This is a genomic window from Bradyrhizobium sp. UFLA06-06, assembly GCF_054820065.1.
In genome coordinates this window covers 226571-267363 of the sequence record NZ_JADFUD010000002.1, presented here as the reverse complement: position 1 = coordinate 267363, position 40793 = coordinate 226571, and the positions used below count along the sequence as shown (strand labels likewise).

39 protein-coding genes and 2 pseudogenes are annotated in these 40793 nt (G+C 65.1%); 26 read left to right on the top strand and 15 right to left on the bottom strand.

The genetic code is table 11. The features are described 5' to 3' along the window. Nucleotides 1-74: 74 nt before the first annotated feature. Nucleotides 75-221: pseudogene (locus IF803_RS03080) on the top strand (cupin domain-containing protein); the annotation flags it as partial. Nucleotides 222-808: 587 nt separating this feature from the next. On the opposite strand, the gene IF803_RS03075 reads toward IF803_RS03080, so the two are convergent. Further along, nucleotides 809-1735 carry an alpha/beta hydrolase family protein gene (locus IF803_RS03075; protein WP_461191223.1) on the bottom strand — a complete coding sequence of 309 codons (927 nt, stop codon included), beginning with the start codon at nt 1733-1735 and terminating at the stop codon, nt 809-811. A gap of 151 nt (nt 1736-1886) precedes the next feature. On the opposite strand from IF803_RS03075, the gene IF803_RS03070 reads away from it, so the two are divergent. The 3 genes from IF803_RS03070 (at nt 1887) to IF803_RS03060 (ending at nt 5559) form a co-directional block, all read left to right on the top strand. Then, nucleotides 1887-3275: a class II 3-deoxy-7-phosphoheptulonate synthase gene (locus IF803_RS03070; protein WP_028334252.1), complete on the top strand. Its 1389-nt coding sequence runs from the start codon at nt 1887-1889 to the stop codon at nt 3273-3275. A 30-nt stretch (nt 3276-3305) separates the two neighbouring features. Further along, the gene (locus IF803_RS03065) at nt 3306-3659 is read left to right on the top strand and encodes a diacylglycerol kinase (RefSeq protein ID WP_028334253.1); all 354 of its coding nucleotides are present in this window, start codon (nt 3306-3308) and stop codon (nt 3657-3659) included. Between the two features lie 148 nt (nt 3660-3807). Then, on the top strand, nt 3808-5559 hold the full coding sequence (locus tag IF803_RS03060) for an NAD+ synthase (protein ID WP_461191222.1): 1752 nt from the start codon (nt 3808-3810) through the stop codon (nt 5557-5559). Between the two features lie 7 nt (nt 5560-5566). On the opposite strand, the gene IF803_RS03055 is transcribed toward IF803_RS03060, so the two are convergent. Together IF803_RS03055 and IF803_RS03050 are read right to left on the bottom strand one after the other, a co-directional pair. Beyond that, entirely contained in the window at nt 5567-6712 is a 1146-nt protein-coding gene (locus tag IF803_RS03055; RefSeq protein WP_461191221.1) for a DUF2865 domain-containing protein, read from the bottom strand. A gap of 143 nt (nt 6713-6855) precedes the next feature. Then, entirely contained in the window at nt 6856-7179 is a 324-nt protein-coding gene (locus IF803_RS03050) for a hypothetical protein (protein ID WP_304500268.1), read from the bottom strand. A 295-nt stretch (nt 7180-7474) separates the two neighbouring features. Here IF803_RS03050 and cysS point away from each other — a divergent pair, with 295 nt between their 5' ends. The 4 genes from cysS (at nt 7475) to IF803_RS03030 (ending at nt 11475) form a co-directional block, all read left to right on the top strand. Next, entirely contained in the window at nt 7475-8890 is a 1416-nt protein-coding gene (gene cysS / locus IF803_RS03045; RefSeq protein WP_028344561.1) for a cysteine--tRNA ligase, read from the top strand. Continuing rightward, nucleotides 8887-9393, top strand: a complete 507-nt coding sequence (locus IF803_RS03040; RefSeq protein ID WP_028344562.1) for a GNAT family N-acetyltransferase — start codon at nt 8887-8889, stop codon at nt 9391-9393. Before cysS ends, IF803_RS03040 begins: the two co-directional genes overlap by 4 nt. Next, a complete protein-coding gene (gene cimA / locus IF803_RS03035) occupies nt 9390-10988 on the top strand; it encodes a citramalate synthase (RefSeq protein ID WP_461191220.1) in 1599 nt (532 codons plus the stop codon). Before IF803_RS03040 ends, cimA begins: the two co-directional genes overlap by 4 nt. A gap of 109 nt (nt 10989-11097) precedes the next feature. Continuing rightward, nucleotides 11098-11475 (top strand): VOC family protein, encoded by a 378-nt coding sequence (locus IF803_RS03030; protein ID WP_461191219.1) that lies wholly within the window; start codon nt 11098-11100, stop codon nt 11473-11475. 160 nt (nt 11476-11635) lie between these two features. Here IF803_RS03030 and IF803_RS03025 read toward each other — a convergent pair whose 3' ends face one another. Next, on the bottom strand, nt 11636-12241 hold the full coding sequence (locus IF803_RS03025; protein ID WP_028344565.1) for an LOG family protein: 606 nt from the start codon (nt 12239-12241) through the stop codon (nt 11636-11638). A 212-nt stretch (nt 12242-12453) separates the two neighbouring features. On the opposite strand from IF803_RS03025, the gene IF803_RS03020 reads away from it, so the two are divergent. The 4 genes from IF803_RS03020 (at nt 12454) to IF803_RS03005 (ending at nt 17282) form a co-directional block, all read left to right on the top strand. Next, entirely contained in the window at nt 12454-14442 is a 1989-nt protein-coding gene (locus IF803_RS03020; RefSeq protein ID WP_461191218.1) for an ABCB family ABC transporter ATP-binding protein/permease, read from the top strand. A gap of 53 nt (nt 14443-14495) precedes the next feature. Continuing rightward, nucleotides 14496-15194, top strand: a complete 699-nt coding sequence (locus IF803_RS03015) for a phosphatidylserine decarboxylase (RefSeq protein ID WP_028344567.1) — start codon at nt 14496-14498, stop codon at nt 15192-15194. A gap of 221 nt (nt 15195-15415) precedes the next feature. After that, nucleotides 15416-16294: a CDP-diacylglycerol--serine O-phosphatidyltransferase gene (gene pssA / locus IF803_RS03010; RefSeq protein WP_461191217.1), complete on the top strand. Its 879-nt coding sequence runs from the start codon at nt 15416-15418 to the stop codon at nt 16292-16294. A gap of 268 nt (nt 16295-16562) precedes the next feature. Then, nucleotides 16563-17282 (top strand): RraA family protein, encoded by a 720-nt coding sequence (locus IF803_RS03005; protein WP_461191216.1) that lies wholly within the window; start codon nt 16563-16565, stop codon nt 17280-17282. Between the two features lie 56 nt (nt 17283-17338). On the opposite strand, the gene IF803_RS03000 is transcribed toward IF803_RS03005, so the two are convergent. Together IF803_RS03000 and IF803_RS02995 are read right to left on the bottom strand one after the other, a co-directional pair. Further along, a complete protein-coding gene (locus IF803_RS03000) occupies nt 17339-17971 on the bottom strand; it encodes a TerC family protein (protein WP_028344570.1) in 633 nt (210 codons plus the stop codon). A 178-nt stretch (nt 17972-18149) separates the two neighbouring features. After that, nucleotides 18150-18443, bottom strand: coding sequence for a hypothetical protein (locus tag IF803_RS02995; RefSeq protein WP_028344571.1), 294 nt, complete (start codon nt 18441-18443; stop codon nt 18150-18152). Between the two features lie 329 nt (nt 18444-18772). Between IF803_RS02995 and IF803_RS02990 the strand changes: the two genes are divergently transcribed. Next, nucleotides 18773-19600, top strand: coding sequence for an SDR family NAD(P)-dependent oxidoreductase (locus IF803_RS02990; RefSeq protein WP_461191215.1), 828 nt, complete (start codon nt 18773-18775; stop codon nt 19598-19600). Here the strand turns inward: IF803_RS02990 and pdxR are convergent. Then, on the bottom strand, nt 19578-21032 hold the full coding sequence (gene pdxR, locus IF803_RS02985) for a MocR-like pyridoxine biosynthesis transcription factor PdxR (RefSeq protein WP_461191214.1): 1455 nt from the start codon (nt 21030-21032) through the stop codon (nt 19578-19580). The genes IF803_RS02990 and pdxR overlap by 23 nt on opposite strands. An 88-nt stretch (nt 21033-21120) precedes the next feature. On the opposite strand from pdxR, the gene IF803_RS02980 reads away from it, so the two are divergent. Continuing rightward, complete coding sequence (locus IF803_RS02980) at nt 21121-21528, top strand: cupin domain-containing protein (protein ID WP_057017276.1); 408 nt, start codon at nt 21121-21123, stop codon at nt 21526-21528. Continuing rightward, entirely contained in the window at nt 21525-21995 is a 471-nt protein-coding gene (locus tag IF803_RS02975) for a carboxymuconolactone decarboxylase family protein (protein ID WP_461191213.1), read from the top strand. Before IF803_RS02980 ends, IF803_RS02975 begins: the two co-directional genes overlap by 4 nt. Nucleotides 21996-22009: 14 nt before the next feature. Here the strand turns inward: IF803_RS02975 and IF803_RS02970 are convergent, their stop codons facing one another. Together IF803_RS02970 and IF803_RS02965 are read right to left on the bottom strand one after the other, a co-directional pair. Next, nucleotides 22010-23350: an MFS transporter gene (locus IF803_RS02970; protein WP_461191212.1), complete on the bottom strand. Its 1341-nt coding sequence runs from the start codon at nt 23348-23350 to the stop codon at nt 22010-22012. A 92-nt stretch (nt 23351-23442) separates the two neighbouring features. Further along, complete coding sequence (locus IF803_RS02965) at nt 23443-24456, bottom strand: methyltransferase (RefSeq protein ID WP_461191211.1); 1014 nt, start codon at nt 24454-24456, stop codon at nt 23443-23445. Between the two features lie 237 nt (nt 24457-24693). Here IF803_RS02965 and IF803_RS02960 point away from each other — a divergent pair. Beyond that, nucleotides 24694-25020 (top strand): annotated as a pseudogene (locus IF803_RS02960) (winged helix-turn-helix domain-containing protein); the annotation flags it as partial. Nucleotides 25021-25115: 95 nt separating this feature from the next. Next, nucleotides 25116-26432: a tetratricopeptide repeat protein gene (locus IF803_RS02955; protein WP_461191210.1), complete on the top strand. Its 1317-nt coding sequence runs from the start codon at nt 25116-25118 to the stop codon at nt 26430-26432. A 110-nt stretch (nt 26433-26542) separates the two neighbouring features. Here IF803_RS02955 and IF803_RS02950 read toward each other — a convergent pair whose 3' ends face one another. The 3 genes from IF803_RS02950 to IF803_RS02940 form a co-directional block, all read right to left on the bottom strand. Further along, on the bottom strand, nt 26543-27139 hold the full coding sequence (locus tag IF803_RS02950; RefSeq protein ID WP_051002921.1) for a DUF2889 domain-containing protein: 597 nt from the start codon (nt 27137-27139) through the stop codon (nt 26543-26545). A gap of 193 nt (nt 27140-27332) precedes the next feature. Continuing rightward, complete coding sequence (locus tag IF803_RS02945) at nt 27333-28889, bottom strand: acyl-CoA synthetase (protein ID WP_461191209.1); 1557 nt, start codon at nt 28887-28889, stop codon at nt 27333-27335. Then, nucleotides 28819-29742, bottom strand: coding sequence for a TetR/AcrR family transcriptional regulator (locus IF803_RS02940; protein ID WP_461191208.1), 924 nt, complete (start codon nt 29740-29742; stop codon nt 28819-28821). The genes IF803_RS02945 and IF803_RS02940 overlap by 71 nt, the downstream gene beginning before the upstream one ends. Between IF803_RS02940 and IF803_RS02935 the strand changes: the two genes are divergently transcribed. The 5 genes from IF803_RS02935 to IF803_RS02915 all read left to right on the top strand — a co-directional run bounded on the left by IF803_RS02935 (nt 29729) and on the right by IF803_RS02915 (nt 33839). Beyond that, nucleotides 29729-30913 (top strand): lipid-transfer protein, encoded by a 1185-nt coding sequence (locus IF803_RS02935; RefSeq protein ID WP_461191207.1) that lies wholly within the window; start codon nt 29729-29731, stop codon nt 30911-30913. The two genes, IF803_RS02940 and IF803_RS02935, sit on opposite strands and share 14 nt — an antisense overlap. Nucleotides 30914-30921: 8 nt before the next feature. Beyond that, on the top strand, nt 30922-31377 hold the full coding sequence (locus IF803_RS02930; protein ID WP_461191206.1) for a MaoC family dehydratase N-terminal domain-containing protein: 456 nt from the start codon (nt 30922-30924) through the stop codon (nt 31375-31377). Continuing rightward, nucleotides 31374-31778, top strand: coding sequence for a MaoC family dehydratase (locus IF803_RS02925; protein ID WP_461191205.1), 405 nt, complete (start codon nt 31374-31376; stop codon nt 31776-31778). The genes IF803_RS02930 and IF803_RS02925 overlap by 4 nt, the downstream gene beginning before the upstream one ends. Nucleotides 31779-31786: 8 nt before the next feature. Beyond that, nucleotides 31787-32614 carry an SDR family NAD(P)-dependent oxidoreductase gene (locus tag IF803_RS02920; protein WP_461191204.1) on the top strand — a complete coding sequence of 276 codons (828 nt, stop codon included), beginning with the start codon at nt 31787-31789 and terminating at the stop codon, nt 32612-32614. Between the two features lie 79 nt (nt 32615-32693). Further along, a complete protein-coding gene (locus IF803_RS02915; protein WP_057019698.1) occupies nt 32694-33839 on the top strand; it encodes an acyl-CoA dehydrogenase family protein in 1146 nt (381 codons plus the stop codon). A gap of 143 nt (nt 33840-33982) precedes the next feature. On the opposite strand, the gene IF803_RS02910 is transcribed toward IF803_RS02915, so the two are convergent. Next, nucleotides 33983-35473 (bottom strand): methyl-accepting chemotaxis protein, encoded by a 1491-nt coding sequence (locus tag IF803_RS02910; protein WP_461191203.1) that lies wholly within the window; start codon nt 35471-35473, stop codon nt 33983-33985. Between the two features lie 566 nt (nt 35474-36039). On the opposite strand from IF803_RS02910, the gene IF803_RS02905 reads away from it, so the two are divergent. The 3 genes from IF803_RS02905 to IF803_RS02895 all read left to right on the top strand — a co-directional run bounded on the left by IF803_RS02905 (nt 36040) and on the right by IF803_RS02895 (nt 39292). Then, nucleotides 36040-36207 carry a hypothetical protein gene (locus IF803_RS02905; RefSeq protein WP_461191202.1) on the top strand — a complete coding sequence of 56 codons (168 nt, stop codon included), beginning with the start codon at nt 36040-36042 and terminating at the stop codon, nt 36205-36207. A 155-nt stretch (nt 36208-36362) separates the two neighbouring features. After that, on the top strand, nt 36363-38021 hold the full coding sequence (locus IF803_RS02900) for a thiamine pyrophosphate-binding protein (protein ID WP_461191201.1): 1659 nt from the start codon (nt 36363-36365) through the stop codon (nt 38019-38021). Next, a complete protein-coding gene (locus IF803_RS02895; protein ID WP_461191200.1) occupies nt 38021-39292 on the top strand; it encodes an NAD(P)/FAD-dependent oxidoreductase in 1272 nt (423 codons plus the stop codon). The genes IF803_RS02900 and IF803_RS02895 overlap by 1 nt, the downstream gene beginning before the upstream one ends. 20 nt (nt 39293-39312) lie before the next feature. Here IF803_RS02895 and IF803_RS02890 read toward each other — a convergent pair whose 3' ends face one another. After that, nucleotides 39313-39546, bottom strand: coding sequence for a hypothetical protein (locus IF803_RS02890; protein ID WP_028334283.1), 234 nt, complete (start codon nt 39544-39546; stop codon nt 39313-39315). Nucleotides 39547-39883: 337 nt separating this feature from the next. Here IF803_RS02890 and IF803_RS02885 point away from each other — a divergent pair, with 337 nt between their 5' ends. Then, nucleotides 39884-40255, top strand: coding sequence for an avidin/streptavidin family protein (locus IF803_RS02885; RefSeq protein WP_461191199.1), 372 nt, complete (start codon nt 39884-39886; stop codon nt 40253-40255). A gap of 6 nt (nt 40256-40261) precedes the next feature. Here IF803_RS02885 and IF803_RS02880 read toward each other — a convergent pair whose 3' ends face one another. Then, a complete protein-coding gene (locus IF803_RS02880) occupies nt 40262-40450 on the bottom strand; it encodes a hypothetical protein (RefSeq protein WP_304500269.1) in 189 nt (62 codons plus the stop codon). Nucleotides 40451-40793 lie beyond the last annotated feature (343 nt).

The following is a 40793-nucleotide window of genomic DNA, read 5'->3' as shown; positions in this document are numbered from 1 at the left end:
TCCAGCCAGCATGGTGAATCAGAAACACACTGATTTGGGAATCCCAAATCGATTCAACCTAAACCCATCCCGCTTTAACTCCCGGCCAGATCTACATCGTGCCGAAAGGTGTCGAGCATCGTCCGGTCGCACGGGAGGAGGTCCATCTGCTGCTGATCGAGCCGACCGGGACGCCGAACACAGGTGATGCGGCGACGGCGGCGGCAAGGAAAGTGGTGTGAAACTGGCAGGATGGGTGGAGCGAAGCGATGCCCATCATTTTGACCGCGGCCCCGAGTTGAAGAGCAAGGCTCGGGCGATCCATGTCGCGCGAATGCGAAAGTATGACTCACCGGCAGCGCAATACATGCGGTGTCGTCCCTGCGAGAGCAGGGACCCATAGCCGCCGACGTCAGCTGGCTTGCTGCGCTGGAGCCACAGCCTGTTTCAACAACGCAGCCCTGTGGTTATGGGTCCCTGCTTTCGCAGGGACGACGTGTGGAATGAGCAGCGAGCTCTCATTCTCTTTGGTGTCATCGCCCGCGCATGCGGATGATCCAGTACGCCGCGGCTTCTCGGTTCAAGCACCAGCGTCTCTGGAATACTGGATCGCCCGGTCGAGCCGGGCGATGACAGCGAGATGAGCTGCGCATCAGCGGTGCATCGCATCGCGCGAGAACCATCCTCATCGTCGTCCTGGCGAAGGCCAGGAGCCATTACCCCAAATCTCAATTGTTGCGCGGCGCTGGAACGACGAGTCCCGACGACAACAAAGGCCGCGGCGTATGGGTCCCTGCTTTCGCAGGGACGACGCCGGAGAGTGTTGCGTCTACCCCTCCGCCTCAATCCACTCCGCAGCGCAGCGCCACAGCGCATCGCGGTGTTCGCTGCGGAAGAAGCCGAGATGGCCGATCGCTTTTGCGCCGGCGTCGGCGGGACGGATCGAGATGATCTCGGGCGTGATCGACGTGAAGGCGGAACACAGCAATTCGACCGCTGGCCGCGTTGCCCAGGTGTCGTCGGTCATGACAAGCGCGCGGAGCTTGCCCTTGAACTTCGGAAAATTTTCGCGCGCCGTCAGCGTGGCATCATCGAGCAGATAGCGCTCCCGCATCACCCAGCTCCGCCATTGCTCGAACGCCCCCCTCGGCAGGTCCATGCCGAGGCCGGCCCAGGCGGGGAGGTAGCCGAGCGTGCGCGCCAGCGGCAGGCCGACGCCGTTCAGGAAGGCGACGACGCGGTAGCGCTCGGGCGAGGCCATCAGCTTCCAATAGGCAGCCTGCGAGGCGATCAGGAGCGCGCGCGGGATCTCGGCATTGTTGGCGAGGAGCCCGAGCGCTTGGCCGCCGAAGGAGTGCCCGACATAGGCGAAGGGGAGGTTGCGGTAGCGCTCGCGCATCCAGTTCACCGCCGCGGTGGCGTCGAGCGCGGCCCAGTCCGCCATCGTGGCCTTGAAGCCGGCGAGCGATTTCGGCTTGTTGAGGCCGGTCGCCGCCATCGGGCGGCTATCGCCGGTGCCGCGGTAGTCGTAGGTCAGCACCGCCGCGCCGCGGCGGGCGAGGTAGCCGGCAAAGCCGCGATAGACCTTGCGGGGCACGGCGGTCGCCGAGTTGATCAGGACGGCGTGGCGCCGCGTGCCGCGCGGCAGGAACAGCGTCGCGGCGAGCGGATAGCCATCTGCGGCCGGCACGACGATGTCGTCGCTAAAAACGTCGTCCAGCGCGGCGGAGGCCACGGCGATTTCCCCGGCATTCATGCTATGCTCTACCAAATGCGAATTCGGATTTCCCTGCAAGGGCTTGACCAGATTGCAGGAATCCTTCTAGCGGGAAAGCGGGGGCCTGTGTATAAGCCGGGCTTTCGTCGTGCCGTGATTAAGTTGCGGTTTTTGCTCAGGAGTTGACCTCATGTCCGAGCGGTGGACACCCGATAGCTGGCGCGCCAAGAAGGTGCTGCAGGTGCCCGATTATCCCGATGCCAAGGCATTGGCGGATGTCGAGGCCCAGCTGGCGACCTTTCCGCCGCTGGTGTTTGCGGGCGAGGCGCGCAGCCTGAAGAAGGCGCTGGGGCGGGTCGCCGCCGGCGAGGCCTTCTTGCTGCAGGGCGGCGACTGCGCCGAGAGCTTTGCCGAGCACGGCGCCAACAACATCCGTGACTTCTTCCGCGTCCTGCTGCAGATGGCGGTCGTGCTGACCTATGCCGGCGCGCTGCCGGTGGTGAAGGTCGGCCGCATCGCCGGCCAGTTCGCAAAACCGCGCTCGTCGCCGACCGAGAAGCAGGGCGATGTCGAGCTGCCGAGCTATCGCGGCGACATCGTCAACGACATCGCCTTCACGCCGGAAGCGCGCATTCCCGATCCGCAGCGCCAGCTGATGGCTTATCGCCAATCCGCCGCGACGCTGAACCTGCTGCGCGCGTTTGCGACCGGCGGCTTCGCCAATCTCGGCAGCGTGCATCAGTGGATGCTCGGCTTCCTGAAGGATTCGCCGCAGTCACGCCGCTACAAGGAGCTGGCCGACCGCATCTCGGATGCGCTGAACTTCATGCGCGCCTGCGGCCTCGACCTCGAGAGCCATCCCGAGCTGCGCGCCACCGATTTCTACACCAGCCACGAGGCACTGCTGCTCGGCTACGAGCAGGCGATGACGCGGGTCGATTCCACCACCGGCGACTGGTACGCGACCTCCGGCCACATGATCTGGATCGGCGACCGCACCCGTCAGCTCGATCACGGCCATGTCGAATATTTCCGCGGCATCAAGAATCCGATCGGCCTGAAATGCGGCCCGTCGCTGAAGCCGGACGAGCTGTTGAAGCTGATCGATATCCTCAATCCCGACGATGAGCCGGGGCGCCTGACCCTGATCAACCGGTTCGGCGCCGACAAGGTCGGCGACCATCTGCCGGGCCTGATCCGCGCCGTGCAGCGGGAAGGGCGCAAGGTGGTGTGGTCGTGCGATCCGATGCATGGCAACACCATCACCTCGACCTCGGGCTACAAGACGCGGCCGTTCGACCGCGTGCTGTCGGAGGTGAGGTCGTTCTTCCAGATCCACGCCGCCGAAGGCACCCATGCCGGCGGCGTGCACCTCGAGATGACCGGACAGGACGTCACCGAATGCATCGGCGGCGCGCGCGCCATCACCGATGAGGACCTCAACGACCGCTACCACACGGTCTGCGATCCCCGCCTCAACGCCGAACAGTCGATCGACATGGCCTTCCTGATCGCCGAGCTCTTGAAGCAGGAGCGCGCCGGCAAGGTCAAACCGATGCCGGCCGCTGCGGGGTTGTGATTTGGGGCAGGTGACTTTGGGGGCCGTGACTTGCTGAGGTTCTGGCGAGCCACCATCAACTCGCGCAACGGGCTGGCATTCGCCATTCGCTCGGAGCAGGCGATTCGCGAGGAGGTGGTGGCGTTGGCGCTGTCGCTGCCGCTGGCCTGGCTGGTCGGCGCCACCGTGATGCGCCGGGTCGAATTGGTCGCGACCGTGGTGCTGGTGCTCGTCATCGAGCTGCTCAACACCGCGATCGAGAAGCTCGCCGATCGCCTGACCATGGATCACGATCCGCAGATCGGGCGGGTCAAGGATATGGGCTCGGCCGCGGTTGGCGTCGCGCTCGTCATGGCCGGCCTGTTCTGGCTGTTCGCCCTCGCCGAACGCATGGGCGCGTTCTGATCCCGAGCAGGATCCGGAAAAGTGGGAACCGGTTTTCCGATCAGATCATGCTCAAAAGAAGCTCTCGCCGGTCATGGTGCGATTTCTGCAATCGCACCATGAGCGGAAGGTGATTGAAGTTTGCGGTTGTGCAGGACAACTTAAGCGTATGAGCGAACAACAGATCAAGATTACCCTGGCGCAACTCAATCCGACGGTCGGTGACGTCACCGGCAACGCCGCGAAGGCGCGCGCCGCGCGCGAGACGGCCAAGGCCGACGGCGCCGACCTCGTGGTGCTGTCGGAACTGTTCATCGCCGGCTATCCGCCGGAGGATCTGGTGCTCAAGCCGGCGTTCCAGTCGGCCTGCCGCGCCGCGATCGAGCAACTGGCGCGCGAGACCAGGGATGGCGGCCCGGCGATGCTGATCGGCACGCCCTGGGTCGAGGACGGCAAGCTCTACAATGCCTGCGCGCTGCTCGACGGCGGCCGCATCGCCGCGCTGCGCTTCAAGGCCAATCTGCCGAATTACGGCGTGTTCGACGAGAAGCGGCTGTTCGCGCGCGGCCCGGCGCCGGGCCCGGTGACGGTGCGCGGCGTGCGCATCGGCGTGCCGATCTGCGAGGACATCTGGCTCGAGGAGTCCGAAGAGTACGAGAACGTCGTCGAATGTCTCGCCGAGACCGGCGCCGAGATCCTGGTGGTGCCGAACGGCTCGCCCTATGCCCGCGACAAGGCCGACCTCAGGCTGTCGATCGTGGTCGCACGCGTCACCGAGAGCGGACTGCCGCTGGTCTATCTCAACGAGGTCGGCGGCCAGGACGAGCTGATCTTCGACGGCGCCTCGTTCGCGCTGAATGCCGATCTCTCCGTCGCGGCGCAGCTTCCGGCGTTCGAGGAGAGCATCACGACGCTGACCTGGCGCAAGACCGCCGACGGCTGGCGCTGCTCGGGGCCGATCACGGCGCAGCTCGAGGGCGACAAGGCCGATTACGCGGCCTGCGTGCTCGGCCTGCGCGACTATGTCCGCAAGAACGGTTTTCCCGGCGTGCTGCTCGGCGTCTCCGGCGGCATCGACTCGGCGCTGTGCGCGGCGATCGCGGTCGATGCGCTCGGCGCCGACAAGGTGCGCGGCGTGATGCTGCCGTTCCGCTACACCGCGCAGGTGTCGCTCGACGATGCCGCCAAGCTCGCCGCAGCGCTCGGCATCCGCTACGAGATCCTGCCGATCGCCGATGCCGTGAACGGCTTCGAGACGATTCTGGCGCCGGTGTTCAAGGGGCTGGAACGTGACATCACCGAGGAGAATTTGCAGGCGCGCGCCCGCGGCACGCTGTTGATGGCGATCTCCAACAAGACCGGCGCGATGGTGGTGACCACCGGCAACAAGTCGGAGATGTCGGTCGGCTACGCCACGCTGTATGGCGACATGAATGGCGGCTTCAATCCGATCAAGGACATCTACAAGACCGAGGTGTTCCGCCTGTCGAGCCTGCGCAATGGCTGGAAGCCGGACGGCGCGCTCGGGCCGTCAGGCGAGGTGATCCCGGTCAACATCATCATCCGGCCGCCGACCGCCGAGTTGCGCGAGAACCAGACCGACCAGGATTCGCTGCCGCCCTACGACGTGCTGGACGCGATCCTCGAACGGCTGGTGGAGCGCGAGGAGCCGCTGGCGACCATCATCGAAGCCGGCTTCGACCGCGACGTGGTGGCCCGGGTCGATCGCCTGCTCAACATCGCCGAATACAAGCGGCGGCAGGCGGCGCCGGGGGTGAAGGTGACGCGGAAGAATTTCGGCCGCGACCGCCGCTATCCCATCACCAACCGCTTCCGCGATTTCGGCAAGGCGCTGCCGGCGCCCGACGAGACGCTGGTGGCGCGCACCTCGCGCGCGTCGGCGGAAGCGTTCGAGGGCTGAGCTCTTCTTACCGCTTCGGGATGAAGGTCGGGCCGACGGTGCGGATCTGGCCGTCGCTCGCCGGCGCGGCCGCCGGTGCCGTGGCGTCAGCGGCTGCGGGCGCGCCTTTCTTGCCGGCGGCGGCCTTGGTCTGGGCGCGCTGCTGCATCTTTCGCGCGCTCTCCTCGGTGACGATGATATCGCCCTGCTGCTCGGCGGACGCCTTGTCGTCGACCGCCTTCAGCGCCTCGGCCCAGCTCTGGCCGGCCGGTTTGCAGGAGCAGGACGGATTGAACTCGGTGCGGTACTTGAAGGCGTTCGGCAGCGACGAGTAGGACACACCGCTGATCGAGACCGCCTGGTTGATGTCCTCGCCGGGATTTCGGTAGGTGAACAGGCTGGCATCCGCGGCGGGGCACTGCGCCTTGCAGATCTGCTCGTCGGCGGCGAAGCGCGCCTGCACCGTTGCGAACGAGATCGGGAAATAGGCGCCGTCGCAGGTGCGGACGCAGACGGTGCGGAAGGTGCCGGACTGGGCGCCATACTGCGCATCGGGCGGGGGCAGCGGATTGTTGGGATTGCCGCCGCCACCGCCGCCGAACAGGTTCTCGAGGAAGTTGCCGGGGCCACGCGCGGCCGCGGCATATTGCGGACCGCAATTGTTCTGCGCCAGCGCGGTCAGGACCGAGCGGCGCTGGTTCTCGCGGTCGGCGCCGCCGAGCCCGCCGGAGCGCAGCCGCTCGAGATTGGCGGTGATCTGGTCGAGATTGGCGCGCATCTGCTGGATCTGGGTGTTGACCGGACCGCACTGCGCCGAATTGTTGTTGAAGAGCGAGAAGAACCCGGAGCTGTCGCAGCCCATACGCCGCGCCTGCGCCGTCACGCGATCCAATTCGCCCTGCTGGCGGGTTGCTGCGTCCTGATAGCGGCGGATCTGCTCGTCCTTGGCCGGATCGCCGGAGCCGCCGCCGCGGTCGATCGCCGCCAGCTGGCCTTCGAGCCGGCCGCACATCGGATTGGCCTGCGGATTGGGCTGCGGCGCGGCTTGCGGAGCCGGACCGGGCGGGCCGGGCGGCACTTGCGCCAGGGCATGCGTGGCGGGCAGGGCCATGCCGGCCAGCACGGCGCACGTCAGAAACCAGCAGGAGAAGCGAGAACGGGAGCTATTGGGCATATCCGGCCATTAGAACGACGCCGCGCGGCGATCAACGCCAAAGCGCGCGGGCAAGGCCGCTGCAATAGCCGTTTCTCGGGGCAGCGTCACGTCGTTTCCGGGGCGCCGGTGTGGCAATAACCCCGCCCGACCAGCGGCTTGGCTCAACGCTGGCAGGTGATGGCGACGAATTCGCCGCAGCTGTTGCCGCCGCATTTTTCATTCGCGGCGTGCGGAACCGCGCCGGTGATCTCGTCGGGATCGACGCGGCGGTAGTTGGTGGCCTGCGCAAAATCGCGTGACCGGCAATAGGCGCGGGCGGCGGAGGCTCCGCAGCGATCGCCGCGGGCGAGGCACTGGTCGATGCCGTAGCCGTCGGCCTGGTTGGCGACGATGAAGACGCGGCTGTCGGCCAACGCGGCCGAGGAGACAAGGAGGGACGGAGCAAGGACGAGCGTGCAGGCAATCAATGCTGAAATGGGCCGCATGGTGCACCGATGAAAATGGCGGGGAATCCGCATGCGTCCGGATACGCCCAAATCCTTAATAATGATTAACCATGAGGGCGTCGGCGTGATTTCGGTGCGGGGCGGGGCGGCAAACCGCCCGAAAACAGCCCCTTGACGCGATAAAGGGGCCGTGAGACATGGTGGAACCATGAACGGCCACCTCGCCATCTGCAGCATTTGCCGCGAGATTATGAGCTAGCGATTCGCTGGCTGAGGCCGTCTTTTCTCAACACATGAGAGCATTGGACCGCCCGGCCGCAAGGGAACGGTTTCCATGGATTTGCGCCTCTACGATACGCTGACCCGGGAGAAGCGGCCGTTCGTGCCGCTCGATGCCGACAACGTCCGCATGTATGCCTGCGGACCAACGGTCTATGACTTCGCTCATATCGGCAACGGCCGCGCGGCTATTGTCTTCGACGTGCTGTTTCGCGTGCTGCGCCATCGCTATGGCGCCGATCACGTGACCTATGTCCGCAACATCACCGACGTCGACGACAAGATCAACGTCCGCGCCGCGCGGGATTATCCCGGCGTGCCGCTGAACGAGGCGATCCGCAAGGTCACCGAGCAGACCTACCAGCAGTATCAGGACGATGTCACGGCGCTCGGCTGCTTGCCGCCGACCGTGCAGCCGCGCGCGACCGAGCATATCCCGGAGATGCGCGCGATCATCGAGAAGCTGGTCGCCGGTGGCTTTGCCTATGTGGCCGAGGATCACGTGCTGTTCTCACCGCAGGCGATGAACGCGGCCAACTCGATGTTGCCGCGCTACGGCGCGTTGTCGAAGCGTTCGCTCGACGAGATGATCGCGGGCGCCCGCGTCGACGTCGCGCCCTACAAGCGCGACAACACCGACTTCGTGCTGTGGAAGCCGTCGAAGCCGGGCGAGCCCTCATGGCCGTCACCGGCCGGCATCAAGGTCGAGGGCCGTCCCGGCTGGCACATCGAGTGCTCGGCAATGGCCTGGAAGCATCTCGGCGAGAAGTTCGACATCCATGGCGGCGGCATCGACCTGGTGTTCCCGCACCATGAGAACGAGCTCGCCCAGACCTGCTGCGCGTTCCACTCCGACCGCATGGCCAATGTCTGGATGCATAACGGCTTCCTGCAGATCGAAAGCGAGAAGATGTCGAAGTCGCTCGGCAACTTCTTCACGATCCGTGATCTCTTGGCCGATTGGCCCGGCGAAGTGCTGCGGCTTGCCATGCTGAAGACGCATTATCGTTCGCCGCTCGACTGGACCGTGAAGGCCACAGAGGAGGCCGCGAAGACGCTCGACGACTGGTACGCGGTCGCGGCCGACGCCGAGCCCGGCGCGCCGTCGCCGGCGATGGTCGAGGCGCTCTACGACGACCTCAACACCGCGCAGGCGATGGCGGTGCTGCACGGCCTGCGCAGTGCTGCGTCGAGCAGCGAACAGAGCCGCAAGGAGTTTGCCGGCTCGCTCCGGCTGCTCGGCTTCCTTTCGGAGAGCGCGGCTGCGTGGGAGGCGCGCAAGCAGCAGGCGAGCGGCGTCGATGCCGCAGCTGTCGAGGCGCTGATTGCCGAGCGCACCGCGGCGCGGGCGCGCAAGGATTTCAAGGAGTCCGATCGGATCCGCGATCAGCTCGCCGCGATGGGCGTTGCGATCAAGGACGGAAAGGATGCCGAAGGAAAGCCGATCACCACCTGGGAGGTCGCGCGATGAGCCGTTCCGCACCCGCACTCCGCCCGTATCTGCCCGACGACGCGCCGCTGCTGGCGGCGATCTTCGCTGCCTCGATCATGGACCTGACCGGCGACGACTACAGCGAGGCACAGCAGGAAGCCTGGGCGATGGCCGCCGACGACGAGGCGGCCTTCGGCAAGAAGCTCGCCGGTCAGCTCACGCTGATCGCGACCTTGCAGGGCGCGCCGGTCGGTTTCGCCTCGCTGAAGGGCGCCGATCTCATCGACATGCTCTATGTGCATCCGAGCGCGGTCGGGCAGGGTGTCGGCGGCGCGCTGTGCGATGCGCTGGAGAAGATCGCGAGCGCCCGGGGCACCAAGACCCTGAAGGTCGATGCCAGCGACACCGCGCTGGAATTCTTCCGTAAGCGCGGCTACGTCGCCCAACAGCGCAACTCCGTCACCATCAACGACGAGTGGCTTGCCAACACCACGATGCAGAAGCAGCTCGACGGTGTCGCCACCCCGGGAGGCCACGCGTGAGCCGCGAGCGCCTCTATCTGTTCGACACCACGCTGCGCGACGGCGCGCAGACCAACGGCGTCGACTTCACGCTGCAGGACAAGCAGGTGATATCAGGCATGCTCGACGCGCTCGGCATCGATTATGTCGAGGGCGGCTATCCCGGCGCCAATCCGACCGACAGCGAGTTCTTCAGCAAGAAGCCTGCGTTCGAGCACGCGCGCTTCACCGCCTTCGGCATGACGCGGCGGCCGGGCCGCTCGGCGTCGAACGATCCGGGGCTTGCCGGCATCCTCGAGGCCAAGGCGGATGCGATCTGCTTCGTCGCAAAGTCCTCGGCCTACCAGGTCCGCGTTGCGCTCGAGACCACGAATGAGGAGAACCTCGCCTCGATCCGCGACAGCGTCGCGGCCGCGAAGGCGCTCGGCCGCGAGGTGATGGTCGACTGCGAGCATTTCTTCGACGGCTACAAGGAGAACCGCGACTACGCGCTCGCCTGCGCCAGGGCGGCCTACCAGTCCGGCGCCCGCTGGGTGGTGCTGTGCGACACCAATGGCGGCACCATGCCGCATGAGATCGAGACCATCGTCGGCGACGTCGTCACGCAGGTGCCGGGCGCCCATCTCGGCATCCACGCCCATAACGACACCGAGCAGGCGGTCGCCAATTCGCTCGCCGCGGTGCGGGCCGGCGCGCGGCAGATCCAGGGCACGCTCAACGGCCTCGGCGAGCGCTGCGGCAACGCCAATCTCTGCTCGCTGATCCCGACCTTGAAGCTGAAGCAGGAGTTTTCCGACAAGTTCGAGATCGGCGTCACCACGGAGAAGCTGGCGACGCTGATGAAGGTGTCGCGCACGCTCGACGACATGCTGAACCGCGCGCCCAACCGGCACGCGGCCTATGTCGGCGAGAGCGCGTTCGTCACCAAGACCGGCATCCATGCTTCCGCGGTCATGAAGGATCCGCAGACCTATGAGCATGTGCTGCCGGAACTGGTCGGCAACCACCGCAAGGTGCTGGTGTCGGATCAGGCCGGCCGCTCCAACGTGATGGCCGAGCTCGACCGTGCCGGCATCGCCTATGACAAGAGCGATCCCCGGCTGACGCGGCTGGTCGAGGAGTTGAAGGAGCGCGAGGCGGCGGGCTTTGCCTATGAATCCGCCAACGCCTCGTTTGACCTGCTGGCGCGCCGCACCCTCGGCAAGGTGCCGGAATATTTCAAGGTCGAGCAGTTCGACGTCAATGTCGAGCAGCGCTACAACGCCAACGGCCAGCGCGTCACCGTGGCGCTCGCGGTGGTGAAGGTCGATGTCGACGGCGAGCGGCTGATCTCGGCCGCCGAGGGCAACGGCCCGGTCAACGCGCTCGACGTCGCGCTGCGCAAGGATCTCGGCAAGTACCAGAAATATATCGATGGCCTGAAGCTGATCGATTACCGCGTGCGTATCCTCAATGGCGGCACCGAGGCGGTCACGCGCGTTTTGATCGAAAGCGAAGACGAGACCGGCGAGAGCTGGACCACGGTCGGCGTCTCGCCCAACATCATCGACGCCTCGTTCCAGGCGTTGATGGATTCGGTGTTTTACAAGCTGGTGAAGTCGGGCGCACAGGCTTGAGTGATTGAGCCGTCATTCCGGGGCGATGCGAAGCAGCGAACCCGGAATCTCGAGATTCCGGGTCTGGTCCTTCGGACCATCCCGGAATGACAACGGGGAGGGAGTATCCATGATCGACCACGTCTCCGTCGGTGTCCGCGATCTGGAACGGGCCGCGCGGTTCTATGAGCCGACGCTGGCCGCGCTTGGCCTGAGTCGCCTCGTCACGCGGCCGGCGACGATCGGCTTCGGCAAGGCCTATCCCGAATTCTGGATCAATCTGCGCGCCGCGATGTCGCAGGTCCCGCATGAGAGCGGCACCCATATCTGCCTGCGCGCGAAGACCACCGCCGAGGTCGATGCCTTCCACACTGCGGCGCTGGCGTTAGGCGGCCTCTCCGATGGCCCTCCGGGCCTGCGCCCGCACGACCGCGTGCGCTACTATGCGGCCTTCGTCCTCGATCCCGACGGCAACCGCATCGAGGCCGTGACTTTTCCGAGCGAGTAGTAAAGATCTTAGGCTGGCGCTTATCTCGACCCGTCATCCTGAGGAGCGCGTAGCGCGGCTCGAAGGATGCGCGGCCACCAGCGGGGCCGTCGTGCTTCGAGACGGCCGCTTTGCGGCCTCCTCAGCATGACGGTGATGGAGCCGAAAGTGCGGCGAACAGTTACAGCCGCCGCGCCACTTCGGGCGCCAGCTCCTTCGCGGCCGCCGGTTTGCCGGCCACCGCCGAACGCAGCCGCGGCAAAATCTCGTCAACGCGGTCGGCCATCAGCACGTTGATCGGCAGCGTCGCGCGGATGAATTCGGTCGTGCGCATGTGGCTCAGCAGCGAGAGTAGGGGCTCCCAGAAGCCATCGATGTTGGCGAGCAGGATCGGCTTATGGTGACGGCCAAGCTGCTGCCAGGTCAGTTGCTCGACCAGCTCCTCCAGCGTGCCGATGCCGCCGGGCAGCGCGACGAATGCATCCGAGCGCTCGAACATCAGCCGCTTGCGCTCATGCATGTCGGGCGTGACGATCATCTCCTGAACCGAGGTCAGCGCGTTCTCGCGCGCGCGCAGGAATTCGGGAATGATGCCGGTGACGGAGCCGCCGTGGTCGAGCGTGGATTTCGCGACCGCGCCCATCAGGCCGATCGAGCCGCCGCCATAGACCAGGCGAACGTTGTTTTCGGCAAAGCTCTTGCCGAGCGCGACGGCAGCTTCAACGAAACGGGGATTGTTACCGGGGCCGGAGCCGCAATAAACACAGACAGTCTTGATTTGGTTCATATGATCCTTGTGGCACCGCAGCGTAAATAGGGTCAAGACTCCGATATGGGGATTGAGAGCCAAAAATCCCGTAAATTCCCGCGAATCGCGAACAATTTTCGTCATAAGCCTGTACGCGGCGTTCAAACGATCTATATGACGGGCACAATGGCAAACCGTGGACAAGATGTGGCGGCGGACCGCCGTGCCGCGACCGCGCGGGCGGGCGCCTGATGGTGCCGCCGCAACAGAGTGTGACCGGCGCCGCACAGCCCACGGCCACGCCGCCGGCCGCCGAGAAGGGGACGCTGCTCGGCACCCTCGTTCATCTCTGGCCCTATATCTGGCCCGGCGATCGCGCCGATTTGAAGACGCGCGTGATCTGGTCGGTGGTGTTGCTGCTGTTCGCCAAGCTCGCGACGCTGTCGGTGCCGTTCACGTTCAAATGGGCGATCGACGCGCTGAACGGCACGGGCTCGGCGCCGGTCGCGTCCTCCAACTGGATGGTGTGGCTGATCGCCTCGCCGGTGTTGATGACGATCAGCTACGGCGCGGTGCGCATCATCATGGCGGTGCTGACGCAGTGGCGCGACGGCATCTTCGCGCGCGTCGCGATGCATGCGGTGCGGCGGCTCGCCTACATCACCTTCGTGCACATGCACGAGCTGTCGCTGCGCTTCCATCTCGAGCGCAAGACCGGCGGCCTGACCCGCGTCCTCGAGCGCGGCCGCTCCGGCATCGAGACCATCGTGCGGATGGTGATCCTGCAGCTGATCCCGACCATCGTCGAGGTCGCGCTGCTGGCGGCGGTGCTGCTCTGGCAGTTCGACTGGCGCTACGTGCTCGCGGTGCTGCTCACGGTCGTCGTGTTCATGTACTTCACCTACATCGCGACCGAGTGGCGGATCGAGATCCGCCGCAAGATGAACGATTCCGACACCGAGGCGAACACCAAGGCAATCGACTCGCTGCTCAACTACGAGACGGTGAAATATTTCGGCGCCGAAGAGCGCGAGGCGCGGCGCTACGACCGCTCGATGGAGCGCTACGAGCAGGCCAGCGTGAAGACCTACACCTCGCTTGCGGTGCTCAACACCGGGCAGGCGATCATCTTCACCGCGGGGCTGACCGCGACCATGCTGATGTGTGCGTTCGGCATCCGCAACGGCACCCACACCGTCGGCGATTTCGTGCTGATCAATTCGATGATGATCCAGCTCTACCAGCCGCTGAACTTCATGGGCATGGTGTATCGCGAGATCAAGCAGGCGATCATCGACATCGAGAAGATGTTCGACGTGCTGGCGCGCGATCCCGAGGTGCAGGACATTCCGGGCGCCAAGCCGCTCGCGGTGTCGTCCGGCAGCGTGCGGTTCGAGGATGTCCGCTTCGCCTACGAGGTGGACCGGCCGATCCTCAAGGGCCTGAGCTTCGAGGTGCCGGCCGGCAAGACGGTGGCGATCGTCGGTCCCTCCGGCGCCGGCAAGTCGACGATTTCGCGGCTGTTGTTCCGCCTCTACGACGTCTCGAGCGGCCGCATCCTGATCGACGGCCAGGACATCAAGACCGTGACGCAGGCCTCGCTGCGCTCGGCGATCGGCATGGTGCCGCAGGACACCGTGCTGTTCAACGACACCATCCGCTACAACATCCGCTATGGCCGCTGGGATGCCGGCGACGACGAGGTGGAGGAGGCGGCGCGCCTCGCGCAGATCGACGGCTTCATCCGGATGTCGCCGCAGGGCTATGAGACACAGGTCGGTGAGCGCGGCCTGAAACTCTCTGGCGGCGAGAAGCAGCGCGTTGCGATCGCGCGCACGGTGCTGAAGGCGCCGCCGATCCTGGTGTTGGACGAGGCGACCTCCGCGCTCGACAGCCACACCGAGCACGAGATCCAGGGCGCGCTGGAGCGGGTCTCGCGCAACCGCACATCGCTGGTGATCGCGCACCGGCTGTCGACCATCGTCGGCGCCGACGAGATCATCGTGCTGGACCAGGGCCGGATCGCCGAGCGCGGCACCCACGCGCGGCTTTTGGCCGCCGACGGCCTCTATGCCAGCATGTGGAACCGGCAGCGCGAGGCCGAGGAAGCCCGCGAACGGCTTGCCCAGGTCGATGACGACGGCACCACGCCGAATCGGCTGCCGCCGGCGGTCACTGAATCGTCGGAGGATTCCAGCCCTGACGCGGGTGAGAAGCCCTTGCCGACCGCCGCGGAATAGTCGATTTAGGGCCTCTCCCGCCAAATGGGGCGGGGAAACGCAAGCGAGCTCTGATGTCGATCGCCAATTCCATCCGCGCGCAGATCCCGCCGATCCACCCGGAGGGGTATCCCTTCATTGGCGGCTTTGCTCTGGCGAGCCTGATCCTGTTCTGGATCTGGACCCCGCTGGGCTGGATCGGGACGCTGCTGACCGTCTGGTGCGCGCTGTTCTTCCGCGATCCGGTCCGCGTGACGCCGCTGCGCGACGGCATCGTGGTGTCGCCCGCCGACGGCCGCGTCTCGATGGTGGTGCAGGCGCTGCCGCCGGCCGAACTCGGGCTCGGCGACAAGCCGCTGCCGCGGGTCTCGGTGTTCATGAGCGTGTTCAACTGCCATGTGAACCGCAGCCCGGTGGTCGGCCGCATCGACCGCATCGCCTACCGGCCCGGCGCCTTCATCAATGCCGAGCTCGACAAGGCGAGCGAGGACAATGAGCGCAATTCGCTCGTGATCTCGACCTCCAACGGGCGCATCGGCGTGGTCCAGATCGCGGGCCTCGTGGCGCGGCGCATCGTCTGCTTCGTCAAGGAGGGCCAGTCGATCGGCGCCGGCGAGCGCTTCGGCCTGATCCGCTTCGGCTCGCGGCTCGACGTCTATCTGCCCGAGGGCACCAAGGCGCTGGTCTCCGAGGGGCAGACCGCGGTCGCCGGCGAGACGATCCTCGCGGATTTCCGGGGCGCCGATCCGGGTCGGACCTACCGCGCCGATTGATTGCTCGCACATCTAGCCCCTCATCCTGAGGAGCCCGCAAAGCGGGCGTCTCGAAGGATGCAGGCCGCCGAGAGGGGCCTCATGGTTCGAGACGCGCGTTCCACGCTCCTCACCATGAGGGGGTACGCCTGAGTCAGGCAATTAACTCTGTTTCTCCGGCTCGATCAGCCGGTTCCCGCACCGATGGCGGAGCGGGGCAGCGCTTGCTATATTGCAAAACCATGACGCCATTCGATCCGAATTCCACCGAGTATCGCCGCCGCCGGTTCCGCCCGATCCCGGTGCGGATGCTGGTGCCGAACATGATCACGCTGCTGGCGATCTGCGCCGGGCTAACCGCGATCCGGCTGTCGACGGAAGGGCGGATGGAGCTTGCGGTCGCCGCCATCGTCTTCGCCGCGATCCTCGACGGCATCGACGGCCGCGTCGCCCGCATGATCAAGGGCCAGTCGAAATTCGGCGCGGAGCTCGACAGCCTCGCCGACTTCGTCAATTTCGGCGTCGCGCCGGGCCTGATCCTGTATTTCTGGCAGCTGCATGAGCTGAACAACGGCGGCTGGATCGCCGCGATGGTGTTCGCGATCTCGGGCGGCCTGCGGCTTGCGCGCTTCAATGCCTCGATCGACGATCCGAACAAGCCGGCCTTCGCCGCGAATTACTTCACCGGCGTGCCGGCGCCGGCCGGTGCGATCACTGTGCTGCTGCCGATCTATCTCGCCTTCCTCGGCGTGCCGATGCCGCCGGCGACGCTGACGGCGTTCTACACGCTCTTGATCGCCTTCCTGATGGTGTCGCGGCTGCCGGTGTTCTCCGGCAAGACCGTGAAGATGCGCGTGCCGCCGGAAATGGTGCTGCCGGTGTTCGTTGCGGTGGTGTTCTTCGTCGCGCTGCTGATCGGCTATCCCTGGCACATCCTGTCGGCGGGCTCGGTTGCCTATTTGATCAGCCTGCCCTGGGGCTGGAAGTCCTACCGCGACCAGGAGCGCCAGCTTGCCGCGCAGACGCAAGCTGCGGGCGCACCAGCGCCGGCCGCTGCTGCTCCCTATGCAACGCCGGTCACGGAGAGCGATCGCGACGATCGTCCGACGCATCTGCATTGATGCTTCTCTATGATCCGTCATCCTGAGGAGCGCGTAGCGCGTCTCGAAGGATGCACGGCCACCAGCGGGGCCGTCGACCCTTCGAGACGGCCGCTTGCGCGGCCTCCTCCAGCGACAACGGCTTCGCCGTTGCGCGGGGGTGACGGTGATAGAGCTGGTTGCGCCTTCCCAAATATCAGCCATGAGCGTGCCTCGGTTGGGTTCGCCTGCGATCTCGGCTATAGGCTGAGACGGCCCAGCGAACGCCAAAAATCAGGAGAGAAACGCCGTGACGACATCCGCTTCCGCCCCGCTTCCTGCTTCCGTCCTTGAAGCGTTGGCGCGCTACGACACGCCGACGATCTGCAACGCGATGGAGATCGTCGCGTCGGAGCGCCGTCTGATCGGCTACACCGTGAAGCCGCTGGTCTGCCCGTTCCCGACGCTGCCGCCGATGGTCGGCTATGCCCGCACCACGACGATCCGCTCAGTGCTGAAATCCGGTCTCTCGGCCGAGGAGCAGTCGAAGCGCCGCATCGAATATTACGAATATGTCGGCACCGGCTTCGGCCCGCGCATCTCTGTCATCCAGGACATCGACGGTCCGGACGTCGGCTACGGCGCATTCTGGGGCGAGGTGCAGAGCAATGTGCACAAGGCGCTCGGCTGCCTTGGCGTCATCACCGACGGTTCGATCCGCGATATCCCGCAATGGGCGCCGGGCTTCCAGGCGCTGGCCGGCTCGATCGGTCCGTCGCACGCCTGGGTGCATGCGGAGAGCTTCGGCGGCGAGGTCCGCGTCGCCGGCATGACGGTGCGATCCGACGACCTGATCCACGCCGACAGCCACGGCGCGATCGTGATCCCCTACGAGGTCGCGGCGAAGCTGCCCGAGGCCGCCGAACTCTGCGGCCGCCGCGAGACCCCGATCCTGGACATCGCGCGTTCCAAGGATTTCTCGCTCGAGAAGCTGAAGGACGCGCTGAAGCGTTCGGCGGAAATCCACTGAGCGCGCGTTGTCGATTTGCGGAACGGCGGGCCGAAGGGCCCGCCGTTTTGCTTTCGTCAGGCCGGCGCAACCTTCGCGATCTCGTTCGCCCCGCGAACCGTCATGTCGATGGCGACATAGAGGATCACGGCGAGGCCGACATAGGCGATCCAGCGGTGGTTCTGCAGCAGCCGCGCGATGAAGGAGGCCGCTGCGCCCATCATCGCGATCGAGAGCGCGAGGCCGAACACCAGCACGATCGGCTGCTCGCGCGCCGCGCCCGCGACCGCCAGCACGTTGTCGAGCGACATCGAGACGTCGGCAACGATGATCTGCGTGGTGGCCTGCCACAGCGTCTTGCGCTGGCCCTTTGCGCCATCGGCATGTTCGGCCGTGGTCTCGTGTGCGTCGGCGCGCAGCTCGCGCCACATCTTCCAGCACACCCACAATAGCAGGATGCCGCCGGCCAGCAGCAGGCCGACGATCTGCATCAGCTGCGTGGTGACCAGGGCGAACAATATCCGCAGCAGTGTCGCGGCACCGATGCCGATCAGGATCGCTTTGCCGCGCTGCTTCGCCGGCAGGCCGGCCGCGGCAAGGCCGATCACGACGGCATTGTCGCCGGCCAGCACGAGGTCGATGACGACGACTTGCAGCAATGCGCTGAGGGCGTCGAGTGAAAACAATTCGGGCGAAAATAGTTCGGACATGGTCGCATTCCCCTTGAGGTCGGGGAGCGGACCCTTTCGACGAAACCGGCTCTTGCCGTCATGCGGACGGCAAATCCACCGCGACGCTTATCCGCGTCACGGGTCGAAGCAGGGCCACTCCAACTGAGTTCCAGTCCGACATCGCAGCTTGTGGCTGCCAGAGGGGCCCGGCCTGGGATTACGGTCGTGACACCGGACGCATTGCTGCTTCTTCCTCGAAGAACAGCGCCGCCTGATCCGGTTCGCCGAGGATTGCCGCTGCGCACCCCATGAAGGTGAACGCGCCGGCAAAATCCCACAGCGTGAGGTTCGCCACGCTTGTGCGCACGTGGATCACGCGCGCCGCAATCGCGGTAATGGCTGCCTGGACGAACAACAACAGGCTGAGCACGGGCAGCACGAGTGCGGGCTCAACCAGACGGAGCGTCAGGACGATCGGCAGCGCGGTCAGCGCGCCGAACAACAGCAGCATGCCGAACGGCTCCAGCGAGGGAGTCTTTCGCAAGATCCTGTCTGGAATGGTCGAGGACATTCCGGTCCTTTGCCGATCTTGTGCCGATCCTGGCTTGTCGTTCACGTCGAGGATATCAGAACGCGATCCCCCTGAGGCGCGACGCGGCGCCGCGCGACCGCCGGCCGCGCGACAAGATGTACGTCTGCGGTTCCGGAGAACGGCGCGCCCGGAGCGACTTTCTTGGCGCCGTTTTGGCGCCGCCGGCGCGGTGGCATGCCATGGCAAAGTCCGCGCGGCGCCTTTATCTTTGCTGACAGCGCTGGGCGAACGATCGAAAGGCAATTTCGATGAATATGGCAGGCAAGACGGTGCTGATCACCGGTTCCACCGACGGCGTCGGCCGTTACGTCGCGATGAAGCTGGCGTCGGCCGGCGCCCGGGTCCTGATCCATGGCCGCGATACCAAGCGGGCGCAGACGCTCGCCGACGAGATCAAGCGCCTCAGCGGCCGCGAGCCGATGTTCTACCAGGCCGATCTGTCCTCGCTCGTCGAGGTCCGCGAGTTCGCCCAGCTGGTGCTCGACGACCAGGAGCGCCTCGATGTGTTCGTCAGCAACGCCGGCATCGGTTCGCAAAACGAGGGGCCGGCGCGGCAGACCAGCAAGGACGGCCACGAGCTGCGCTTCGCGGTCAACTATCTCGCCGGCTTCCTGCTCGCGCATCTGTTGCTGCCGCGGCTCAAGGCGAGCACGCCGGCGCGCATCGTCAATGTCGCGTCGCTCGGCCAGCACCCGATCGATTTCGGCGACGTGATGATCACGAAGAACTACAGCGGCGCGCGCGCCTATGCGCAGAGCAAGCTGTCGCAGATCATGTTCACCATCGACCTGGCCGCGGAGCTCGAAGGCTCCGGCGTGACCGTCAACTCGCTGCACCCTGCGACCTATATGAACACCACGATGGTGCGCGCCAGCGGGGCGACGCCGATCTCGACCGTCGAGCAGGGCGGTGATGCCATCCTGCGTCTGGTCCAGGATGAAGATGTGGCAGGCCGGAGCGGGCTGTTCTTCGACGGTAAGCGCGAGGCCCGCGCCCATGCCCAGGCCTACGACGCCGAGGCGCGCAAGCGGCTCAAGGCGTTGAGCCTTACGCTCACCGGGCTGCGGGCTTCCTGATCCGGCGCGGCGCCTGCCCCCCTTGGATGCGACCTTGGGCGCGGATCGCCTCGAACAGGCGGTTGCATGCGGCCGGAACGCCGCGATCCGGCACCGTTGCAATGCCGAGCAAGAGACCCGGCTGCGCGCGCTTCGGTGAAACATACCAGGGCGAGAGCGGGGCGGGCGCCAGCCCGTGCGCGAGCAGTGCCCTGGCGATCTCGACATCGGCGGTCTTGTCCGGCAGCGTCAGCATGACGGCGAGGCCGGCAACCCGCACGTCGTTGCTCCAGCTCCGTAGCGCCGTCGTCAGCGCATCGCGGTTGTCGCAATAGGCCCGCTTGGTTCGCCTGAGATGGCGAATGTAGTGGCCGTCGCTCATGAACTCCGCCGTGGACAGCTGCACCGCCGGGCCGGGAGCAGGGACCAGGCACGTCGCGACATCGGCGAACTGCGCTGCCAATGGCTCCGGAGCAACCAGGAAGCCGAGGCGAAGCGTCGGCGAGATCGTCTTGCTGAAGGAGCCGAGATGGATCACCCGGCCGGCGCGGTCGAGCGAGGCCAGCGCCGGCGCAGCGCGGCCGTCGAGCTGTAACTCGCCGAGATAGTCGTCCTCGATGATGTAGGCTCCGGTTTGCGCGGCCCAGTCGAGCAGCTGCGTGCGACGTTGCGGCGACAGCGGCGGGCCGAGCGGCGCCTGCTGGCCCGGCGTCACGACCGCGAGTGCCGCATTGGGGGCGTGCTTGAGGCCGTGCTCGACATCGACGCCATTGGCATCGACGGGGATCGGGACGACCTCCAGCCGGCCGAGCTCGAGGCCCTTTCGCGTCAATGGAAATCCCGGGTCTTCCATCCACACGCGGCGGCCTTCGAGGCCGAGCACGCGCAGCGCGAGGCCGAGTCCGCCGGTGAAGCCCGAGGTGATGACGATTTGCGCGGGCGAGCATTCGAGCCCGCGCGCGATCGCGAGGTGCGCCGCGATCTCGCGTCTCAATTCGAGCTCGCCGCGCGGATCGATCGTGCGCGTCACCGTGCTCAATTCCGCCCGGACGGCGCGCGCGCGGATTCGCGCCAGCAGCTTGGCGGGGAGGCTATCCTGCGCGGGGACGCCCATCCGAAAGTGTCCCTGACCGCTCAGATCGCGAAGCATCTCCACGACCGATCCGGGAGCGACCGGCGCATCGGGCTTGGCGGCCTTCCTGGGCTGCCTCGCGACGGTGGTGCCGCCCGCCTTCGACGACACGATGTGCTGGGCGTCCGACAGCTTGTCATAGGCCGCCCGCACAGTGCCGCGCGCAACGCCGAGCTGCGCGGCAAGGTCGAGCCACGATGGCAGCCGGGCGCCCGGCACCAGCACGCCATTGTCGATCGCCGCCGCGATCGCCTTGCGGATCTGCTCGGAGAGCGGCGTTCTGGCCGAGCGGTCGAGCGCGATGGGAAGCGGGTTTGGCATGGCTCGTGGTACACCAATTCGGTTCATTCTTGGTGCTTCTTTTTGGCCATGCGTGCCCGCATCTATCCTTTAGCAATGGAGGCACGAGATGAAGACCTTGATGACGACGCTGCTGGCCTGCGCCGCGCTTGCGACCCCGGCGATGGCGCAATCGGTGACGCCGAAATTCGAGCATATGATCACGAACATTCCCGGCAAGTCGCTGATCGCGGTCGAGGTCAACTTCCCGCCGGGCGAGCCGTCCGCACCGCATCATCACGCCAAATCGGCGTTTCTCTATGTCTACGTGCTCCAGGGCGCGATCGAGAGCCAGCTTGAGGGCGAGGCCGCGCACATCTATCGGGCCGGCGACAGCTTCTTCGAGCCGCCCGGCGCGCATCACGTGCTCGGACGCAACGCCAGCGCGACCGAACCGGCGAAGCTGCTTGCGGTGTTCGTCGTCGACAGCAACGACAAGGCGCTGACCGTCTTCGACAAGGAAGGACACAAGCAATGAGCATGCGGATCGATTACAACAAGGTCGCGCCAGCGGGCATCAAGGCGCTCGGCGGCGTCTATGGCTACATCACGCAAAGCGGCCTTTCCGCGCAGCTCGTCGAACTGGTCTATCTGCGGATATCGCAGATCAACGGCTGCGCCTATTGTCTCGACATGCACACGCGCTCACTGCAGAAGATGGGCGTCAAGGTCGAAAAGCTGGCGCTGCTGCAGGTCTGGCGCGAGGCGGAGGCGCTGTTCGACGATCAGGAGCGCGCCGCGCTGGCTTGGGCCGAAACCGTCACCCGCGTGGCGGAGACCGCGATCCCGGATGCCGCGTATGAAGTGGCGCGCGCAGTGTTCAGCGAGAAGCAGCTGGTCGACCTGACCATCGCGATCGGCCTGATGAACACCTATAACCGGATCGCGATCGGCTTCCGCAACCCGCCGCAGGCTGTGGTCGAGCATTCCGCTGCGGCGGCTTGAACTTGGCTGGATGGTCAACTCCTCGACAGGAGCAACTCATTTGTTGCGGGCCGCATGCTCAGCAGCAGGAGTGCGCCGGAGAGCAAGTACAGCGCCATGACGAGGTACATGCCATAGATGTTGTCGCCGGTGTTCCGCACGATGAACCCCGTGATCGACGGGCTTACCGCCGGACCGAGGTTTCCGAGGCTGGTGACGAGGGCAAGGCCGCCGGCCGCCACGCCAGCTGAGAGATACTCGCTGGTCAATGCATAAAAGAGCGGCGGCGCTGACACAAACCCGATGACGGCGAAGGAGAGAGCCAGGATCGAACCAACAAAAGTGCCGTGGAGCAACATGAGAAAGAACAAGCCGCCGGCGGCAATCGTGACGCAGGTCGCATAGTGCCAGCGGCGCTCATGCCGCTTGTCCGAATGACGACCGATCAGGATCATGCAGACGATACCCGCGGCGTTGGCCACTGCGTGATAGACGCCGACCAGTAGCGGATCCTTCACTCCCCAGCTATGGATCAGGGTCGGCATCCAGAATACCATCGTGTAGTTGGCGCCCAGCAGACAAAAACAGGCCAGCGACAACAGGTAGACCTTCGGGTCTCGCAGCAGCTGCCGGAACGTCCCCGAGGTTGCCTTCACGATGTTCTCTTCGTCATGCTGTAAAGCATCGTCCAGCAGCGCCTTCTCTCCCTTCGAGAGCCACGCGGCCTGGAACGGCTTGTCCTTGAGCAGGTAATACACGAGAACGCCGAGGATTGGCGCGGGCAGCCCCTGGATCAGAAACAGCCATTGCCAGCCGTAAAGACCGCTGACGCCGTCGAAATACTTCAGTATCGAACCACACAGCGGACCAGCGATGAACATCACAATGGGGGGCGCCGACGCGAGGATCGCGATGACCTGCCCGCGCCTCACCGATGGGTACCAGTACGTCAAATACAGCAGCACGCCCGGGGCGAAGCCGGCCTCAAAGACACCAAGGAAGAACCTCGCCGCATAGAACTGGAGCGGCGTCGATACGAACATCATGGCGGTCGCCGCCAATCCCCAGAGCACCATGATCCGCAACAGGGTCTTGCGCGCGCCGATCCTTTCCAGAAGAAGATTGCTGGGCACCTCAAACAGGAAATATCCGACGAAGAAGATGCCCGCGCCGAGCCCGTAGACTGCATCATCGAACGGCAGTGTCTGCTTCATCTGAAGTTGTGCAAAGCCGATATTGATGCGGTCGAGAAAGGCGACCATGCTGGCGATCAGCAGCAAAGGTATAAGGCGCCAGTCGACCTTGGCGAACACGGCCTTGTACGCCGGGTTCTCTAATATGGGCGACGACGACTTGCTTGCAGCAGGCAGATGCATTCCTGTTCCTTCCAAAGTATGCTTTTGCCTATGATGTCCTTCGAACCAGTCGCTGCTCCATTGCGCGGGAGTAATGGTCTGACCTCGAAAGCTCAGGCGACCTTTGCCTCGATGACGCTGAGAGGCCCGGCCGGATAGGTCGCGGTGTGAGTAAAGCCGGATTCGCGAAACAGCCAAGCGTACTGCTTTTCCGTTCTTTCGAGACCGCCAGGCCCGCGAAGCATGAGCAGATCGGTCAGCGTCTGTTCCCTGTGCGCATCGCTTACGCTCGGGAATTCCGGCATGATCCGTTCGATAAGCAGGAGCACGCCACCTCCGGGGAGCGCCCTTCGACAGTTTGCGAGGATGACCATGCTGCGCTCATCGCTCCAATCGTGAATGATGTTCTTCATGACGATGGCATCCGCGATCGATGGAATCGTCTGAAAGAAATCGCCGGCCATGAATTCGACGCGGTCACTGAGCCCGCTGCGCCTCAGGTGGCCAGTCGCGGATTCGGCGCAGCGCGGAAGGTCGAAAATGGTCCCTCGGATGTGCGGATGTTGCCCGGCTATGGCGCCAACGAGTTCGCCGGAGCCGCCGCCGACATCCATGAGATGAGCGAACGCACCGAAGTCGTAGGCCCCCAGGATATCCGGAATCGCCAGACGCGTCCCCTCCATCATCGCTGCGTTGAATATGCTGACCATCTCCGGATCGCGCGCCATCAGATCAAAGCTGTTTTCATGGCCAAGCAGTTGCGCGGCGGTCTTGCCCGTCATGATCGAGTCCAGCAACCCGGTCCACGATTCGGTCAGGAACTGGCCTTCAAAGATCGTCCAGTTCTTGAGGGACTGGGTTGCGGCCCCATCAAGGCAAGCCCCCAGTTCGGTCAATGCGTATTGCTCTTCAGCGACCGTGCAAATGCCTATGGTCGAAAGCGCGGTCAGCAGGCGGCGGAGCGCCTGCTTGTTCGCGCCGGTCGCCTCAACGAGTTCGCCAAGGGGCCGCGATCCATCGCGCAGGAGCTCAGCGATCCCCAGCTTCGCGGCGACATAGATGATCGCGGTCACGCGCTGCGACTGAATAAGGTGCAGCAATCTTGCGGATGCGTGGATAGAGGACATCGATCATTCCCTCTCATGCTGCTCGTTGGTGCCGGTCCAGCGCTCCCGGGCAAACCTGCTCAGGCTGCGGCGCGCTGTGCGGCATCGATTGGCCGATCCTGATCTCGGTGTCGGTGACGCCGGGGCCGCATCGCTGGTCCGTCCCCGCAACCGGGGAAGGGTTGAAACCTGAAATACTTAGCGCAGTATGGATGACAGAACTGATCATGGAGGCCTGCCTGGCGCTGACCGCTTTTGGTGGATCGCTGCTCGGGACGGTTTTGCTATCCCGCGCCGCAAGATGATGCTGTACAATTGCCGCCAGGTCCCGAAACCTCGCCGATATTCTGCCGATATTTTCCGAAATGGCCCAACGAGGCGTTCTTGCTTAAGTCATCGCAGCCTTCGATTGTGATCGGCGACCGGACCTTGGACCTGGCCCGCGAATTGCTGCTCGACGGGCGCGGCGACATCGTGCCGTTGCGTCCTCAAGCCTGGGCGGTGCTGCGGCTCCTCGCGCAACGCGTCGGGCGCCTGGTGCATAAGGACGAGATATTGGATGAGGTCTGGTCGGACTGCGAGGTCACGGAAGACTCGCTTGTCCAGGCCATCGGCGACATCAGGCAGGCCCTGGGAGGGGCGGGCCGATTGGCCCTGAGAACCTGCCTCGCCGCGGCTACATGCTGGTCGTGGATGGCGAGCAGGCCGACCGCCCGGCTTCTGCCAGTGTCACGACCCCGTCGATGCCGGACAACGCCGGAAGGCCAGCGGGTTCATCTTCGATCCCACACCTGTCCATTGTTGTTCTACCATTCACAAATATTGGCGGCGATCTGGAGCAGGAATATTTCGTCGATGGCGTGACTCACAGTTTGACCACCGACCTGTCGCGGATCGCCGGCGCGTTCGTCATCGGCCGGGGCACCGCGTTCACCTTCAAGGGCAAGGCGGTGGACGTGAGGGAGATCGGTCGTGAATTGAATGTCCGTTACGCGCTGGAAGGGTCGGTTCAACGCGGCGGCAACCGCTTTCGCCTCAACGTTCAGTTGACTGACACGGAAACCGGAGCCCATGTGTGGGCCGAGCGCTTCGACAAGCCCGCTGCCGACTTGCTGGACATGCAGGATGAGATCGTATCCCGGCTCGCCAATACGTTGAACGCCGAGCTTATCAAGGCCGAAGCACGACGGGCGGAACGGTCGCCCCAACCGGACGCCATGGATCTCTATTTTCAGGGCAGGGCTGTCCTGAACAAAGGAATAGCGCCTGCGGTTATGGCGCGAGCAAGGGATTTCTTCATGCGCGCCCTCGCGCTTGATCCCGACAATATTGAAGCAGCGGTTGCCGCGGCTCAGGTCGATTTTGCGATCGGTTCTTCCTCCATGGCCGATGACGGACCGGCATATTTCAGGGCCGCGGAGAAGGCGCTGAATGGCGTGTTGTTGCGTGCGCCCAACCACCCCAGAGCCCACATGTTGCTCGGCGCGGTTCAAATTCGGACGCACCGCGCTGCAAAGGGTATCGCTGAATGTCGCCAGGCGCTGGCGCTCGATCGGAATTTGGCCGATGCGCATGGGTTTATTGGCCTCGGGAAGCATGCGCTGGGGCGTGGTGAGGAAGTCGAGGGGCATATTCAAGAGGCGTTACGACTGTCCCCTCGCGATACGCGTGCCTTTCTCTGGGTCATGGTTGTCGGGATGGCCAAGTTGATGTCGTGTACCAATGCAGACCTCGAGGCGCTGGACTGGCTTCGCCGGAGCATTGAGGCTAATCCCAATTTTGCGCTCGCTCACTTTCACTTGGCTGGCGCGTTGGCCATGATGGGAGACCTCGAGGAAGCACAATCCAGTGCCAAGGCCGGACTGGCACTTGATCCAAACTTCAGCATTCGTCGATACGACGTCAATGTCGTCTTCCTGTCCGACAATCCGGTATGGCTCGCCAAGCGTAAGCGCTTTTATGAGGGAATGCGCATGGCCGGCGTGCCGGAAAGCTAGTGCCGCGTTCGATCATCTGCGTGAATGGGATAAAGCTGCGACGAGGAGCTGCATTTGAGCTCCAGCAACGGCGCGCCATACACGCGTCTTGGTCAGCGGCGGAGCACCACTCACGAACCCGGCTTCGCCTCGACCGGCTTCTGCGCGAACTGCGGGAATGTCTCCGCCACGACCGGTCCATCCAGCCGCCATGAATAGCAGCCGCCGACGAAGAACGGCGGCTCGGTGACATCGCGCTGATGATCGAGCGCGCCGCGGCCCTGCGGGTCCTTGCCGGAGGTTGCGGTCTGGAACAGCGTCGTCACCGCCGGTCCCAGGAGCTCGGCGAGATGGGTGCAGGTCTCGAGCTTGCCGATCTTGCGACGGACCAGTTCGCGCCAGCCCTTACCGATGCGTTCGCCGACTAGGCGCTGCAAAATGCCCTCGACGTCGAGGCAGGATGGGTAGGGCGTCGAGGCCATCGTGGTGCCGGTCTCGCGGATCGTAAAACTGTCGTCGACCGCGAGCCGCAGGCGGATATCGTGCACGGGATCGTCGGGTTGCTGCAGGCCGCGATGCTTGTCCTGTCGGGCATAGGGTTTGGTGTCGACCAGCCGCGCCTCGACTTCCCACAATCCGTCGTCACGGAGATAGCCGAGACATTCGACGGAGCGGCGGTGCATCAGGCGGCGGGGCTTGCCGTCGGCATTGGTATCGGGTGCGGACATCGGAACTCGCTGGATTGAATCTAGTACTGATCCAATCGGCCGCGTGCGCCGATGTCAACGCTCGCAGCTGAATGGCGTTATGAGACGTCGTCATTCCGAGCTGGCGCGTTGGCGCCAGACCCGGAATCTCGAGATTCCGGGTTCGATGCTTCGCATCGCCCCGGAATGACGGGGTGACGTTGAGAGCTGCCCCTCAGCTCACGCGCCGTTCGCGGTTCTCCCAATATGGCTTGCGCAGCTCGCGTTTCAGAATCTTGCCGGCGCCGGAGAGCGGCAGCGGGGTCGAGGTGATGTCGACGCTGCGTGGGCATTTGTAGCCGGCGATCAGCGCCTTGCAGTGCTCCATCAGCTCCTCCGGCGTGGCGCTGGCGCCGCTCTTCATCACCACGACGGCGTGAACCTGCTCGCCCCAGCGTTCGCTCGGAATGCCGATCACGGCGCATTGCGCCACCGCCGCGTGCTGGGCGAGGGCGTTCTCGACCTCGGCCGAATAGACGTTCTCGCCGCCGGAAATGATCATGTCCTTGACGCGGTCGACGACGTAGACGAAGCCGTCCTCGTCCATGTAGCCGCCGTCGCCGGTGTGCATCCAGCCGTCGATCACGGCGCGCGCGGTCTCCTCCGGCCGCTCCCAATAGCCCATCATCACCATGTCGCCGCGCACCGCGATCTCGCCGACGGTGCCCGTCGGCACGATCTTGTCCTCGGCGTCGACGATCTTGACCTCCGCGCCGAGCGTGGCGCGGCCGGCGCCGCGGTGCCGGCCCTTGGCGCGGCCGTCGCCGATATGCTCCTTCCAGTGCAGCAGGGTCGCGATCGGCGACAGCTCGGTCATGCCGTAGGCTTGCGTGAATTCGACATGCGGCAGCGCCTTCATGGCGCGCATCAGCACGGCGTCGCTGATGACGGAGGCGCCGTAGGAGATCCGCTTCAAGGACGACAGGTCGTAATTGCCGAGCGTCGGATGATCGACGAACATCTGGATCATGGTCGGCACCAGCAGCACGTCGGTGATGCGCTCCTTCTGCACGGCGGCCGCGACGCCGTCAGGCGTAAAGCCCTGGATCACGACATTGGACCCGCCGGACAGCAGCACCGAATACATCGCCGCGCCGTTTGCGAGGTGGAACATCGGCGCCGCGTGCAGGTAGATCGTGCTGCTCGGCCACAGGCCTTCGCCGAGCGCGTTGAGCGCATTGGCCATCAGATTGCCGTGGCTCAGCATCACGCCCTTGGAGCGGCCGGTGGTGCCGCCGGTGTAGAAGATGCCGGCGAGATCGTCGCGGCTGCGCATGGCATCGGCTATCGGCGCGCTGCGCGCGATCAGCGTCTCGTAATTCTCCATGCCGGCCGGCGTCTCGCCCTCGTCGGCATAGACCAGCTTCAGGCCGGGGATGGCGCCTGCCAGCGCCGCGCCGACCGGCGCAAACGCCTTGTCGACGAACAGGATTGTTGCGCGGCAGTCGCGCAGGGCGTCCTCGTTCTCCAGCGGAGACCAGCGGATGTTGAGCGGCACGATCACGGCGCCGGCCCAGCCGACCGCCAAATAGAGTTCGAGATAGCGGTCGGAGTTCAGCGACAGGATCGCGACGCGGTCGCCGTCCTGCGCCCCGAGGCCGCGGATCGCTGCGGCGAGGCGGGCGACGCGTTCGCCGACCTCGCGCCAATTGCGCCGCCGCTCACCGCAGACGACTGCGAGCCCGTTTGGATTGACCTGCAGCGCGCGCCGCAGTCCGTGCGTGATGTTCACTCGTCTCCTCCCTTGATGCGTTTCCCTTGCGAGGCGGTTTGTCCGCCTTCTCTGCAGCCGGAAGGGCTGCTTTGTGCGCTGTTGTCTTGCGCGTTGATGCCATTTGCATTGATGTTTTGGCGATGCCTTCGGTGAGGCGGATCGCGAATTCCTCGGCGACCGCGCGTCCGCTCAGCTCGCCGCCCGGCTGGAACCAGTGGCCGATCCAGTTCAGCGAGCCGGCAATGGCGAAAGCCGCGAGCTTCGGGTCGCACGGTTTCACCGAACCGTCTTCGACGCCCTGTGCGATATAGTCGCGGAAGGCGCGGTCGATCCGCCGCTTCGCGGTCTGCACGATCTTGCGGTTGTCCTCGCTGAGATCGCGGATGTCGAAGCGGACCAGGCTCTTGCCGTAGTCCGCGGTCATCAGCTCGGCATAGCGGACGGTGAGCTTGCGAAGCTTGTCGAGCCCCGAGCCGCCGCCGGCCGACGTCTCGGCAATGCATTCGTCGACCAGCTCATTGCCGATCGACCAGCACTCGAACAGGATCTCGTCCTTGCCGCGGAAGTAGTTGTAGAGCGCGGGCTTGGTGATGTTGAGCCGCTTGGCGACGTCGTTCAGCGTGGCGCGGTGATAGCCCTGTTCGAGGAACAGGGCGACGGCCGTGCGCAGCACCGCCTCGCGCTTCTCGTCGCGGGCGCGGCGCCGGCTTTCGAACGGCAGCCAGGGCGACTCGTTGCTGGAAGAGGGAGAGCTGGCGTCCATCGCGTGGGTGCTGTCGCATTGACTCCGGAAGATCGCCCGTATATTACCCATGGGTAATAAATAGTCCAGTGGGTAATTTCCGGGAGGACACGCGATGACGTCACGCACCTATGTTGCCGGGGTCGGCATGATCCCCTTCGTCAAGCCCGGCGCCAATGCGCCGTATCACGTGATGGGCGCCGAGGCCGCGAAGCTGGCGCTCGCCGACGCCGGGCTCGACTACGGCCGCGTGCAGCAGGCCTATGTCGGCTATGTCTATGGCGACTCCACCTGCGGGCAGCGCGCGCTCTATCCGGTCGGCATGACCGGCATCCCGATCGTCAACGTCAACAACAACTGCTCGACCGGCTCGACCGCGCTGTTCCTGGCGCGGCAGGCGATCGAGTCAGGCGCGGCCGATTGCGTGATGGCGCTCGGCTTCGAGCAGATGAAGCCCGGCGCGCTCGGCGCCGTGTTCACCGACCGCCCGAGCGCGTTCGACGATTTCGACGCCGCGGCCGACAAGCTGGTCGACGCGCCCGGCGTGCCGCTGGCGCTGCGCTATTTCGGCGGCGCCGGCCTGAGCCACATGAAGAAATACGGCACGCCGCTCTCCGCCTTTGCAAAGGTGCGCGCCAAGGCGAGCCGTCATGCCAAGAACAATCCGCTGGCGCTGTTCCGGAAAGAGGTCTCAGCCGACGACGTGATGAACGACCAGGTGATCTGGCCCGGCGTGATGACGCGGCTGATGGCGTGCCCGCCGACCTGCGGCGGCGCCGCCGCGATCCTGGTCTCGGAGAAATTCGCCGACCAGCACGGTCTCAACAAGCAGGTCCGCATCGCCGCGCAGGCGATGACCACGGATACGCCGTCGACCTTCGGTGCGTCAGACATGATGCAGGTGGTCGGCTACGACATGGCGCGCGATGCCGCCAAAAAGGTCTACGAGGCCGCCGGCATCGGGCCTGATGATCTCGACGTTGTCGAGCTGCACGACTGCTTCGCGCACAACGAGCTGATCACCTATGAGGGGCTCGGCCTGTGCGGCGAGGGCGAGGCCGCGAAATTCATCGACGACGGCGACAACTCCTATGGCGGCAGGATCGTCACCAACCCGTCCGGCGGGCTGCTGTCGAAGGGCCATCCGCTCGGCGCCACCGGACTTGCGCAGTGCTATGAGCTGACGCGGCAGCTGCGCGGCACCGCTGCGGCGACGCAGGTGGAGGGCGCGCGGATCGGCTTGCAGCACAATCTCGGCCTCGGCGGCGCCTGCGTCGTGACGCTCTACGAACGCGCCTGAGGCCGCCCATGGTCGATCAATCCGCTGTCGGGCGTACATTCACGCCCGTGACCGCGCGCGTCGAGCCGGGGCGCCTGCGCTTCTTCCTCGATACGCTCGGCGAGACGAATGCCGTCTATCGCGACGAGACGGCCGCGCAGGCGGCCGGCTTCACGGCGGCGCCGGTACCGCCGACCTATCTGTTCTGCCTCGAGATGATGGATGCACCCGACCCGTTCGAGTTCCTCACGGCGCTCGACATCGATCTGGCCCGCGTGCTGCACGGCGAGCAGCGCTTCGACTATCACGCGCCCGTGATCGTCGGCGACACGCTGACGTTCCGCCCGCGCGTCACTGGCGTGACCGACAAGAAGGGCGGAGCGATGACGCTGATCGTGGTCGACACCCCCGTCACCAACCAGAACGGCGTCCATGTTGCCGATGTCTCGCGCACCGTCGTGGTGCGCAATGCGAGGCCGTCATGACCAGCTCTCCCTCTGTCGGCGACCGCATCGTCCACAAGGAGTTTCCGCCGATCACCCGCCATCGCCTCGCGCTGTATTGCGGCGCCTCCGGCGATCACAACCCGATCCATGTCGATATCGACTTCGCGAAGGCGGCCGGCTTCCCCGACGTGTTCGCGCACGGCATGCTGGTGATGGGCTATCTCGGCCAGGCGCTGACCGACGCGGTGGCGCCGTCGCGCGTCCGCTCCTTCTCGACCCGCTTTGCCGCGATCACCCAGCTCGGCGCGAAGCTGACCTGCGAAGGCACGGTGACGGAGCTGATCGAGCAGGGCGGTGAGAAGTGCGCAAAACTCGCGCTGACGACGAAGGATCATAACGGCGAGATCAAGCTCGCCGGGGAAGCCATTATCGCGCTTTAGGAGAGATCATGTCGAAACTGCAAGACAAAGTCGCGCTCGTCTCAGGCTCCGGCCGCGGCATCGGGCGCGCGATCGCGTTGAAGCTCGCCAGCGAGGGCGCGCGGGTCGTGGTCAACGACCTCGATGCCGAGCCGGGCGATGCGATCGTCGCCGAGATCAAGGCCATGGGCGGTGAGGCGATCGCGGTCAACGGCAGCGTGACCGAAGCCGGCTTTGCCGATCGCTTCGTAGGCCGCGCGATCGATCGGTTCGGCGGTCTCGACATCATCGTCAACAATGCCGGCTACACCTGGGACTCGACGATCCAGAAGATGACCGACGAGCAGTTCCAGGCGATGCTCGACGTCCATCTGGTCGCACCGTTCCGCATCATGCGCGCGGCGTCGGAGCCGATCCGGGTGATGGCGAAGAGGGAGGCCGAGGCGGGCCGCGAGGTGTTCCGCAAGGTCGTCAACATCTCCTCGATCGCGGGCCTCTACGGCAATGCCGGGCAGGCGAGCTATTCGTCCGCCAAAGCTTCGCTGATCGGGCTGACGCGCACGATGTGCAAGGAGTGGGGCCGCTACAAGGTCAACGTCAATTGCGTCGCGTTCGGCCTGATCAACACCCGCCTGACCCAGCCGATCGAGAGCCAGCAGAAGACCATCGACGTCGCCGGCCGCGACATCAAGGTCGGCGTCCAGCCGCAGATGCTGGAGGCGATGGGCCGCATGATCCCGCTCGGCCGCGGCGGCACGCCGGAGGAGGCGGCCGATGCGGTCTATCTGTTCTGCGCTCCGGAATCGAACTACATCAGTGGTCAGGTGATCGTCGCCGGCGGCGGTCTGCTGATTTGACGAGAGCGTTTTCAAGCGAAGTGGGTACCGGTTCGCGTCAAGAAAACGCGTCAAAGAAAGAATGCGTAGCGAGGGCAGAATGCACTACCGATCGTCCTGGATGACCGAGGAGCTGGACACCTTCCGTGACCAGTTCCGCAAATTCCTCGCCAAGGATCTGGCGCCGCACGCCGAAAAATGGCGCGAGCAGAAGCTGGTCGACCGCTCGGCCTGGCGCGCGCTCGGCGAAATGGGCGCGTTGCTGCCGAGCGTGCCCGAGGCCTATGGCGGCTTAGGGGCCAGCTTCGCCTATGACGCCGCCGTGCTCGATGACCTCGAGAGCACGGTGCCGGAGCTGACCACCGGCGTCTCCGTGCACAGCGCGATCGTCGCGCATTACATCGTCAACTATGGCTCGGAGGAGCAGAAGAAGCGCTGGCTGCCGAAGATGGCGTCGGGCGAGATGGTCGGCGCCATCGCGATGACCGAGCCCGGCACCGGCTCGGATCTGCAGGCGGTCAAGACCACGGCGAAGAAGCAGGGCAATTCCTACGTCATCAACGGCCAGAAGACATTTATCACCAACGGCCAAGCCGCCGATCTCGTCATCGTGGTGGCGCGGACCGGGGCTCCGGGCGCCAAGGGCATCTCGTTGATTGTCGTCGAAACCGCAGGCGCCGAGGGCTACCGGCGCGGGCGCAACCTCGACAAGATCGGGCTGCACGCATCAGACACGTCGGAGCTGTTCTTCGATAACGTCACGGTGCCGCCGGAAAACCTGCTCGGCGCCGAGGAGGGCAACGGCTTCGTGCAGCTGATGCAGCAATTGCCGCAGGAGCGGCTGTCGCTCGCGATCGGCGCGGTCGCCTCGATGGAGCGCGCGGTCAGGATCACCGCCGAATACACCAAGGAACGCACCGCGTTCGGCAAGCCGCTGCTCGAATTCCAGAACACCGCCTTCAAGCTCGCCGAGCGCAAGACCGAGGCGATGATTGCCCGCGTGTTCGTCGATTGGTGCGTCGAGCGCCTAGTCGCCGGCGACCTCGACACCGTGACGGCGTCGATGGCGAAATGGTGGTGCTCGCAGAAGCAGGTCGAGACCGCCGACGAATGCCTGCAGCTACATGGCGGCTACGGCTACATGCAGGAATATCCGATCTCGCGCATGTTCATCGATTCCCGGATCCAGAAGATCTATGGCGGCACCAACGAGATCATGAAGCTCCTGATCGCGCGCTCGCTTTGAAACTTCTTCGCCGTCATTCCGGGGCATGCGAAGCATGAACCCGGAATCTCGAGCCGCAACTTCGAGATTCCGGGTTCGATGCTCGCGCATCGCCCCGGAATGACGCGGAGAGGTGAGTGCGCGCTCATGTCCTTCGCGCGCCGCTACATCGCGCGCACGTTCTTGAGGAACTTGTCGACCTGAACTTCCAGCTCGGAGGCGTTGCTGGCGAGCTCTCCGGAGGCCGCCAGCACGTTCTCGGCGGCCTTGCTGGCATCGTCGATCGCCTTGGTCGTGCCGTTGATGTTTGCGGTGACCTCCTTGGTGGCCGCGGCCTGTTCCTCGACGGCGCTGGCGATCACGGTCGAGATCTCGCTGATCTGGACGATGACCTGCGAAATCGCCTTCAGCGCCGTGGCGGTGTTGCCGGTCGCGGCCTGCATCTCGTTGATCTGCGCCGAAATGTCTTCCGTGGCCTTGGCGGTCTGGTTGGCCAGCGCCTTCACCTCGGAGGCGACGACGGCGAAGCCGCGTCCGGCCTCGCCGGCGCGCGCGGACTCGATCGTTGCGTTGAGCGCAAGCAGGTTGGTCTGGCCGGCGATCTGGCTGATCAGCGCGACGACGTCGCCGATCTTTTGCGCCATGGTCACGAGGCCCGCGACCAGCTTGTCGGACTTCTCGGCTTCGTCGACCGCCATGCGGGCGATGCGGCTCGCCTCGGCCACCTGGCGGCTGATCTCGTTGACCGAGGACGACAGCTCCTCGGACGCGGACGCCGCGCTCGCCGAGCGCTGATTGACGAATTCGGCGGTCGTCGTCAGCGATCGCGCCGTGCCCTGCATTTGCGTCGAGGCCGACGCCAGCATCCCGGCAAGCCCCTTCACGTCCTTCTCGAAATCGTCGGCCAGCTTCACATTGCCTGTCACGACCGACCAGCTCAGCATCGCGCCGGTGTAGTTGCCGCGCTTGTCGGTCAGCCCGGAGACCCGCAGGTCGAGCGTTTCCGGACCGAGCTTGATCTTGGCCGCATGCGGCAGGTTCTTGGGATCGCCGACGATGCGCCGCTGGTGCGCCGGGTTCTTGTGGAAGATGTCGAACGAGTTGCCGAGGATCTTGTCCGGCGCCACCGGAAGCAGGTGCTTCACGGTGTCGAGCGTCTTGAGGCTGGTCTGGTTGATGTAGGTGATATTGAAATCGGTATCGCACATCATGATGTTGATCGGCATGTTGTCGAGCATCTGCAACAGCCGCTCGGTCTGGGTTTCAAGCCGCGCCTTCTCGGTCGCGAGCTCCCAGGTCAGCATCGGGCCGGTGTAGCGGCCGCGCGAATTGGTCATGGCCGTCACGGTGAGATCGAGCGTCTCGCCGCCGATGGTGATGCGCGCCCTGTGCGGCAGGTTCTTCGGGTCGGACAGCAGCCGGCGCTGATGCTGCGGATTCTTGTGAAAGATATCGATCGATTGCCCGATCAGCGCGTCGACCTTCACCGGCAGGACATGCTCGATCTTCTTCAGGTTCTGTCGCGTCGACTCGTTGATGTAGGTGATTTTGAAATTGTCCAGCTCGCAGAGCATGACACTGATCGGCATGTCGTCGAACAGCCGGTACGAACTGTCCGAGCCGACGACGCTTGCGACGCTCTTCATCCCCAACATGCATTGCCCTCCAGCCTTGATAATGATCTTGGTGAATTGAAACGGTGCACCTGATCGGCAGCGGAATGCCTTCCACCGCGGGCCCCACGCAGGTGCGCTATACGATTTACAATTTCTGACTGCGTGGAACGGTAGGCGATTCGAGTTCCATCAAGAAGGGCGTGCAATGCGCCGCATGCGCTCGCGCAAGATCGAACGCGCGATGCTCGCGATGAGCGTAATCGAAAACGTCGCGCAACACCGCGATTTGCCGTGAAATCCTTGCGATCCTGCGGCGAAGATGCGAAGCGACCGATCGCTGCACCGTAGTCTTACGGAAGCAGACGCGTGCGCTCCGAATGATTGTTATCGTGCACATGACGCGTTGGCTTATGCAGGTTGTGCCACGCCATCGTGCGCAGCGGAGAGCTCTTGACTCAATCGTCTCGACGGCCGCGCGCTGTCGGTCCTGGCGATGTGGCGTGCGAGCATTGTTCCGCCTGCGCTCTGTGACGGTCGGCGCCTCGCGATGATCGCGAGGTAGTCGCATCGTCGATGGGGGTGTTATTGAAAGAAGCGCGCACAGGTTGATCACGCCGCGCGAGACCCGATCGAGGCTGCAGACCGGCGTCGTGACATCGGTCCCGCTTGAGCGCGACGAGATCGCCCTGGACCCGGCCGACGGTGGCCTGCGTTGCTGGCCGGCCGGCGGCTTCAATCCCGCCGGCGATCGTCCGCTCTGCGGAAATCGATGACGAAACAGCGTTGCCCATTGCCTACCGCATGGCTTGGCGCCGCTACGCCCGCGAGACGCAGCTTCGGCCTTGCACCCCATTTCCGTCTATCATACCCCGTGGGACCACGATCCGCGCGAAGCTCAAACGCGCGCCAGTACTTGCAGGGAGCCCTCATGACCAAAAGCAATGCCCGCACCGGAGGCCAGATCCTGATCGACCAGCTGGTCGCGCAAGGCGTGGAGCGCGTCACCTGCGTGCCAGGCGAGAGCTATCTGGCGGCGCTCGACGCCTTGCACGACAGCCCGATCGACGTCGTGATCTGCCGCGCCGAGGGCGGCGCCGCGATGATGGCGGAGGCCTACGGCAAGCTGACGGGACGTCCGGGCATCTGCTTCGTCACCCGCGGCCCGGGCTCGACCAATGCCGCCCATGGCGTGCACATCGCGATGCAGGACTCCACCCCGATGATCCTGTTCGTCGGCCAGGTCGACACCGGCATGCGCGAGCGCGAGGCGTTCCAGGAACTCGACTACAAGGCGGTGTTCGGCACCATGGCGAAATGGGCGGTCGAGATCGATCGTCCGGATCGCATTCCGGAACTGGTCGCGCGTGCCTTCCGCGTCGCGCTGCAGGGCCGGCCCGGTCCGGTGGTGATCTCGCTGCCGGAGAACATGCTTACGGAGACCGCAGCGGTCGCCGACGCGCCGAAGGTCGAGCCTGCGGCGACCTGGCCGGCACCGTCGGATCTCGAACGCCTCGGCACCATGCTCGCCGGCGCCAAGGCGCCGATCGTGGTACTCGGCGGCTCGGCCTGGACCGCGGAGGCCGCCAAGGGCATCGCGCGCTTCGCCGAGCGCTTCGACCTGCCGGTTACAACCTCGTTCCGCCGCGCCTCGCTGTTCGACGCCGATCACTCGCATTATGCCGGCGATCTCGGCATCGGCCCGAGCCCGAAGCTCAGGGATCGCATCACCGGCGCCGATGTCATTCTGTTGATCGGCGGCCGCATGTCGGAAATGCCGTCCTCGTCCTACACGCTGCTCGACATTCCGGTGCCGAGCCAGCAGCTGATCCATGTCCATCCCGGCGCCGAAGAGCTCGGCCGCGTCTACCAGCCGGCATTGGCGATCCAGGCGACGCCCGCAGCCTTCGCCGCCGCGGTCGAGACCATGAAGCCCGCAGCCGCACCCGTCTGGAAGGGTGAGGCGGCCAAGGCGCACGCGGATTACCTCGCCTGGACCGACAGGCCGCGCGAGCTGCCGGGCAGCTTCCAGTATGGCGAGGTCGTGACCTGGCTGCGCGATCGCCTGCCGAAGGATGCCATCGTCTGCAACGGCGCCGGCAATTATGCCGGCTGGATTCACCGCCACCATCGCTTCCACGCTTTCGCCGCGCAGCTTGCGCCGACCTCAGGCTCGATGGGCTACGGCGTGCCGGCGGCTGTGATGGCCAAGCGGCATCATCCGGACCGGGTCGTTGTGGCGTTCGCCGGCGACGGCTGCTTCCTGATGAACGGGCAGGAGTTCGCCACCGCCGTGCAATACGACGCGCCGCTGATCGTCGTCGTCATCGACAACGCGCAATACGGCACCATCCGCATGCATCAGGAGCGCGACTATCCGGGCCGCGTCGTCGGCACCCAGCTCAAGAACCCGGACTTCGCGCTTTATGCCAAGGCGTTCGGCGGCCATGGCGAGCGGGTCGAGCGCACCGAAGACTTCGCGCCCGCGTTCGAGCGCGCGCTGGCCTCCGGCAAGCCCGCGATCCTGCACTGCCTGGTCGATCAGCGCGCGCTGTCGGTCGGTAAAGACTTCGTGCAGGCTGCGAACTGATGCCTGAGTCCACCGGCCGTCGGGTCGCGATCATCGGGGCCGGCGCGGTCGGCGTGATCAGCGCCATCGAGGCGCTGCGCGAGGGCCACAGCGTCACCTTGATCGATCCGGGCGAGCCCGGCGGCACGCAGGCGGCGAGCTACGGCAATGCCGGTTGGCTGTCGTCGCATTCGGTGATCCCGCCGGCCGAGCCGGGCACCTGGAAGAAGGTGCCGGGTTATCTGATGGATCCGCTCGGGCCGCTGGCGATCCGCTGGTCGTACCTGCCGAAGGCCTTGCCCTGGCTGGTCAAGTATCTGCTATCGAGCCGGACCGAGGCGCAGGTCGAGGCCACCGCGCGGGCGATGCGCGATCTGTTGAAGGATGCGCCGCTGCTGCACCGGCAGCTCGCCGAGGAAGCGGGCGTCGGCGAATTGATCGAGCGGCGCGGGGTGATGCATGTGTTTCCCTCACGCGCGCCGTTCGATCGCGATCTCGGCTGGCGCATCCGCAAGCGCGTCGGCATCGAATGGCTGGAGCTCGATGAAGACGAGATGCGCCAGCGCGAGCCCGATCTGCATCCGCGCTACAAATTCGGCGTCGTGGTGGAGGAGGCGGGACGCTGCCGCGATCCCGGCGCCTATGTCGCGGCGCTCGCCGCCCACGCCATCGCGAATGGCGCCGAGCGCGTCGCCGCCAAGGCCACGGGCCTCAGGCTTGCCGGCAACAGGCTGGTCGCCGTGGTCACCGAGAGCGGCGAGATCGCCTGCGACGCGGCTGTCGTCGCCGCGGGCGCGCGCTCCAGGCAACTGACCGCCTCGATCGGCGATCCGCTGCCGCTGGAGACCGAGCGCGGCTATCACGTCATGATCGAGAATCCGGAATCCGGCCCGCGCAATTCAATGATGGCCTCCGATGCCAAGATGGTTGTCAACTGGACCGACAAGGGCCTGCGCGCCGCCGGTACGGTGGAGATCGCGGGGCTTGACGCCGCGCCGAACTGGAAGCGCGCCGAAATCCTGCGCGAGCATCTCTTCAGCATGTTCCCGAAGCTGCCGAGGGATATTCCGCCATCGCGGATCAAGACCTGGTTCGGCCATCGGCCGAGCATGCCCGACGGGCGCCCCTGCATCGGTTATGCCCGTGCGACGCGCGACGTGGTTTACGCCTTCGGCCACGGCCATGTCGGCCTGGTCGGATCGGCCCGCACCGGCCGGCTGGTCGCGCAACTCCTGAGCGGCAAGGTGCCGGAGATTCCGCTCGCCCCGTTTGCGCCCTCACGCTTTCTGTAGGAAGCAACGGCGGCGAAGCCTCAGCTGTCGCCGGCCCAGGCCGTGATCGCGGCCGGCGCGATCACGCGTCTCGGTATGTGCGGATTGATCGTTCCGGCGCTGACGTCCTGCGTCTGGACGAGCAACGTGCGCGCAAACGCCTTGGCATCCTGCTCGGTCGTGAAGGTACGGGTCTGGCGCGCGAAGCGGTGATGTCCGGCGTCAGGATTTCGCATGGCGAACGAGACGTACCAGATGGCCTTGTCGGTCTTCATCGCGCCTCTTTGGTGGTAATCCGCCCGCGCGATCGCGACGTCGTGCTCGATGCTCGATGTGCAAAAAGTGCCAAGACAAAGAATCCTGAAATACAACACATTGCGGCGAATAGGCTCCTCGGCGAACCAGCAATGCTACAGGATCGGCACGTCTACCGATACTAGCGGCATATTACCTGTCAACCGATGGGTGAAATGACAATGCGCCGTTGCGACGTTGGTTCCATCCTGCAAATTGCCACGCCCTCCCAGGACCTGGGCGACGTTCGGAACGTCGATTTTCTGGGAAAGTTGTCTGCGCATTCGTGGCCGCGGTGTGCGGCATCGGGAGGACGAGATGACGTGGGTCGGCAGGTGGAAGAACCAATACGGTTCGATCGTCGAGATCACCAGCGAAGCCAATGGCCGCATCGAGGGGACGTTTCGAACTGCGCTGGCCGATAGCGGCTTCTACGGCCAGACGGTCGCGATCGTCGGCGTCCACCAAGGCAATTGCATCGGATTTTCGTCGGTCGGTTCGTCGGCGACTGGCGATCGTGTGGTCTCCTATACCGGCTTGCTTCGACATCAAAAAATCGAAACGGCGTGGTTTGTCGTGTCGGACAAGGCGCTGGTCGCGGCCCGAGAGGGTGAAGCGGCGGCCCTGAAGTCCGTGAACTGGTGGCGAGCTGTCACGACAAATGTCGATACGTTCGAACGGACGACGTAGGCTTCGCTAGATGACTTGGTCCTCCTTGCGTGCTGCGTTGATGGTCTCCTCCACCTCGGTGGCAAGGGCCGTGAGATGTTCGGCGAGCTTGCTGAACAGCTCGCGCTTGCGCAAGTCAGTCGCCAGATCGCGGATCAACGCACACTCCGCCGCGTCGCGGCGAAGCTTTTCGAGATGCGTGAGCATGTCCTGCATTTTTTCGTCCCCGAATGCCGTATTCCGCAACGCTAAGGCGGCACAGAACCCCGCAACAATAACCTGTGATACTTTTCGCGAACCTTGGCGACGGTCGCGTATCATTCCGATCCTCAAGTCGAGCTTGGCTTGCGAGACCGGCTTCTCCAGGAGGTCGGCGCCCTCCCGCAGCTTGCTGCTCGTCATTCGTTAGTCTGTGGGCTCAATCAATTCGTTCGGCTTTTCAGAATTTAACTTGACAGATGACCCAACTCAGATGTTCAATACATCCGTCTCACCCGATCGAGGGGCGCTTCGCGATCGTCACGAACGCGGCGTGGGATGCGGTGGACGCCGAGCATGT

Excerpts from the sequence above, each read along its gene's own strand:
- IF803_RS03075 (WP_461191223.1), bottom strand. The coding sequence starts at position 1,735 with ATGAATGCCGGGGAAATCGCCGTGGCCTCCGCCGCGCTGGACGACGTT.
- IF803_RS03070 (WP_028334252.1), top strand. The coding sequence starts at position 1,887 with ATGTCCGAGCGGTGGACACCCGATAGCTGGCGCGCCAAGAAGGTGCTG.
- IF803_RS03060 (WP_461191222.1), top strand. The coding sequence starts at position 3,808 with ATGAGCGAACAACAGATCAAGATTACCCTGGCGCAACTCAATCCGACG.
- IF803_RS03055 (WP_461191221.1), bottom strand. The coding sequence starts at position 6,712 with ATGCCCAATAGCTCCCGTTCTCGCTTCTCCTGCTGGTTTCTGACGTGC.
- IF803_RS03050 (WP_304500268.1), bottom strand. The coding sequence starts at position 7,179 with ATGCGGCCCATTTCAGCATTGATTGCCTGCACGCTCGTCCTTGCTCCG.
- cysS (WP_028344561.1), top strand. The coding sequence starts at position 7,475 with ATGGATTTGCGCCTCTACGATACGCTGACCCGGGAGAAGCGGCCGTTC.
- IF803_RS03040 (WP_028344562.1), top strand. The coding sequence starts at position 8,887 with ATGAGCCGTTCCGCACCCGCACTCCGCCCGTATCTGCCCGACGACGCG.
- IF803_RS03030 (WP_461191219.1), top strand. The coding sequence starts at position 11,098 with ATGATCGACCACGTCTCCGTCGGTGTCCGCGATCTGGAACGGGCCGCG.
- IF803_RS03025 (WP_028344565.1), bottom strand. The coding sequence starts at position 12,241 with ATGAACCAAATCAAGACTGTCTGTGTTTATTGCGGCTCCGGCCCCGGT.
- IF803_RS03020 (WP_461191218.1), top strand. The coding sequence starts at position 12,454 with ATGGTGCCGCCGCAACAGAGTGTGACCGGCGCCGCACAGCCCACGGCC.
- IF803_RS03015 (WP_028344567.1), top strand. The coding sequence starts at position 14,496 with ATGTCGATCGCCAATTCCATCCGCGCGCAGATCCCGCCGATCCACCCG.
- pssA (WP_461191217.1), top strand. The coding sequence starts at position 15,416 with ATGACGCCATTCGATCCGAATTCCACCGAGTATCGCCGCCGCCGGTTC.
- IF803_RS03000 (WP_028344570.1), bottom strand. The coding sequence starts at position 17,971 with ATGTCCGAACTATTTTCGCCCGAATTGTTTTCACTCGACGCCCTCAGC.
- IF803_RS02995 (WP_028344571.1), bottom strand. The coding sequence starts at position 18,443 with ATGCTGCTGTTGTTCGGCGCGCTGACCGCGCTGCCGATCGTCCTGACG.
- IF803_RS02990 (WP_461191215.1), top strand. The coding sequence starts at position 18,773 with ATGAATATGGCAGGCAAGACGGTGCTGATCACCGGTTCCACCGACGGC.
- pdxR (WP_461191214.1), bottom strand. The coding sequence starts at position 21,032 with ATGCCAAACCCGCTTCCCATCGCGCTCGACCGCTCGGCCAGAACGCCG.
- IF803_RS02980 (WP_057017276.1), top strand. The coding sequence starts at position 21,121 with ATGAAGACCTTGATGACGACGCTGCTGGCCTGCGCCGCGCTTGCGACC.
- IF803_RS02975 (WP_461191213.1), top strand. The coding sequence starts at position 21,525 with ATGAGCATGCGGATCGATTACAACAAGGTCGCGCCAGCGGGCATCAAG.
- IF803_RS02970 (WP_461191212.1), bottom strand. The coding sequence starts at position 23,350 with ATGCATCTGCCTGCTGCAAGCAAGTCGTCGTCGCCCATATTAGAGAAC.
- IF803_RS02965 (WP_461191211.1), bottom strand. The coding sequence starts at position 24,456 with ATGTCCTCTATCCACGCATCCGCAAGATTGCTGCACCTTATTCAGTCG.
- IF803_RS02955 (WP_461191210.1), top strand. The coding sequence starts at position 25,116 with ATGCTGGTCGTGGATGGCGAGCAGGCCGACCGCCCGGCTTCTGCCAGT.
- IF803_RS02950 (WP_051002921.1), bottom strand. The coding sequence starts at position 27,139 with ATGTCCGCACCCGATACCAATGCCGACGGCAAGCCCCGCCGCCTGATG.
- IF803_RS02935 (WP_461191207.1), top strand. The coding sequence starts at position 29,729 with ATGACGTCACGCACCTATGTTGCCGGGGTCGGCATGATCCCCTTCGTC.
- IF803_RS02930 (WP_461191206.1), top strand. The coding sequence starts at position 30,922 with ATGGTCGATCAATCCGCTGTCGGGCGTACATTCACGCCCGTGACCGCG.
- IF803_RS02925 (WP_461191205.1), top strand. The coding sequence starts at position 31,374 with ATGACCAGCTCTCCCTCTGTCGGCGACCGCATCGTCCACAAGGAGTTT.
- IF803_RS02920 (WP_461191204.1), top strand. The coding sequence starts at position 31,787 with ATGTCGAAACTGCAAGACAAAGTCGCGCTCGTCTCAGGCTCCGGCCGC.
- IF803_RS02915 (WP_057019698.1), top strand. The coding sequence starts at position 32,694 with ATGCACTACCGATCGTCCTGGATGACCGAGGAGCTGGACACCTTCCGT.
- IF803_RS02910 (WP_461191203.1), bottom strand. The coding sequence starts at position 35,473 with ATGTTGGGGATGAAGAGCGTCGCAAGCGTCGTCGGCTCGGACAGTTCG.
- IF803_RS02900 (WP_461191201.1), top strand. The coding sequence starts at position 36,363 with ATGACCAAAAGCAATGCCCGCACCGGAGGCCAGATCCTGATCGACCAG.
- IF803_RS02895 (WP_461191200.1), top strand. The coding sequence starts at position 38,021 with ATGCCTGAGTCCACCGGCCGTCGGGTCGCGATCATCGGGGCCGGCGCG.
- IF803_RS02890 (WP_028334283.1), bottom strand. The coding sequence starts at position 39,546 with ATGAAGACCGACAAGGCCATCTGGTACGTCTCGTTCGCCATGCGAAAT.
- IF803_RS02885 (WP_461191199.1), top strand. The coding sequence starts at position 39,884 with ATGACGTGGGTCGGCAGGTGGAAGAACCAATACGGTTCGATCGTCGAG.
- IF803_RS02880 (WP_304500269.1), bottom strand. The coding sequence starts at position 40,450 with ATGCAGGACATGCTCACGCATCTCGAAAAGCTTCGCCGCGACGCGGCG.